This window comes from Streptomyces sp., from assembly GCF_031181555.1.
Taxonomy (GTDB): Bacteria; Actinomycetota; Actinomycetes; order Streptomycetales; family Streptomycetaceae; genus Streptomyces; species Streptomyces fimbriatus.
In genome coordinates, this window is sequence record NZ_JAPSKQ010000015.1 from 1 (window position 1) to 55,916 (window position 55,916).

General features: G+C 69.8%; 51 protein-coding genes and 1 riboswitch (1 of these 52 running past the window's edge). Of the genes, 25 read left to right on the forward strand and 26 right to left on the reverse strand.

All coding sequences use genetic code 11. The features are described 5' to 3' along the window. Window positions 1-214 precede the first annotated feature (214 nt). The 4 genes from RIM90_RS05485 to RIM90_RS05500 all read right to left on the reverse strand — a co-directional run bounded on the left by RIM90_RS05485 (window position 215) and on the right by RIM90_RS05500 (window position 3,998). On the reverse strand, window positions 215-724 hold the full coding sequence (locus RIM90_RS05485) for a hypothetical protein (RefSeq protein WP_309059411.1): 510 nt from the start codon (window positions 722-724) through the stop codon (window positions 215-217). 123 nt (window positions 725-847) lie between these two features. After that, complete coding sequence (locus tag RIM90_RS05490) at window positions 848-2,110, reverse strand: MFS transporter (RefSeq protein WP_309059412.1); 1,263 nt, start codon at window positions 2,108-2,110, stop codon at window positions 848-850. Between the two features lie 78 nt (window positions 2,111-2,188). Next, window positions 2,189-3,271, reverse strand: coding sequence for an inositol-3-phosphate synthase (locus RIM90_RS05495; RefSeq protein WP_309059413.1), 1,083 nt, complete (start codon window positions 3,269-3,271; stop codon window positions 2,189-2,191). A 43-nt stretch (window positions 3,272-3,314) separates the two neighbouring features. Then, entirely contained in the window at window positions 3,315-3,998 is a 684-nt protein-coding gene (locus RIM90_RS05500; protein WP_309059414.1) for a helix-turn-helix transcriptional regulator, read from the reverse strand. Between the two features lie 396 nt (window positions 3,999-4,394). Here RIM90_RS05500 and RIM90_RS05505 point away from each other — a divergent pair, with 396 nt between their 5' ends. Together RIM90_RS05505 and RIM90_RS05510 are read left to right on the forward strand one after the other, a co-directional pair. Next, window positions 4,395-7,079 (forward strand): transglycosylase domain-containing protein, encoded by a 2,685-nt coding sequence (locus RIM90_RS05505; RefSeq protein WP_309059415.1) that lies wholly within the window; start codon window positions 4,395-4,397, stop codon window positions 7,077-7,079. A gap of 99 nt (window positions 7,080-7,178) precedes the next feature. Next, window positions 7,179-8,687 carry a glycosyltransferase 87 family protein gene (locus RIM90_RS05510; RefSeq protein ID WP_309059459.1) on the forward strand — a complete coding sequence of 503 codons (1,509 nt, stop codon included), beginning with the start codon at window positions 7,179-7,181 and terminating at the stop codon, window positions 8,685-8,687. Between the two features lie 127 nt (window positions 8,688-8,814). Here RIM90_RS05510 and RIM90_RS05515 read toward each other — a convergent pair whose 3' ends face one another. From RIM90_RS05515 to RIM90_RS05525, 3 genes are all read right to left on the reverse strand, one after another. Continuing rightward, a complete protein-coding gene (locus RIM90_RS05515; protein ID WP_309059416.1) occupies window positions 8,815-9,846 on the reverse strand; it encodes an alanine racemase in 1,032 nt (343 codons plus the stop codon). Window positions 9,847-9,929: 83 nt separating this feature from the next. Next, window positions 9,930-11,051: a peptidoglycan bridge formation glycyltransferase FemX gene (gene femX / locus RIM90_RS05520; protein WP_309059417.1), complete on the reverse strand. Its 1,122-nt coding sequence runs from the start codon at window positions 11,049-11,051 to the stop codon at window positions 9,930-9,932. Between the two features lie 166 nt (window positions 11,052-11,217). Further along, a complete protein-coding gene (locus tag RIM90_RS05525) occupies window positions 11,218-11,532 on the reverse strand; it encodes a hypothetical protein (protein WP_309059418.1) in 315 nt (104 codons plus the stop codon). A gap of 318 nt (window positions 11,533-11,850) precedes the next feature. On the opposite strand from RIM90_RS05525, the gene rpsF reads away from it, so the two are divergent. The 4 genes from rpsF (at window position 11,851) to rplI (ending at window position 13,538) form a co-directional block, all read left to right on the forward strand. Continuing rightward, window positions 11,851-12,141 carry a 30S ribosomal protein S6 gene (rpsF, locus tag RIM90_RS05530; protein ID WP_004985983.1) on the forward strand — a complete coding sequence of 97 codons (291 nt, stop codon included), beginning with the start codon at window positions 11,851-11,853 and terminating at the stop codon, window positions 12,139-12,141. Window positions 12,142-12,218: 77 nt separating this feature from the next. Next, a complete protein-coding gene (locus RIM90_RS05535; RefSeq protein ID WP_309059419.1) occupies window positions 12,219-12,794 on the forward strand; it encodes a single-stranded DNA-binding protein in 576 nt (191 codons plus the stop codon). A gap of 42 nt (window positions 12,795-12,836) precedes the next feature. Next, window positions 12,837-13,073, forward strand: a complete 237-nt coding sequence (rpsR, locus tag RIM90_RS05540; RefSeq protein ID WP_003949403.1) for a 30S ribosomal protein S18 — start codon at window positions 12,837-12,839, stop codon at window positions 13,071-13,073. 18 nt (window positions 13,074-13,091) lie between these two features. Beyond that, window positions 13,092-13,538 (forward strand): 50S ribosomal protein L9, encoded by a 447-nt coding sequence (rplI, locus tag RIM90_RS05545; protein WP_309059420.1) that lies wholly within the window; start codon window positions 13,092-13,094, stop codon window positions 13,536-13,538. Between the two features lie 145 nt (window positions 13,539-13,683). Here the strand turns inward: rplI and RIM90_RS05550 are convergent, their stop codons facing one another. Beyond that, the gene (locus RIM90_RS05550; RefSeq protein ID WP_309059421.1) at window positions 13,684-15,021 is read right to left on the reverse strand and encodes an MATE family efflux transporter; all 1,338 of its coding nucleotides are present in this window, start codon (window positions 15,019-15,021) and stop codon (window positions 13,684-13,686) included. A gap of 459 nt (window positions 15,022-15,480) precedes the next feature. Between RIM90_RS05550 and dnaB the strand changes: the two genes are divergently transcribed. Further along, window positions 15,481-16,959: a replicative DNA helicase gene (gene dnaB / locus RIM90_RS05555; RefSeq protein WP_309059422.1), complete on the forward strand. Its 1,479-nt coding sequence runs from the start codon at window positions 15,481-15,483 to the stop codon at window positions 16,957-16,959. 268 nt (window positions 16,960-17,227) lie between these two features. Here dnaB and RIM90_RS05560 read toward each other — a convergent pair whose 3' ends face one another. Next, window positions 17,228-17,794, reverse strand: a complete 567-nt coding sequence (locus RIM90_RS05560) for a dihydrofolate reductase family protein (protein WP_309059423.1) — start codon at window positions 17,792-17,794, stop codon at window positions 17,228-17,230. Between the two features lie 427 nt (window positions 17,795-18,221). On the opposite strand from RIM90_RS05560, the gene RIM90_RS05565 reads away from it, so the two are divergent. After that, entirely contained in the window at window positions 18,222-19,607 is a 1,386-nt protein-coding gene (locus tag RIM90_RS05565; protein ID WP_309059424.1) for a serine hydrolase domain-containing protein, read from the forward strand. A gap of 64 nt (window positions 19,608-19,671) precedes the next feature. On the opposite strand, the gene RIM90_RS05570 is transcribed toward RIM90_RS05565, so the two are convergent. Beyond that, window positions 19,672-20,124 (reverse strand): GNAT family N-acetyltransferase, encoded by a 453-nt coding sequence (locus tag RIM90_RS05570; protein WP_309059425.1) that lies wholly within the window; start codon window positions 20,122-20,124, stop codon window positions 19,672-19,674. A gap of 92 nt (window positions 20,125-20,216) precedes the next feature. Continuing rightward, window positions 20,217-20,681 (reverse strand): MarR family transcriptional regulator, encoded by a 465-nt coding sequence (locus RIM90_RS05575; protein WP_309059426.1) that lies wholly within the window; start codon window positions 20,679-20,681, stop codon window positions 20,217-20,219. 139 nt (window positions 20,682-20,820) lie between these two features. On the opposite strand from RIM90_RS05575, the gene RIM90_RS05580 reads away from it, so the two are divergent. Continuing rightward, window positions 20,821-22,029 (forward strand): MFS transporter, encoded by a 1,209-nt coding sequence (locus tag RIM90_RS05580; RefSeq protein WP_309059427.1) that lies wholly within the window; start codon window positions 20,821-20,823, stop codon window positions 22,027-22,029. 102 nt (window positions 22,030-22,131) lie between these two features. Then, window positions 22,132-22,554: a heme-binding protein gene (locus RIM90_RS05585; protein ID WP_309059428.1), complete on the forward strand. Its 423-nt coding sequence runs from the start codon at window positions 22,132-22,134 to the stop codon at window positions 22,552-22,554. 80 nt (window positions 22,555-22,634) lie between these two features. Here RIM90_RS05585 and RIM90_RS05590 read toward each other — a convergent pair whose 3' ends face one another. Further along, window positions 22,635-23,501, reverse strand: coding sequence for a GNAT family N-acetyltransferase (locus RIM90_RS05590; protein ID WP_309059429.1), 867 nt, complete (start codon window positions 23,499-23,501; stop codon window positions 22,635-22,637). Between the two features lie 156 nt (window positions 23,502-23,657). Here RIM90_RS05590 and RIM90_RS05595 point away from each other — a divergent pair, with 156 nt between their 5' ends. After that, window positions 23,658-24,287, forward strand: coding sequence for a haloacid dehalogenase-like hydrolase (locus tag RIM90_RS05595; RefSeq protein ID WP_309059430.1), 630 nt, complete (start codon window positions 23,658-23,660; stop codon window positions 24,285-24,287). Between the two features lie 10 nt (window positions 24,288-24,297). On the opposite strand, the gene RIM90_RS05600 is transcribed toward RIM90_RS05595, so the two are convergent. The 5 genes from RIM90_RS05600 to RIM90_RS05620 all read right to left on the reverse strand — a co-directional run bounded on the left by RIM90_RS05600 (window position 24,298) and on the right by RIM90_RS05620 (window position 28,042). Then, window positions 24,298-24,780 (reverse strand): NUDIX hydrolase, encoded by a 483-nt coding sequence (locus tag RIM90_RS05600; RefSeq protein ID WP_309059431.1) that lies wholly within the window; start codon window positions 24,778-24,780, stop codon window positions 24,298-24,300. An 87-nt stretch (window positions 24,781-24,867) separates the two neighbouring features. Continuing rightward, window positions 24,868-25,773, reverse strand: a complete 906-nt coding sequence (locus RIM90_RS05605; protein WP_309059432.1) for a LysR family transcriptional regulator — start codon at window positions 25,771-25,773, stop codon at window positions 24,868-24,870. 228 nt (window positions 25,774-26,001) lie between these two features. Beyond that, on the reverse strand, window positions 26,002-27,171 hold the full coding sequence (locus tag RIM90_RS05610; RefSeq protein ID WP_309059433.1) for a cystathionine gamma-lyase: 1,170 nt from the start codon (window positions 27,169-27,171) through the stop codon (window positions 26,002-26,004). Beyond that, on the reverse strand, window positions 27,168-27,659 hold the full coding sequence (locus RIM90_RS05615) for a low molecular weight protein-tyrosine-phosphatase (RefSeq protein WP_309059434.1): 492 nt from the start codon (window positions 27,657-27,659) through the stop codon (window positions 27,168-27,170). Before RIM90_RS05615 ends, RIM90_RS05610 begins: the two co-directional genes overlap by 4 nt. Window positions 27,660-27,664: 5 nt before the next feature. Then, entirely contained in the window at window positions 27,665-28,042 is a 378-nt protein-coding gene (locus RIM90_RS05620) for a phage holin family protein (protein ID WP_309059435.1), read from the reverse strand. A 60-nt stretch (window positions 28,043-28,102) separates the two neighbouring features. Here RIM90_RS05620 and RIM90_RS05625 point away from each other — a divergent pair, with 60 nt between their 5' ends. The 4 genes from RIM90_RS05625 to RIM90_RS05640 all read left to right on the forward strand — a co-directional run bounded on the left by RIM90_RS05625 (window position 28,103) and on the right by RIM90_RS05640 (window position 30,343). Next, window positions 28,103-28,420, forward strand: coding sequence for a cupin domain-containing protein (locus tag RIM90_RS05625; protein WP_309059436.1), 318 nt, complete (start codon window positions 28,103-28,105; stop codon window positions 28,418-28,420). A 149-nt stretch (window positions 28,421-28,569) separates the two neighbouring features. Continuing rightward, window positions 28,570-28,782, forward strand: coding sequence for a DUF5326 family protein (locus tag RIM90_RS05630; RefSeq protein ID WP_309059437.1), 213 nt, complete (start codon window positions 28,570-28,572; stop codon window positions 28,780-28,782). 293 nt (window positions 28,783-29,075) lie between these two features. Further along, window positions 29,076-29,810, forward strand: coding sequence for an IclR family transcriptional regulator C-terminal domain-containing protein (locus RIM90_RS05635; protein ID WP_309059460.1), 735 nt, complete (start codon window positions 29,076-29,078; stop codon window positions 29,808-29,810). A gap of 98 nt (window positions 29,811-29,908) precedes the next feature. Beyond that, on the forward strand, window positions 29,909-30,343 hold the full coding sequence (locus tag RIM90_RS05640) for an SsgA family sporulation/cell division regulator (protein WP_159534586.1): 435 nt from the start codon (window positions 29,909-29,911) through the stop codon (window positions 30,341-30,343). A gap of 127 nt (window positions 30,344-30,470) precedes the next feature. Here RIM90_RS05640 and RIM90_RS05645 read toward each other — a convergent pair whose 3' ends face one another. Then, entirely contained in the window at window positions 30,471-31,871 is a 1,401-nt protein-coding gene (locus RIM90_RS05645; RefSeq protein ID WP_309059438.1) for a YibE/F family protein, read from the reverse strand. 72 nt (window positions 31,872-31,943) lie between these two features. Next, window positions 31,944-32,134, forward strand: a riboswitch (TPP riboswitch). Between RIM90_RS05645 and thiC the strand changes: the two genes are divergently transcribed. Together thiC and RIM90_RS05655 are read left to right on the forward strand one after the other, a co-directional pair. After that, the gene (gene thiC / locus RIM90_RS05650) at window positions 32,127-33,923 is read left to right on the forward strand and encodes a phosphomethylpyrimidine synthase ThiC (RefSeq protein ID WP_309059439.1); all 1,797 of its coding nucleotides are present in this window, start codon (window positions 32,127-32,129) and stop codon (window positions 33,921-33,923) included. Its footprint overlaps the riboswitch before it by 8 nt. Window positions 33,924-34,032: 109 nt before the next feature. Beyond that, window positions 34,033-35,472: a VWA domain-containing protein gene (locus RIM90_RS05655; RefSeq protein WP_309059440.1), complete on the forward strand. Its 1,440-nt coding sequence runs from the start codon at window positions 34,033-34,035 to the stop codon at window positions 35,470-35,472. 150 nt (window positions 35,473-35,622) lie between these two features. Here RIM90_RS05655 and RIM90_RS05660 read toward each other — a convergent pair whose 3' ends face one another. The 3 genes from RIM90_RS05660 to RIM90_RS05670 form a co-directional block, all read right to left on the reverse strand. Then, window positions 35,623-36,483, reverse strand: coding sequence for a hypothetical protein (locus RIM90_RS05660; RefSeq protein WP_309059441.1), 861 nt, complete (start codon window positions 36,481-36,483; stop codon window positions 35,623-35,625). Between the two features lie 183 nt (window positions 36,484-36,666). After that, a complete protein-coding gene (locus RIM90_RS05665) occupies window positions 36,667-37,758 on the reverse strand; it encodes a metallophosphoesterase (RefSeq protein WP_309059442.1) in 1,092 nt (363 codons plus the stop codon). Between the two features lie 226 nt (window positions 37,759-37,984). Continuing rightward, the gene (locus RIM90_RS05670; protein ID WP_309059443.1) at window positions 37,985-39,097 is read right to left on the reverse strand and encodes a LacI family DNA-binding transcriptional regulator; all 1,113 of its coding nucleotides are present in this window, start codon (window positions 39,095-39,097) and stop codon (window positions 37,985-37,987) included. A 439-nt stretch (window positions 39,098-39,536) separates the two neighbouring features. On the opposite strand from RIM90_RS05670, the gene hisC reads away from it, so the two are divergent. The 5 genes from hisC (at window position 39,537) to RIM90_RS05695 (ending at window position 48,202) form a co-directional block, all read left to right on the forward strand. Beyond that, window positions 39,537-40,616 (forward strand): histidinol-phosphate transaminase, encoded by a 1,080-nt coding sequence (gene hisC / locus RIM90_RS05675; protein ID WP_309059444.1) that lies wholly within the window; start codon window positions 39,537-39,539, stop codon window positions 40,614-40,616. 316 nt (window positions 40,617-40,932) lie between these two features. Further along, window positions 40,933-42,438 carry a cytochrome ubiquinol oxidase subunit I gene (locus RIM90_RS05680; RefSeq protein ID WP_309059445.1) on the forward strand — a complete coding sequence of 502 codons (1,506 nt, stop codon included), beginning with the start codon at window positions 40,933-40,935 and terminating at the stop codon, window positions 42,436-42,438. Window positions 42,439-42,458: 20 nt separating this feature from the next. After that, window positions 42,459-43,463: a cytochrome d ubiquinol oxidase subunit II gene (cydB, locus tag RIM90_RS05685; protein WP_309059446.1), complete on the forward strand. Its 1,005-nt coding sequence runs from the start codon at window positions 42,459-42,461 to the stop codon at window positions 43,461-43,463. A gap of 12 nt (window positions 43,464-43,475) precedes the next feature. Beyond that, window positions 43,476-46,988: a thiol reductant ABC exporter subunit CydD gene (gene cydD, locus RIM90_RS05690; RefSeq protein ID WP_309059447.1), complete on the forward strand. Its 3,513-nt coding sequence runs from the start codon at window positions 43,476-43,478 to the stop codon at window positions 46,986-46,988. A gap of 155 nt (window positions 46,989-47,143) precedes the next feature. Further along, window positions 47,144-48,202 (forward strand): M23 family metallopeptidase, encoded by a 1,059-nt coding sequence (locus RIM90_RS05695; RefSeq protein ID WP_309059448.1) that lies wholly within the window; start codon window positions 47,144-47,146, stop codon window positions 48,200-48,202. A gap of 60 nt (window positions 48,203-48,262) precedes the next feature. Here the strand turns inward: RIM90_RS05695 and RIM90_RS05700 are convergent, their stop codons facing one another. From RIM90_RS05700 to RIM90_RS05720, 5 genes are all read right to left on the reverse strand, one after another. Next, a complete protein-coding gene (locus RIM90_RS05700; protein ID WP_309059449.1) occupies window positions 48,263-49,225 on the reverse strand; it encodes a Cof-type HAD-IIB family hydrolase in 963 nt (320 codons plus the stop codon). Between the two features lie 107 nt (window positions 49,226-49,332). Beyond that, a complete protein-coding gene (locus tag RIM90_RS05705) occupies window positions 49,333-50,235 on the reverse strand; it encodes an LLM class flavin-dependent oxidoreductase (protein WP_309059450.1) in 903 nt (300 codons plus the stop codon). 60 nt (window positions 50,236-50,295) lie between these two features. Beyond that, entirely contained in the window at window positions 50,296-50,754 is a 459-nt protein-coding gene (locus RIM90_RS05710) for a hypothetical protein (RefSeq protein ID WP_309059451.1), read from the reverse strand. A gap of 6 nt (window positions 50,755-50,760) precedes the next feature. Further along, complete coding sequence (locus RIM90_RS05715) at window positions 50,761-51,309, reverse strand: RNA 2'-phosphotransferase (protein ID WP_309059452.1); 549 nt, start codon at window positions 51,307-51,309, stop codon at window positions 50,761-50,763. A 139-nt stretch (window positions 51,310-51,448) separates the two neighbouring features. Then, entirely contained in the window at window positions 51,449-53,206 is a 1,758-nt protein-coding gene (locus RIM90_RS05720; RefSeq protein WP_309059453.1) for an SDR family oxidoreductase, read from the reverse strand. A 170-nt stretch (window positions 53,207-53,376) separates the two neighbouring features. Here RIM90_RS05720 and RIM90_RS05725 point away from each other — a divergent pair, with 170 nt between their 5' ends. The 3 genes in view from RIM90_RS05725 to RIM90_RS05735 are tightly spaced (each overlapping or abutting the next) and all read left to right on the forward strand, a layout consistent with a single transcriptional unit that may run on beyond the window. Beyond that, entirely contained in the window at window positions 53,377-54,369 is a 993-nt protein-coding gene (locus RIM90_RS05725; RefSeq protein WP_309059461.1) for an ABC transporter ATP-binding protein, read from the forward strand. Then, on the forward strand, window positions 54,359-55,273 hold the full coding sequence (locus RIM90_RS05730; RefSeq protein WP_309059454.1) for an ABC transporter permease subunit: 915 nt from the start codon (window positions 54,359-54,361) through the stop codon (window positions 55,271-55,273). Before RIM90_RS05725 ends, RIM90_RS05730 begins: the two co-directional genes overlap by 11 nt. Next, window positions 55,270-55,916, forward strand: the 5' portion of a protein-coding gene (locus RIM90_RS05735) for an ABC transporter ATP-binding protein (protein WP_309059455.1). 265 nt of this gene lie beyond the right edge of the window; 647 of the gene's 912 nt are visible here — the first part of the coding sequence; it begins with the start codon at window positions 55,270-55,272; its stop codon lies off the right edge, out of view. Before RIM90_RS05730 ends, RIM90_RS05735 begins: the two co-directional genes overlap by 4 nt.

Below are 55,916 nucleotides of genomic sequence, written 5' to 3' on the forward strand. Positions count from 1 at the left end.
CGGCCGTCGGGCAGGCGTACAAGCACATGCTGGAGCTCCGACTGGAGAACGGCCCGATGGAGCACGATGCGGCGGTCACGGCGCTCAAGGAGTGGTGGGCCGGGCAACAGGGCTGAGGTGGTGAAGCAGGGTCATGTTTCACGTGAAACATGACCCCGCCGACATGGTGAAGGGCGGTGTTTCACGTGAAACACCGCCCTTCACCATGTGGGTCCTACTTGTGGTCCTTCAGGCAGAGCAGGAAGTCCTTGCTGTCACCGCTCTCGGTGTACACGTACTGGAAGTCCTTGGCTTCGGCCTCGCACTTGCTGGACGCCATGCTGTCGGTAAGGAACGAGCCCTCGATCTTGGCCAGCACCTTGTACTGCGCCTTGGAGGAGCTGCACTCGACGACCTCGAGGTCCGGGTTGTTGTCGTCGGTGTTTCCGCGGTGCATGCAATCGCCGACCGCAGCGGTATTGGCGTCGTCCCGGCTGGCGATGTAGCCGCCGACGGCCACACTGACGACAGCCACGGCGATGACGATGTTCTTGATCGTCTTGAAGCTGAGCTTGCGTCGCGGCTGCTCCGGAGGAACAGGAGCACCCGGCGGGGGGAACCCGGGCTGACCGGCCTGCTGCGGGAAACCACCCTGGGGCGGGTAGGGGGCCTGGCCCTGGGGCTGGCCGTAGGGCTGCTGCTGACCCTGTGCGAACGGGTTGCCCTGGGGCGGCGGAGTGGTCACTTGGGGGTCCCCCTAGAACGTGAATACGTGACGCGCATGACGCGTTGATAAGACGCACGTAAGTTACCGGCCACCACTGACAACTCTGCAGCCTCATGGGGCTCTGTGGCATTGATGTGACACTTACTGGCGTTCAAAACGGACCATAGCCACAGCTACTGCTCCGTAAGTAACGGCGATCGTTACCACCAGCGGGACCGACCGGCCGTCGGGCGGCAGCATGAGGGCGGCCACGGCGGCGGCCCCGACGAAGGCCACGTTGAACAGGACGTCGTAGACGGAGAAGATCCGGCCACGGAAGCCGTCGTCGACGGAGGACTGGACGATCGTGTCCGTGGCGATCTTCGCGCCCTGGGTGGTCAGACCCAGGACGAACGCCCCTGCCAGCAGGGGGCCTGAGGCGAAGGGCAGCCCGAGCGCGGGTTCCAGGACAGCGGCGGACCCGGCGCACACCATGATCCAGCGGCCGGGACCGAGCCACCCCGCGGCCCAGGGTGTCACGACGGCCGCGACGAAGAATCCGGCGCCGGAGACGCCCACCGCCAGCCCCAGCAGGGCGAGTCCCTCGTTCGTGGTCGAGGTCAGGGCGTACCTGCACAGCATCAGCACCATCACGAGCATGGCGCCGTAGCAGAACCGCATCAGCGACATCGCCGCGAGCGCCCAGGCGGCCTCCCTGCGCGGTGGCGCGGCGAGGTGACGCACGCCTGCCATCAGGTCGCGAGCGGTGCCGGTGAGCGCCGTGGTCAGCCGCGTGCGTACCAACGCCCGGTCGGGGCCGAGCAGTTCCTTCGCGATGCTCAGTGACGCCATGGCCGCGCACAGATACAGGGCCGCGCCCACGAGCATCACGGCCGCGTCGGAGTCGGCGATGACCAGCCGTACGAGGAAGGCCAGACCGCCGCCCGCCGTCGCGGCGAGTGTTCCGGCGGTCGGGGAGAGGGAGTTGGCGACGACCAGCCGCTCGGCGTCGACCACGCGGGGGAGCGCGGCGGACAGGCCGGCGAGGACGAAGCGGTTGACGGCGGTGACGCACAGAGCGGAGACGAAGAGGAGCCAGTCGGGGACCCGGCCGATAAGGAGGACGGCGGTCACCGAGGCCATCAGGGCACGCAGCAGGTTGCCGTACAGGAACACCTGCCGGCGCCGCCAGCGGTCCAGCAGGACTCCGGCGAAGGGGCCGACCACGGAGTACGGGAGGAGCAGTACCGCCATCGCGGAGGCGATCGCCGCGGCCGACGTCTGCCTCTCCGGCGAGAAGACCACGTGGGCGGCGAGCGCGACCTGGAAGACGCCGTCGGCGCCCTGGGACAGCAGCCGTACGGTGAGCAGGCGCCTGAAGCCCTGGAAGCGCAGCAGGACACGCAGGTCACGGACGACGGCCATGGGGCTCAGCCTCACATACGGGGAGGGTCTCCGGGACGTACGACCCGGAGACCCTCAACTGCCCACGCGGAGCGGGTCCTAGCGCTCGACCTCGCCCTTGATGAACTTCTCGACGTTCTCGCGGGCCTCGTCGTCGAAGTACTGCACCGGCGGGGACTTCATGAAGTACGACGACGCCGACAGGATCGGGCCGCCGATGCCCCGGTCCTTGGCGATCTTCGCGGCGCGCAGGGCGTCGATGATGACACCGGCGGAGTTCGGGGAGTCCCAGACCTCGAGCTTGTACTCCAGGTTCAGCGGGACGTCACCGAAGGCGCGGCCCTCGAGGCGGACGTAGGCCCACTTGCGGTCGTCCAGCCAGGCGACGTAGTCGGACGGGCCGATGTGGACGTTCTTCTCGCCGAGCTCCCGGTCGGGGATCTGGGAGGTGACCGCCTGCGTCTTGGAGATCTTCTTGGACTCCAGGCGCTCGCGCTCGAGCATGTTCTTGAAGTCCATGTTGCCGCCGACGTTCAGCTGCATCGTGCGGTCCAGGACGACACCGCGGTCCTCGAACAGCTTCGCCATGACGCGGTGCGTGATGGTGGCGCCGACCTGGGACTTGATGTCGTCACCGACGATCGGCACACCGGCCTCGGTGAACTTGTCCGCCCACTCCTTGGTGCCGGCGATGAAGACCGGGAGGGCGTTGACGAAGGCGACCTTGGCGTCGATGGCGCACTGGGCGTAGAACTTCGCCGCGTCCTCGGAGCCCACGGGCAGGTAGCAGACCAGGACGTCTACCTGCTTGTCCTTGAGGACCTGGACGACGTCGACCGGCTCCTCGGCGGACTCCTCGATGGTCTCGCGGTAGTACTTGCCGAGGCCGTCGAGGGTGTGGCCGCGCTGGACCGTCACACCGGTGCGGGGGACGTCGCAGATCTTGATGGTGTTGTTCTCCGAGGCGCCGATGGCGTCCGCGAGGTCGAGACCGACCTTCTTGGCGTCCACGTCGAAGGCGGCGACGAACTCGACGTCGCGGACGTGGTAGTCGCCGAACTGGACGTGCATCAGGCCCGGCACCTTGGACGCCGGGTCGGCGTCCTTGTAGTACTCGACTCCCTGCACCAGCGATGCGGCGCAGTTGCCCACGCCGACGATGGCTACGCGAACCGAACCCATTCCGGTTGCTCCCTGTGTGTACGAGTGAGGCCCTGAGCGGGTCTCACGTGGCGGTGTCGTCGGGCGTATCCGGCCGGGGATCGTCCCCGGGCCGGGGCAGGCCGCCCGTCGCTCCAGATGTGGTGTCCTGCTGAGCGGACCCCCCGGTGGCGGAACCCTTCAGGTCCCGTCCGGCCCGCTCGCTCTCGATGAGCTCGTTCAGCCAGCGCACTTCGCGCTCCACGGACTCCATCCCGTGGCGCTGGAGCTCAAGCGTGTAGTCGTCGAGGCGCTCCCGGGTGCGGGCCAGGGAGGCGCGCATCTTCTCGAGGCGCTCCTCCAGCCGACTGCGGCGGCCCTCGAGGACGCGCATGCGCACATCCCGAGAGGTCTGCCCGAAGAAGGCGAACCGCGCGGCGAAGGTCTCGTCCTCGTACGCGTCCGGTCCCGTCTGCGAGAGCAGCTGCTCGAAGTGCTCCTTACCTTCCGCCGTCAGCCGGTAGACGATCTTGGCGCGGCGCCCGGAGAGCGGGGCGGCGAGGGCGTCCTCGGCGGTGTTGCCCGGTTCCTCGATCAACCAGCCGTTGGCGAGCAGCGTCTTGAGGCAGGGGTAGAGCGTCCCGTAGCTGAACGCACGGAACACACCCAGTGACGTATTGAGTCGTTTGCGCAGCTCATAGCCGTGCATCGGAGATTCGCGGAGCAGGCCGAGTACGGCGAACTCGAGGATCCCGGAACGCCGGCTCATCGTCGCCTCCCCTCTGCCGCGGTCCTGCCGTGACGGGCTCGTGTCCGGCTCGTCGCCGTCCTTATGTCGAGCTGATGTATCGACTCGATACATCACGACGATAGAACGGCCTTCCGGATGCGACAAGAGGGGGTGGGGTGAACGGGATCACATCACCGGTTCGTGGGGAGCAAGTTGCCTGATTTGAGGTGAACTTCTGTGCTCGGAGGGTTTTGGCGGTGCGTAGTCTGTGCGCCATGCACACCACCGGGAACCGAGTGACGCCTGGGGGCGTCCCTGTCCCCGGTGCAGTACGGGTGAATGCGGGAAGTACCGCATCCGTACTTCGGGGGGACCGGAAACCAGCCGCCGTTTCCAGGCGCGCAAGGGTGCGCCTGCCCGAGGAGTAGTCGTTCGATGAGCGAGCACCGTCGCAAACCGCCGCAGCCGCAGGGAGGCGGACGTGCCGCGGCCCGACGCGGCCAGTCCGGCTCGTCCTCCGGCCGCCGCGCGGCACCGCGAGGCGCCACCGGGTCTCCGTCCGATCCCTATGGGGCGGGCGCCCACGGCTCGGGGGGTGAGAACCGTACGTACGGCGGCCGCGCCGAGGCACGACGCGCGGCTCAGAGAGGCGGTGGCCGCCGTGCCGGTTCCGCCGGGCCCGGCCGCGGCAGGGGCCGCGCGGCACCTCCCGGCAAGAAGCGGATCATCGACTACCCCCGCCACGACAGGGACGGCTGGCGTCGCTGGATGCCGTCCTGGAAGCTCGTCTCCGGGTTGTGCATCGCCTTCTTCGGCAGCATGGTGGCCGTCGCGGGGATCGGGTACGCGATGGTGGAGGTACCCAACGTCGCCTTGACGGCCACGGCGCAGAACAACGTCTACTACTGGTCCGACGGCTCACAGATGGTCGCCACGGGCGGTGAGCGCAACCGCCAGATCGTCAACCTCTCGCAGATTCCCAAGGAGATGCAGAACGCCGTCATCGCCCAGGAGAACAAGACGTTCCGCAGCGACAGCGGCATCGACCCGAAGGGCATCGCCCGGGCCGTGTTCAACATGGCCCGTGGTGGCGAAACACAGGGTGGCTCCACGATCACCCAGCAGTACGTCAAGAACGCGATGCTGGACGACCAGTCGCAGACGCTCTCCCGGAAGTTCAAGGAGATCTTCGTCTCGATCAAGGTGGGCGCCACCGTTGACAAGGACGACATCCTCGCGGGCTATCTGAACTCGGCGTACTACGGCCGTGGGGCCTACGGGATCCAGGCCGCCGCCCGCGCGTACTTCAACAAGGACGCCATCGACCTGAACCCGGGCGAGTGCGCCTTCCTGGCGGCGGTGCTCAAGGGCGCCACCTACTACGACCCGGCCGGCGCGCGGTCCATCGATCCGGTCGGTGCCACTCCCGAGAAGAACCGGGAGCGTGTCCTGAAGCAGATGCAGGACACGCTGGACAAGATGGTCGAGTACGACTACCTGAGCGCCGAGGACCGGGCCAAGCACACCAAGCTGCCCAAGTGGCAGAACCCCCGGTCGAACACGGCGCTGAGCGGCCAGATCGGTTACCTCGTCGACCTGGCCAAGGCGTACATCGTCAACAACAGCGAAGAGACCGGCATCACGGCCAACGATCTGGAGAAGGGCGGCTACTCGATCTACACGACCTTCGACAAGAAGAAGGTCCAGGAGCTCGAGAAGTCGGTCAAGAAGGTCTACAAGGAGAACATCAAGCCCGAGGAGCGCCCGGACACGGACACCCACGTCCAGTTCGGTGGGGCCTCGGTGAATCCCGCGACCGGCGCGATCGAGGCCATCTACGGCGGTGTCGATGCGACCAAGCACTTCACCAACAACGCCGACGCGACCGGTGCCCAGGTCGGTTCGACGTTCAAGCCGTTCGTCCTGGCGGCGGCCATGACGTGGGGTGTCCGGAACCCGGATCTGGGTCCGGTGCAGGGGCATGACGTGCGCACCATCGTCTCTCCGAAGAGCCTCTACAACGGCAAGAACAAGCTCAAGATCAAGGAATACGACGGCACCATCTGGCAGAACGAGAAGGGTGAGCAGTGGGAGCAGGTCAATGACGGCGACGTGTCGTACGGCACGCCGCCCGATTACAAGATCGACCTCCGTGAGGCGATGCGTGAGTCGGTGAACTCCTCCTTCGTGCAGCTCGGCATGGATGTCGGTCTGGACAAGGTGAAGGAAGCAGCGATCCACGCGGGTGTCCTGGAAGGCAGCCTCGCCGGTACCAGCTATCCGTCGTTCTCCATCGGTACCTCCAACCCCAGCGCGATCCGTATGGCGGGCGCGTATGCCACGTTCGCGGCGAGCGGCAAGCAGCGCGAGCCCTTCTCGGTGAAGAAGGTGTCGAGCAAGGACGGCACGATCTTCACCCACAAGATCCAGACCGAGCAGGCGTTCACCTCTGAGGTCGCCGACAACGTCACGGACGTCCTGAAGACCGTCGTCGAGGACGGAACCGGTACCAACGCCCAGATCCCCGGCCGCGAGGTGGCCGGAAAGACCGGTACGACGGACGGCAACAAGTCCGCCTGGTTCGTCGGGTACACCCCGCAGCTGTCGACCGCGATCAGCATGTTCCGGTACCCCGACGACGAGAGCATCAAGAACCGCCAGTTCCTGGAGATGTTCGGAACGGGCGGCCAGAAGAAGATCCACGGCGCCTCGTTCCCGTCCGAGATCTGGGCGGACTACATGGATGACGCGCTCAAGGGGCTGCCGGCGAAGAAGTTCCCGACTCCCCAGCCCATCGGGGAGATCGTCAACGACACTCCGACGCAGAGCCCCAGTCCCACCCCCACCGAAACCGAGGAGACGACTCCGTCGGCGACTCCGACACCCACGGAGACCGAGACCACTCCGGCGCCCACGGAGACCGCCACGTGCAGGCCGTTCGACTTCAACTGCGAAGACGGTGAGGACGACACGGGCGGCAGCGGTCCCGGGGGCACGGACACCGGCGGGACGGACGGCGGGGTGACTTCCTCGCCGACGGCCACGGAAAGCGGCGACCCGGGGACCAGCAGAGGAAACGGCAACGGAGGCGACGGTCTCTTCGGAGGCCCGGCCGGTTAGTCGGTCTATCGACCGACTTGGGTGTTTCACGTGAAACACGGGCCGCCGTACCCCTCGGGTACGGCGGCCCTCGGCGTATTCCGAGCCATGTACGGCAGGATGTGCGGCATGCCCAGTGGAGAATCGACGCAAGCGAGCGTCCACGAGCCCGAGCCGGTGCGGCCGACCGAGGAGGACCAGGTCGCCGCTGCCGGCAGCGAGCTGATCGGTGGCCCGCTCGGGCGGCGTGCCCTGACCGGGAGATCCTGGTGGACCCCGGTCCGGGTCATCGCGCTCGTGGCGATCGGGATGTTCGCCCTCGGCCTGGTGCAGAAAGCGCCCTGCTACAACGGAGCCTGGTTCTTCGGCGCCAGCTCCCAGTACACGCACGCCTGCTACTCGGACATCCCGCACCTCTACCAGGGGCGCGGCTTCGCCGACGGGCTGGTGCCGTACTTCGACAAGCTCCCCGGGGACATGCAGTACCTCGAGTACCCGGTGCTGACCGGCGTGTTCATGGAGGTCGCCGCCTGGCTCACGCCCGGCAGCGGCAGCATTCAGGACCAGGCGAAGTGGTACTGGATGGTCAACGCCGGGATGCTCATGGTGTGCGCGGCCGTCATCGCCGTCTGTGTGACCCGTACGCACACCCGGCGACCCTGGGACGCCCTGCTGCTGGCGCTGGCGCCCGCCTTCGCGCTGACCGCGACCATCAACTGGGACCTGCTGGCCGTCGCTCTGACGGCCGCGGCGATGCTGATGTGGTCGCGGGGGCGTTCTCTCGCCTTCGGTGTCCTCCTCGGGCTCGCCACGGCCGCCAAGCTCTACCCCCTGCTGCTCCTCGGCCCGTTGCTGGTGCTGTGCTGGCGCGCGGGCCGCTGGCGGGAGTACGGAAGGGCTCTCGGGGGTGCGGCCGTCGCCTGGGCCGTCGTCAACGTGCCCGTGATGCTCTTCGCCTTCGACGGCTGGTCGAAGTTCTACACGTTCAGCCAGGAGCGGGGCGTCGACTTCGGTTCCTTCTGGCTGATCATGGCCCAGAACTCGAGCGATCCGCTCAGCACCGACACCGTCAACACGTTCGCCATGCTCCTGATGCTGCTCTGCTGCGCGGGCGTCGCGGCGCTCGCGCTCACGGCTCCGCGCCGGCCGCGCTTCGCCCAGCTCGCCTTCCTGGTCGTCGCGGCGTTCATCCTGACCAACAAGGTCTACTCGCCGCAGTACGTCCTGTGGCTGGTGCCGCTGGCGGCCCTCGCCCGGCCGAAGTGGCGGGACTTCCTCGTCTGGCAGGCCTGCGAGGTGGCGTACTTCCTGGGCATCTGGATGTACCTCGCGTACACGACCAGCGGGGACGCCCAGAAGGGGCTGCCCACCGACGGCTACCACTGGGCCATCGGTCTGCACCTGCTGGGGACGCTGTACCTGTGCGCCATGGTCGTGCGCGACATCCTGATGCCGGAGCGGGACCCGGTACGGCGGTCGGGTGAGGACGATCCCTCGGGCGGGGTGCTCGACGGAGCCGAGGACGTGTTCGTGCTCGGGCCCGCAGCCCGTCCCGCGCGGCACACGGCCCACTTCGAGGGGCCGCAGGTCGAGTGGGGGACGCCCCGGGCCACAGGCGGTTCGCTCTGAGCGAACGAGCCGGCACGCGCCACCGTCAAGGCGAGCGAAAGGCCGTACACGGACCAACCGTGTACGGCCTTTCGCTGTCCCCGTGAGGGCGGATCCTCAGCTGTTCCAGAGCTGCTCCGGGCGCCGCTCAGCGGTCGACGAGGCGGTCGAACTGCGTGGTGGTGTGACGGAGATGGGCCACGAGTTCATCGCCGACCTTCGGCTCCGGTGCGTCCGCCGGCACGAACAGGATCGACACCTGCATGTGCGGCGGCTCGGCGAACCAGCGCTGCTTGCCGCCCCAGACGAACGGGGAAAGGTTCCGGTTCACGGTGGCGAGACCGGCGCGGGCGACACCCTTGGCGCGCGGCATGACGCCGTGCAGGGCCTTGGGAGCCTCCAGACCCACCCCGTGCGACGTACCGCCCGCCACGACCACCAGGAAGCCGTCGGAGGCGGCCTTCTGCTGCCGGTAGCCGAACCGCTCCCCCTTGGCGACGCGTGTGACGTCCAGGACCGCGCCGCGGTACTCGGTGGCCTCGTGGTCCCCCAGCCACAGCCGCGTGCCGATCCGGGCGCGGAAGCGGGTCTGCGGGAACTGCTGCTGCAGCCGGGCGAGTTCGTCGGCCTTGAGGTGGCTCACGAACATCGTGTGCAGCGGCAGGCGGGCCGCCCGCAGGCGGTCCATCCAGCCGATGACCTCCTCGACGGCGTCCGAGCCGTCGGTGCGGTCCAGCGGCAGGTGGATGGCGAAGCCCTCCAGCCGGACGTTCTCTATGGCGGCGTGCAGCTGGGGCAGGTCCTGCTCGCTGATGCCGTGCCGCTTCATCGAGGACATCACCTCGATGACCACCCGGGCTCCGACCAGTCCGTACACGCCGTCGACCGACGACACCGAACGGATGACCCGGTCGGGCAGCGGTACGGGCTCCTCACCGCGCCGGTACGGCGTCAGCACCAGCAGGTCACCGCCGAACCAGTCCTTGATCCGGGCGGCCTCGTACGTCGTGCCGACGGCGAGGACGTCCGAGCCCAGCCGTGTGGCCTCCTCGGCCAGCCGCTCGTGGCCGAAGCCGTAGCCGTTGCCCTTGCAGACCGGGACGAGCCCCGGGAACTGCTCCTGCACGTGCTTGTGATGCGCCCGCCAGCGCGCGGTGTCGACGTAGAGCGTGAGCGCCATGGCCGGACCTGGAACCTTTCTCGTGGCTGCGGTGTATCAGAGGTATGGGAGTTGTGGGAGCCGTCGGAGCGACGAAGCAGAGGTCAGCGGCGCGACATGTAGATGTCGAGCGCCTTGTGGAGCAGTTTGTTCAGCGGGAAGTCCCACTCGCCGAGGTACTCGGCGGCCTGGCCGCCCGTGCCGACCTTGAACTGGATCAGACCGAAGAGGTGGTCGGTCTCGTCCAGCGAGTCCGAGATGCCGCGCAGGTCGTAGACGGTGGCGCCGAGCGCGTAGGCGTCGCGCAGCATCCGCCACTGCATCGCGTTCGAGGGCCGGACCTCACGGCCGATGTTGTCGGAGGCGCCGTAGGAGTACCAGACGTGTCCGCCGACGATCAGCATCGTCGCCGCGGACAGGTTCACGCCGTTGTGCCGGGCGAAGTACAGCCGCATGCGGTTGGGGTCCTCGGTGTTGAGGGCCGTCCACATGCGCTGGAAGTACGACAGCGGGCGGGGCCGGAAGTGGTCGCGCACGGCGGTGATCTCGTACAGCCGCTGCCACTCGGGCAGGTCGTTGTAACCGCCCTGGACGACCTCGACGCCGGCCTTCTCGGCCTTCTTGATGTTGCGGCGCCACAGCTGGTTGAAGTTCTTGTGGACCTCTTCCAGGGAGCGGTTCGCCAGCGGCACCTGGTAGACGTAGCGGGGCTGGACGTCGCCGAAGCCGGCGCCGCCGTCCTCGCCCTGCTGCCAGCCCATGCGGCGCAGCTTGTCGGCGACCTCGAAGGCGCGGGGCTCGATGAAGTCGGCCTCCAGGTCGCGCAGACGCTTCACGTCCGGGTCCTGGATGCCCTTCTTGATGGTCGAGGCCTCCCAACGCCGGATGATCACCGGCGGACCCATCTTCACCGAGAACGCGCCCTGCTGCTTCAGGTGCGCGAGCATCGGCTCGATCCACTCCTGGAGATTCGGCGCGAACCAGTTGATGACCGGGCCCTCGGGCAGATAGGCGAGGTAGCGCTTGATCTTGGGCAGCTGCCGGTAGAGGACGAGTCCGGCGCCGACCAGTTCACCGGTCCGGTCGTCGAACCAGCCGAGGTTCTCCGAGCGCCATTCCGCCTTGACGTCCGCCCAGGCCGGGACCTGCATGTGACTCGCCGACGGCAGGCTCTGGATGTACGCCAGATGCTGCTCTCGACTGATGGTCCTCAGGGTCAGGCTCATTCGGGGCGCTCCTCGGGCTGGTGTGTCCCCATGGGTTCAGGGGCTCCGGCTCTCGCGCGAAGCCTACTGCGCCCGGGAAGCGCCCCGGTTGGGCGCACGGGACCTTCGCCCCGGCCTGTCGCCGGCCGGGGCGTTCGACGGTGTTCGGAAGGGGTGGTGCCTGACGTCAGTCGACGAGCCCGCCGAAGAGGCCACCGTGTGCCATGCCCAGGAAGAACCCGATCGCCGCGGCACCGAGGCCCAGGATGAGGCCGAAGCGCTCACGCGTCGTCACCGAGATCCACTGACCGTACGCGCCGATGAGGATTCCCACCAGGCCGGTCCAGGAGCTGAGCAGGTGCAGATGGTGGAACATCGCCGAGATGAAGGACGTGATCCCCAGCACCAGGGTCGCCGCGAGCAGGGCGTCCTGGAGCGGATGGGGCTTGCCGTCCGTGGCGAAAAGGCCTCCGGCGGTGTTGGGTCGCATTACCTGTGCCATGGGGGCACCTCCTGCGAAAGGCGGCGCATCGTAGCGCCATACACACCCGATGTGTACAGATTGACGGGGACCCCGGCCGGATTTCAACCGGAAGCAGCTGTGCGGGTACTCTGTACCGTCCGCACCGGTGTCCGTCCGGACAGAACCAGGCGAGGGTCAGGCAGGACCACGGTCCGTCCCGGCCGGCCTGGGAGACCGCCGCCCGACCTCGATTGTCAGTGGCGGCTGTTTTACTGACAGACATCGTTGCGCAACGCATCACGACCCTCCTGCCACGGAACGACCGTGGCCGCTGAGTCCAAAGGAGGTGGGTTCCACATGCGTCACTACGAGGTGATGGTCATCCTCGACCCCGATCTCGAGGAGCGCGCTGTCTCCCCGCTGATCGAGAACTTCCTCTCTGTCGTCCGTGACGGCGGCGGAAAGGTCGAGAAGGTCGACACCTGGGGCCGTCGTCGTCTCTCGTACGAGATCAAGAAGAAGCCCGAGGGCATCTACTCGGTCATCGACCTGCAGGCCGAGCCTGCGGTCGTCAAGGAGCTCGACCGCCAGATGAACCTGAACGAGTCGGTCCTCCGGACCAAGGTCCTCCGTCCCGAGACCCACTGAGCCTTCCGCTCAGCCGATCTCGGGTTCCGAGTAGCAGCACAAAGCAGCCAGCAGCAAACCCGCCGAGAGGTTCCCCCATGGCAGGCGAGACCGTCATCACGGTCGTCGGCAACCTTGTCGATGACCCCGAGCTGCGCTTCACCCCGTCCGGTGCGGCCGTCGCGAAGTTCCGTGTCGCGTCGACTCCCCGCACCTTCGACCGTCAGACGAACGAGTGGAAGGACGGCGAGAGCCTGTTCCTGACCTGCTCGGTCTGGCGCCAGGCGGCCGAGAACGTCGCCGAGTCGCTCCAGCGAGGCATGCGCGTCATCGTGCAGGGCCGGCTGAAGCAGCGGTCCTACGAGGACCGTGAGGGCGTCAAGCGCACGGTCTACGAGCTGGACGTCGAGGAGGTCGGCGCCAGCCTGCGCAACGCCACGGCCAAGGTCACCAAGACCACCGGCCGCGGTGGCCAGGGTGGATACGGCGGCGGTGGCGGCCAGCAGGGCGGCGGCTGGGGCGGCGGCCCCGGCGGCGGCCAGCAGGGCGGCGGCGCTCCCGCCGACGACCCCTGGGCGACCGGCGCTCCCGCCGGTGGCCAGCAGGGCGGTGGCGGCGGCTGGGGCGGCGGCTCCGGCGGCGGTGGCGGCTACTCGGACGAGCCCCCCTTCTAGGCGGGCCGTACCCACACTTCTTGATCACACAGGAGAAACATCATGGCGAAGCCGCCTGTGCGCAAGCCGAAGAAGAAGGTCTGCGCATTCTGCAAGGACAAGGTCACGTACGTGGACTACAAGGACACGAACATGCTGCGGAAGTTCATTTCCGACCGCGGCAAGATCCGTGCCCGCCGCGTGACCGGCAACTGCACGCAGCACCAGCGTGACGTCGCCACGGCCGTCAAGAACAGCCGTGAGATGGCGCTGCTGCCCTACACGTCCACCGCGCGATAAGGGAAGGGTGACCGACTCATGAAGATCATCCTCACCCACGAGGTCTCCGGCCTCGGCGCCGCGGGCGACGTCGTCGACGTCAAGGACGGCTACGCTCGCAACTACCTGATCCCGCGGAAGTTCGCGATCCGCTGGACCAAGGGCGGCGAGAAGGACGTCGAGCAGATCCGTCGCGCTCGCAAGATCCACGAGATCCAGACCATCGAGCAGGCCAACCAGGTGAAGGCCCAGCTCGAGGGCGTCAAGGTCCGCCTGGCCGTCCGCTCCGGCGACGCCGGTCGTCTCTTCGGTTCCGTCACCCCGGCCGACATCGCCTCCGCGATCAAGGACGCCGGTGGCCCCGAGGTCGACAAGCGCCGCATCGAGCTGGGCGCGCCGATCAAGACGCTGGGCGCTCACGAGACGTCCGTGCGTCTGCACCCCGAGGTTGCCGCCAAGGTCAACATCGAGGTCGTCGCGGCCTGAGTGTCGCGCTCGCCCAGGCAGTGAACACGGGGGCCGCACCTTTCGGGGTGCGGCCCCCGTTGTCGTGCCCGGCCATGAAGGGGGGACGGGCCGGCCGACGAGCGGCGCATGCCGTGGGTGAAACACGGTGTTTCACGGGAAACGGTCAGCGCGTCGCGCCCGTGACGAGCCAGTGGCCCGAGCGGCTGCGAAGCCACAGGGTCAGCATCCGCACGGACATCATGAGCGTCATGGTGGCCCACAGCGCGGTGAGCCCGCCCCCGAGTGTGGGGACCAGCAGGGCGGCCGGCGTGAAGACCGCCAGGGTCAGCAGCATCGCCTTTGCCAGATACGGTCCGTCGCCCGCGCCCATCAGGACTCCGTCCAGGACGAAGACGATGCCGCAGATCGGCTGGGACAGCGCCACGAGCACCAGAGCGGGCAAGGCCGCGTCCTTGACGGCGGAGTCGCTGGTGAACAGGGGCAGGAAGGCCGGCCGGGCGAGCACCACCAGCACGCCGAGCACGACCCCGACCGCGATGCCCCACTCCACCATGCGTCGGCATGCCTCACGGGCGCCCTGGGTGTCGCCGGCTCCCAGACAACGACCGATGATGGCCTGACCGGCGATGGCGATGGCATCCAGCGCGAAGGCGAGAAGGCTCCACAAGGAGAGGATGATCTGGTGGGCCGCGATGTCGGAGTCACCGAGGCGGGCGGCGACGGCTGTCGCGATCATCAGGATGGCCCTGAGTGAGAGGGTGCGCACCAGCAGAGGAACGCCGGCCTGGGCCGATGCCCTGATTCCGGCGGAGTCCGGGCGCAGGGAGGCACCGTGCTTGCGCGCCCCGCGCAGCACCACGGCCAGGTAGACCGCGGCCATGCCGCACTGGGCGATGACGGTGCCCCAGGCCGAGCCCGCGATGCCGAGGCCGGCGCCGTAGACCAGCCCCACGTTGAGCACGGCGTTCGTGAGGAAACCGGCGATGGCGACGTAGAGCGGCGTCCGGGTGTCCTGCAGTCCGCGCAGGACACCGGTCGCGGCGAGGACGACGAGCATGGCCGGTATGCCGAGCGCGGAGATGCGCAGATACGTGGTCGCGTAGGGCGCCGCTGTGTCCGAGGCGCCGAAGAGGTCGACAAGGCCAGGTGCCGTGGGCAGGACGACGGCGATGACGGCGGCACCGAGCAGCAGGGCCAGCCAGATCCCGTCCATGCCCTGGCGGATGGCTGCCTGGAGGTCGCCCGCCCCGACGCGTCGGGCGACGGCGGCAGTCGTGGCGTAGGCCAGGAAGACGAACACGCTGACGGCGGTCGTCAGCAGGGCCGAGGCGACGCCGAGACCGGCGAGCTGTGCCGTGCCGAGATGGCCGACGATGGCGCTGTCGGCCATGACGAAGAGCGGCTCGGCGACGAGGGCGCCGAAGGCCGGTACGGCCAGCATGACGATCTCTCTGTCGTGCTGCCGTCGACCGGCTCGGGGACGCGCGGGGGCCTGTGTCATGTGCACCAATCTAATCGTCCACAGGTAAGAGATACAAAGCCTCTGGGACCCTTACTTAGAAGCTCGGGGTGTGGACTTGTGCACACCGCTCGAAGTGATCTTGATCCGACTGGGGAAGTTTTTCTTCTGCACAGGCGGTGGACGGTAAAAGTGCAGGTCAGATCCGTGCTGCTGGATGTCCTGCGGGCTTGTTCACAGGGCTGTCCACCGGGTCGTGCACAGGTTTCGCGGAGTTCTCCACAGCATTGGGGCGGTCGTCCACATGGCCTGTGGATAACCAGATTGGCTGACGCTGTCGACGGGCCTACGGTGGTCCGGCGCTCGCTCCGTCCGCAGGTTTCACAAACGCCACAAAACTGGCGCTCGGCAACCGGAGCTGGGCCTCTTATCTGTCAGTGCCGTGCCGTAGAACAGAGAGGCACGGCGAGGTCCGCTCGGCGGACGGGAGGAGGTGGCTCGGTGAGCATTTCCGAGCCCTTGGACGATCCGTGGGCCGACAGCGGTCCCAGTGATCGTCTGCCCGCCTCCCGCCGCCGCGACGACGGTGGCCGTGGCCGCGACGAGCAGCACGACCGCGGTCGGGACAACGGCGTGTGGGACGGCGGAGGCTCCGCGTTCGAACGGGTGCCGCCGCAGGACATCGAGGCCGAGCAGTCCGTCCTGGGCGGCATGCTGCTGTCCAAGGACGCCATCGCCGACGTCGTCGAGATCCTCAAGGGCCACGACTTCTACAAGCCGGCCCACGAGACCATCTACACGGCCATCCTCGACGTCTACGCCAAGGGCGAGCCGGCCGACCCCATCACGATCGCCTCGGAGCTGACCAAGCGCGGCGAGATCAACAAGGTCGGCGGGGCCTCCTATCTGCACACCCTCGTCCAGACGGTGCCCACGGCGGCCAACGCGGCGTACTACGCGGAGATCGTGCACGAGCGCGCCGTGCTGCGCCGCCTGGTCGAGGCCGGTACGCGCATCACGCAGATGGGATACGCGGCCGACGACGACGTCGACGAGATCGTCAATCGGGCCCAGGCCGAGATCTACGCGGTCACCGAGCAGCGCACCAGTGAGGACTACCTGCCGCTCGGCGACATCATGGAGGGCGCGCTCGACGAGATCGAGGCGATCGGATCGCGCAGCGGTGAGATGACCGGTGTGCCGACCGGGTTCACCGACTTCGACTCGCTGACCAACGGCCTGCACCCGGGACAGATGATCGTCATCGCCGCGCGTCCCGCGATGGGCAAGTCGACGCTCGCGCTGGACTTCGCGCGGGCCGCGTCGATCAAGCACAACCTGCCGAGCGTCATCTTCTCGCTCGAGATGGGGCGCAACGAGATCGCGATGCGCCTGCTGTCCGCCGAGGCCAGGGTCGCCCTGCACCACATGCGGTCCGGCACGATGACCGACGAGGACTGGACGCGTCTGGCCCGCCGGATGCCGGACGTCTCCGCGGCGCCGCTCTACATCGACGACTCCCCGAACCTGTCGATGATGGAGATCCGTGCCAAGTGCCGCCGTCTGAAGCAGCGCAACGACCTGAAGCTGGTCGTCATCGACTACCTCCAGCTGATGCAGTCCGGCGGCTCCAAGCGCGCCGAGAGCCGTCAGCAGGAGGTCTCGGACATGTCCCGTAACCTCAAGCTGCTCGCCAAGGAGCTGGAGATCCCGGTCATCGCGCTCTCCCAGCTCAACCGTGGCCCCGAGCAGCGCACCGACAAGAAGCCGATGGTCTCCGACCTGCGTGAGTCGGGTTCCATCGAGCAGGACGCCGACATGGTCATCCTGCTGCACCGCGAGGACGCCTACGAGAAGGAGTCCCCGCGCGCGGGTGAGGCCGACCTCATCGTGGCCAAGCACCGAAACGGTCCGACCGCGACGATCACGGTCGCCTTCCAGGGCCACTACTCGCGCTTCGTGGACATGGCGCAGACCTGACCGGTGCCCCTGCAGGGTCTCAGATTTCGTGGCCAAATCTCACGAGCGATGGCCAGGCGACGGCATATCTGGCACGAATCTGAGACTGGCAGGTCAAACCGCCTACTCGTAGGGGCGATTGGGCTCTGATGCTGGTGCCCTGGTAGAAGCCCGATGGCACCGTGGGCCCACGGGGCATCGCTCGTGGGCTTGGGGATGTGCGGTGGGGGAGATCACCGCGACGGTGAGAGGAAACCCCCATCCAAGCCGTGAGACAGCGGGAAGCTGCTCAGCGCCTCGTCTCGTACCTGGTCAGGACCACGCCGCCGGGAAACGTCCGCGTCTCCACCAGGTTCAGGTTCATCCAGCTGTCCAGCGCGGTGAAGAACGGCGTGCCGCCGCCCACCAGGACCGGATGGGCGGCGATCACGTACTCGTCGATCAGCCCGGCGCGCATGGCCGCCCCGGCGAGCGTTGCGCCGCCGATGTTCATCGGGCCGCCGTCCTCGGCCTTGAGCCGGGTGATCTCGGCGATCGCGTCGCCGGTGACCAGGCGGGTGTTCCAGTCGACCTGGTCGATCGTCGAGGAGAACACCACCTTCGGCGTGTCCCGCCAGTTCCGCGCGAACTCGATCTCCGCCGGGGTGGCGTTGGGCTGCTGGTCGCCGGTCGGCCAGTAGGAGCTCATCGTCTCCCATAGCTTGCGCCCGTACAGCGACAGGCCACTCGCCTGCTCGTGGTCGAGCCACCACTGGAACAGCTCGTGGCTCGGCGGTCCGCTCCAGCCGATGTCGTCGCCGGCCGCGGCGATGTAGCCGTCCAGGGTCAGGTTCATGCCGTAGATCAGTTTCCGCATGGCCCAGCCTTCCGTCCGTGGGTGTCCGGCGTATGGACCAGCGCGGCGCGGGAAACGCATCGGTGCGCGATCGGGGCTCGCCGGTAGTCCTCGTGCTCGAGGCTCAGCGTGGTGTACCCGGCCGACTCGGGCAAGCCGCCTGATCTCGACCTCGCCCTCGCGAGGAAATGCCACGGATTTGAGACTGATCATGGGTGACAAGGCCGTGAGACAGCCAAGACGGCCCAGGTCACGCAAGATCGACATGTCACGAGCGGCGAGACCCTGCAGCCACTCGGCACCGTCCCGGTCTGCAGGCGAATCCGTATCCCCGGGGGGAGGGCGCCGGGGACCGCGTCGCTGCCGGAGGGCAGGTACAGGTCCGGCCGCACAGCCGGCCGTGCGCGGGAAACGCCAGGGGAGCCGGCGTTCCTGATGAACTGAGGGAATGACGACACCTCAGGAAGAACTGCTGCCAGGGACGCGTCGCGCGCTGCTGCACCGGATCGCTGTCGCCCAGGCGGAAGGACGTGCGCCGTCGCTCGTCGCGACCGTGGTGCGGGGCGGGGAGAGCGTGTGGACGGGGGCACGGACATCGGTGGAGGGGCACGCCCCGGACGGGAACGTCCAGTACCGGATCGGCTCGATCACCAAGACCTTCACCGCTGTTCTGGTTCTCCGGCTCCGTGACGAGGGGGTGCTCGACCTCGGCGACCCCGTGGAGAAGTACCTGCCGGGCACGGGCGTGGGTGAGGCGACCCTCGCCGAACTGCTCGCGCACAGCGGTGGGCTGGCCGCCGAGACGCCCGGCCCCTGGTGGGAGCGGACGCCCGGCGCCCTGCGGCCCGACCTCGCCGACGTGCTGGGCGAGCGGCCCCTCGTGCACCCCGTGGGCCGGCGGTTCCACTACTCGAACCCCGGATACGCGTTGCTCGGCGCGCTGGTCGAGGAGTTGCGCGGCGCACCGTGGGAGGAGGTGCTTCGGCACGAAGTGCTCGAACCCCTGGGCCTGCGTCGCACGAGCATGCGCCCCGAGGCGCCGCACGCGGAGGGCTGGGCGGTGCATCCGTGGGCCGACGTGATGCTGCCCGAGCCCGTGGAGGATCTCGGGCGGATGGCGTCCGCCGGACAACTGTGGTCCACCACCGATGACTTGGCGCGCTTCGCGGCCTTTCTGGTCAACGGTGACGAACGGGTGCTGAGTGCCGAGTCGTTGCGGGAGATGAGGACACCGGCGGCGCCGGCCGAGACCGCGGACGTGGCGAGCGGCTACGCGTACTGCCTGGGCATGGAGATCCGTCACCACGAAGGGCGGACTCTCGTCGGGCACACCGGGTCACTGCCGGGCTTTCTCGCCTGCCTGGTGATCAGCGTGGCGGACGACGTCGCCGCGGTGGTCCTGGCCAACTGCACCTCGGGGCCATCGCCGTTCACGGTCGCCGCAGATCTCGTCCGGATCGTAGCGGAGGCGGAACCGCGCATCCCCGCTCCCTGGCGGCCGCTGAAGGAGGCCGAACCGGCGGTACTGGAGCTGGTGGGGCAGTGGTACTGGGGGACCCAGGCCTTCGCGCTGCGGTGGTCGGCCGACGGTGTTGTCTCGCTGGAGCCGTTGTCCGGCATCGGCCGGCGTTCGCGCTTCCGCTCGAACGGAGACGGTACCTGGACGGGGCTGGAGGGCTACTACGCCGGAGAGCTCCTGAAGCCCGTACGGCGGCCGGACGGATCGGTGAGCCACCTCGACCTCGGGTCGTTCGTGTTCACGCGTCAGCCGTATGACGAAGGAGCCTCTGTTCCGGGCGGAGTGGATCCGGACGGGTGGCGGGGGATCGGATAGACCTCGGTCCCCGGGGCCTGCGAGGGGCCCTGTTTCACGTGAAACAGGGCCTTTGGCGCATCTGTCACAGGTGAAGCTTGAAGCCCACGTGTGAGGCCGTGAAACCGAGTCGCTCATAGAAGCGGTGGGCATCGGTGCGGGTGTTGTCGGAGGTCAGCTGGACCAAGTGACAACCGTGGTGACGGGAGGTGTCGATCGCCCACTCGATGAGCCGGGTCCCCAGGCCGCTGCCGCGCTCGTCGGCGTGGACGCGGACCCCCTCGATGATCGACCTGGTGGCACCGCGGCGGGACAGCCCGGGAACGATCGTGAGCTGGAGCGTGCCGACGACACGGCCTCCGCGGACGGCAACGACCAGGTTCTGGTTCGGATCCGCGCTGAGTCGCTCCAGCGCGGCCAGGTACGGACCGAGGTCGTCCGGCGACTCGCGCTGCGCGCCCAACGGGTCGTCCGCGAGCATGCCGACGATCGCGGGGACGTCGGCGGCCACCGCTGCGCGTATCTCAAGATCTCCCATGCCGGGCACCCTATGCAGGCACGGCCGGGACGGGCGACCTCGATTCCGGCGCGGCCGCCAGGTCCCGTCCGGCATGGTCCGCCGGGCAGGACCTAGGCCGGTACCGATGCCTTCAGCGTTTCCACCGCCCGCACCAACGGTGCCAGTTCGGGGTTCTTCGCCGCCTCGTCGAGGGCCTCGCGCAGGGCGGTGTCATTGGTCGGCCGTGCCTCCTCCAGGAGCTTGAGGCCGGTCTCCGTCACGTTGGTGTAGATGCCGCGCCGGTCGGTGGGGCACAGATAGCGCTCCAGCAGGCCGCGGTCCTCGAGCCGCGTGACCAGTCGGGTGGTGGCGCTCTGGCTGAGCACGACCGCGTCGGCGACCTGCTTCATCTGCAGATGGCCCCCGTCGCCGTCGTGCTGCCGGCTCAGCACGTCGAGCAGGGAGTACTCCCGCACGCTCAGATCGTGCCGGGCCTGGAGGGCGCGCTCGATGTGGGCCTCGATCCTTCCGTGCAGCAGGGAGAGGGCGCACCAGCCCTGGGCGAGGGCGGTGAGCGCGGGGTCCGTGGCTGTCATGGGCGTTTCCTCCGTCCAGGAGCTGCTGACACCAGAGTAGAGCAAGGCCGCAATATACGGCGCTTGCAAGTAGCCCGCGTATGCAACTATTGTGAGGACAGCTAAAGCGCTCCTGCAATCACCTGGAAGGTCAACCCCCATGCCTCTCGCGCTTCTGGCCCTCGCGATCGGGGCCTTCGGGATCGGAACGACGGAGTTCGTGATCATGGGCTTGCTGCCCGAGGTCGCGGGTGACTTCGGTGTCTCCATCCCCACAGCCGGATACCTGGTGACCGGCTACGCACTGGGCGTCGTGTTCGGCGCGCCGCTGATGACCGTGCTCGGCACCAAGGTCTCCCGCAAGCGCATGCTGATGCTGCTCATGGGCCTGTTCATCGCCGGGAACCTGCTCTCGGCGCTGGCCCCGGTCTTCGGTGTCATGCTGATCGGGCGGGTGGTCGCCTCACTGGCCCACGGTGCCTTCTTCGGCATCGGCTCGGTGGTCGCGGCCGATCTGGTCGCTCCGGACAAGAAGGCCGGAGCCATCGCCATGATGTTCACCGGGCTGACCGTCGCCAACGTCGTCGGCGTCCCGCTGGGCACGCTCGTCGGCCAGTCCATCGGCTGGCGCGTCACCTTCGGCATCGTCGCCGCCCTCGGCCTCGTCGGCCTGGCCGGCATCGCCCGGCTCGTGCCCGACATGCCCAAGCCCGAGGGAGTGCGGCTGCGCCACGAGCTGGCCGCCTTCAAGAACGTCCAGGTCCTGCTCGCCATGGCGATGACCGTCCTCGGTTTCGGCGGCGTCTTCGCGGCCATCACCTACATCGCGCCGATGATGACCCATGTCGCCGGCTTCGCCGACGGCTCCGTCACCTGGCTGCTGGTCCTCTTCGGCCTCGGCATGGTCGGCGGCAACCTCATCGGCGGCAGGTACGCCGACCGTGCCCTGATGCCGATGCTGTACGTGTCGCTGGGCGCCCTTGCCGTCGTCCTCGCGCTCTTCACCCTGACCGCGCACAACAAGATCGTCGCGGCTGTCACCATCACCCTGATCGGCGCCCTGGGCTTCGCCACGGTCCCGCCGCTGCAGAAGCGCGTCCTCGATCAGGCGCACGGTGCCCCCACCCTGGCCTCGGCCGTGAACATCGGCGCCTTCAACCTCGGCAACGCGCTGTCCGCCTGGCTCGGCGGTCTCGTGATCGCCGCGGGTCTCGGTTACACCGCACCCAACTGGGTCGGCGCCGTCCTCGCCGCCGGTGCCCTGGTGCTGGCCTTCGTCTCGGCCGCCCTCGAACGCCGCGACAAGGGCACCGGCACCGTGCTCGCCGGCCCGGTCCCCGCCGAGCAGCGGACCACCGTCTCCCACTGACCCGCGGGGCCGTCCGGTGCGGGGCCAGAGCCGTCCCCGCATCCGCCCGCTCCCCCTCCACCGAACAACCGGCATCACCCGTACGTCGAGGAGCACCTCTTCATGAGCACCACCACCGCCGTTGCCCCGCTCACCATCGCGGACGCCGAAGCCCTCATCACCGCCGCACACCAGGCCGCAGAGGCCGCCGGTGTCACGGTCAGCGTCACCGTCCTCGACGCCGGCGGGCATCCGCTCGCGTTCCGGAGGGACGACCGCGCCGTGCTGATCTCCGGCGAGACCAGCACCCGCAAGGCGTACACCGCTCTCCAGCTGAACGCGCCCACCGCCGACCTCGTGGAGGCCGTGCAGCCCGGAGGCCTCTTCCACACCCTGCCCACGGCACTCGACCGGCCGTTGCTGTTCATCGCCGGGGGCGTGCCCGTCCGACGCGACGGCCGGCTGATCGGCGCGATCGGCGTCGGTGGCGGAGCTCCGGAGCAGGACCACGCCTTTGCCACGGCCGCCGTGGAGGGCCTCGCCTGACGCCGGGCCCCCTCGGCACGACGACGCCGGTTCCCGAGCCTGCCGGTCGGGAGCCGGCGCCGTCGTATCGGTGGACGGTGTCAGCCCGCCGCGACCGTCACCGGGGCGAACCGGCGGCGCCAGTCCCCGGGCAGCTCCGTGATCCCGTACGTCATGACGGCGTTGAACGCGACGGACGCCAGTCCGTGCTCCTTCGCCCAGCCCAGCAGCTCTTCGTGCCGCACGTCGATGTCGGTACGCAGCGGCCGGTCCGTGTGGGCGGCGAGGGAAGCGAGGAGCGCCTGAGCCGTCGGGGTGTCACGGGCGATCAGCGGGCCGACGACATGGGTGTCCATGTTGGGCCAGGCGGCCGCGTATCCGATGAGCCGCCCGTTCTCCTCGGCGACCCGCAACTGGTCGGCGAAGGCAGGCAGACGGGCGACGATGTGGGTGCGGTCGGCCCCGAACACCTCCTCGTCCAGTCGGAGGATCGCGGGGAGGTCCTCGGCGGTCGCGGCACGGGTGACGGCCTTGTGCTGTGCGCCCGCGGGGACGAAGTGACCTCGCAGCATCTCCGCCCGGCCGGTGACCTTGAAGCCCAGTTCCTCGTAAAGAGGCCGACCGCAGGGAGTCGCGTGCAGGGTGAGCGGCGTGGTGCCCATCGACGAGACGACGTGGCGCATCAGCCGGCGCCCCACGCCCTGGCGAGCATGCCGCTCGGCGACCAGAACCATGCCGATGGCTCCCAGGGCGGGACGCTCCTGCGGCCCGTACTCGGTGACGACGCAGGCGGTCACCAGACCACCGTCGGGGTCGTCGATGCCGTACCCCTTTCCGGCCGAGAGGAGGAGCCCCCACTTGTGCTCCTCCCGCGGCCACCCCCGGTCCTCGGACAAGTCGGCGCAGGCGGTGAGATCGCGGAGCGTCAGACGGCGGACGGGCAGAGAGGCAAGGGAAGGTGTCGGCACGCAGGTCAGGCTGTCCGACCGGGGGTGCCGGCGTCCACCTGTTTCCGGAGGCTCGACCCGCTTTCGGCCATGCTGCGGCCGACGGCAGAGCATGTGATCAAGCTCGGGGCTCGCACACGGGTTGTTTCACGTGAAACCCGGTTAATCTCGTGGCCCATGGCGAGGCTCCATCTCTTCGATCTCGACGGCACCTTGCTGCACGGCAGTTCCGCGCCCGTGGAAATATCGCGGCAGCTGGGACTGGAGGCCGAGACGGTGGCCCTCGACCGGGCGATCTCGGCGGGACTCATCGGACCGCCGGAGTACGCGACACAGGTGCACGCGCTCTGGGCGAGCCTCACCGAGGCGCACGTGGCAGCGGCGTTCGACGCAGCCCCGTGGCTGACCCGGATCCGCGAGGTCTGGGCAGAGCTCACGCGGAACGGTGACTACTGCGCCGTGGTGTCGCTGTCCCCCTCCTTCTTCGTGGAACGGCTCATCGACTGGGGTGCGCACGCGGCGTACGGGTCACGTTTTCCCGCCGTACCGTTCACGGAGCCGGTGGACCCGACAGGTGTGCTCAACGCGGTGGCCAAGGTCCGGATCGCCGATCGGCTGTGTGCGGAGTTCGGGGTGACACGCGCGGACTGCGTCGCCTACGGGGACTCGATGTCGGACAAGGACCTGTTCGGAGCGGTGCCGGTCTCCGTCGCGGTCAACGCGGACCGGCATCTGACGGGTCTCGCGACCCATTCCTACACGGGGAGGGACCTCTGGGAAGCCTACGAGCTGGTGCGCGTCGCGTGACGATCGGGCATCAGCCGAGGTCGGGGGCGTGCATCGCGCGCACGCCCTCGATGTTGCCGTCCAGGTAGTGCCGAAGCGAGAGCGGTACGAGATGGACCGAGGCGATGCCGACGCGGGTGAACGGCACGCGGACGATCTCGTACTCACCGGTGGGCTCGTCGACCTCCGGGCCGTGCCGCAGGGACGGGTCCATGGATTCCAGGCGGCATACGAAGAAGTGCTGCACCTTCACACCGGTGGCGCCGCCGTCCTCGTCGATGTGCTCCACGGTGTCGACGAAGCAGGGCACCACATCGGTGATCTTGGCGCCGAGCTCCTCGTACACCTCTCGGTGCAGGGCGTCGACGACGGTCGGATCCTCCGGCTCGACTCCGCCGCCGGGGGTGACCCAGTAGGGGTCCATGCCGGGCTTGGTGCGCTTGATCAGGACCAGGTCGTCGCCGTCCAGCAGAACGGCACGGGCGGTGCGCTTGACCACGGGTCGGACGGTCATGGGGGAAATGTGGCCCGGCTGGTTCCACGTGAAACATCGCGAAACGTCACCGGCCGAGCTCTCGGAGTGAGACATCCGCGCGGAGGGTCAGCACCAGCCGGTGGCCGCCTGCTGCAACCGCTCGTAGGCACGGGCGATGTGCGGCATCGCCAGCGTGCCGGTGCGGACCACCAGGAAGTACGTCCGCAGCGGGGGCACCGTCGGTTCATGCAGAGTGATCACATCTCCCCGTTCGAGTGCCGCCGCGCACAGATAGCGGGGCAGCACCGCCAGCCCCGCGCCCGCCGCGGCGCAGGCCAGCACGGCGCGTAGATCCGGGACGATCACGGTTCCCGGGGTGACAGGACGGGAGTCGAACACAGAGGCCCAGTAGCGGGAGACGAACGGCAGCGACTCGTGGACCTCGATCACCGGGACCTGCTCAAGGACGGACCTCCCGGTGCGGCGGAGTGCGCCGGGACCGATCCGCTCGGCCCAGCGCGGAGCGGCGACCAGGACGTGCTCCTCGTCGCAGAGCGCAGTTGCCAGGAGCAGGGCGCCGCGCGGCCGGACCGTGCTGATGGCCAGATCATGGTGCCCGGCGGCCAGCCCTTCCAGGGTTTCCTCGGCGGTACCGAAGGAGGCCCGCAGGGCGAAGCTCTGACCGTCGTCGCCGGCCAGCTCCGTCAGCACGGGTAACGCCCGCTCGGCGGTGAACTCCGGGGGACCGGCCAGATGGAGGGTGCGTAAGGAGGAGTCGTCCTCGAGACCGGACTCGGCGATCTCCACGAGGGCGTCGAGGTGCGGTGCCGCCTTGTGGGCGAGCTCGTCCCCGATGGTCGTCGGCGTCACACCGCGGGCCTGCCGCAGGAACAGAGGTCTCCCCAGTTGCCGCTCCAGCGTCCGTATCTGGGAGGTGACGGCCGGCTGGGAGAGGCCGAGCAAGGCGGCGGCACGAGTGAAGGAACCGGCCCGGTGCACGGTCACGAAGGTCCGCAGCAAGGCCAGATCCACCGCACACCCTCCCCCTGTCAGCCCCGCTGCCGGCTTCGGACGCGCCCCACTATAAATAAGTCGATAGGTCGCTGTCGCTACTGTGATTGGACACTGACCCTGAGTCAACTAGCCTGGTTCGCGCGGTTCCTCGCGCGCGGAACCGAGGACGGTCCGAGCCACGAGGGGGGAGGCTCGGACCGTCCACCGTGATGGTCGGGGCGCCTGGCGACCCGACCGCACAGGCGGTCAGTCAGCGGATTCGTCCAGCGCGCGCAGCACGTCCGCCACCAGGTCCTCGGGGTCCTCGGCGCCCACGGAGAAGCGGACGAAGCCCTCCGGCACCGCGTCCCCGCCCCACCGGCCGCGCCGCTCCGCAGTGGAGCGCACGCCGCCGAAGCTCGTCGCGTCGTCCACCAGCCGCAGCCCATCGAGGAAACGGTCGGCACGCGCGCGCGTGGGCAGGGTGAAGGAGACCACGCACCCGTAGCGCCGCATCTGCTGCGAGGCGGTCTTGTGCGAGGGATCGTCCGGCAGTCCCGGATAGCGGAGCCCCGTCACCTCGGGCCGCTTCCGCAGCGCCTGGGCGAGCGTCAGAGCGGTGGCGTTCTGCCGATCGACACGCAGCTGGAGCGTGGCGAGGGAGCGGTGCGCCAGCCAGGCCTCCATGGGCCCGGGAATGGCACCGACGATCTTGCGCCAGCGGCGGACGGCGGCCATGGCCTCGGCGTCGCGGCCGGTGACGTATCCCAGGAGGACGTCGCCGTGCCCGGTGAGCTGCTTGGTGCCGCTGGCCACCGCGAAGTCGGCACCGAGTTCCAGCGGGCGCTGGCCGAGCGGCGTCGCGAGGGTGTTGTCGACGGCGACCAGGGCACCCCGCGCGTGTGCCGCCTCGGCGAGCCGTCGCACGTCGCACACGTCCAGCCCGGGATTCGACGGCGTCTCGATCCACAGCAGCTTCGCGCCGTCGAGGACCTCGAGCTGGGCGTCACCGCCCGTCGGCGCGGTGCGCACCTCGATGCCGTACGTCTCCAGCTGGGCGCGTACGAGGGGAAGTGCCTGATAACCGTCGTTCGGCAGGACGACGGTGTCCCCGGCGCGGAGCTGGGAGAAGAGCACCGAGGAGATCGCGGCCATGCCCGAGGCGAACACCAGGGCCTCGACGCCGTCCTGCCCGGGCGCCTCCAGCTCGGCGACGGCCCGCTCCAGCAGCGTCCAGGTCGGGTTCTCGTCCCGGCCGTAGGTATACGGGCCGGTGGGGTCACCCGGCAGGTGGAAGTGGGCGGCGAACACGGGCCCGGGCAGGGTCGGCTCGTGCTTGACCGGCTCGGGCAGCCCGGCCCGCACCGCGCGGGTGCCGTCACCCGCTCCGTCCGGCAGCGCCGGCCCGTGGCCCGCGCCCGTCGTCGAATCGCTCATGCCGCTTGTCCTTCCACCTGCTCGCGTACCGCGGCGAGCAGACCGGCGCTCGCCGCCTCCACCATCTCAAGACACTCGTCGAAGCCGTCCGCGCCCCCGTAATAGGGGTCGGGTACGTCGAGATCGTCACCGGCGGCGGGGTCGTAGGAACGCAGCAGACGCACCTTGTCCGCGTCCCGCTCCGTGGGGGCCAGGCGGCGCAGCGCCCTGAGGTGGCCGGAATCGAGCGCGATGACGAGATCGAGGCGGGCGAACCAGGACGGGTCGAACTGCCGGGCCGTGTGGACGGTGCCGTAGCCGTTCTCCTGGAGGACGGTCACCGTGCGGGGGTCGGCGCCGTCCCCCTCGTGCCAGCCGCCGGTGCCGGCGCTGTCGACCTCGACCAGGCCGTCCAGACCGGCCTCGGCCACACGTGCCCGGAAGACGGACTCGGCCATCGGGGAGCGGCAGATGTTGCCGGTGCAGACGAAGCAGACGCGGTAGGTCATCGTGCTCAGTCCCCGTCGGGCAGGACGACGTTGAGCGCCCAGGAGACGACCGAGACGATCAGGCCGCCCAGTACGGCCGTCCAGAAGCCCTCCACATGGAAGCTCAGGTCGACCTGGTCGGCGAGCCAGGAGGTGAGCAGCAGCATCAACGCGTTCACGACGAGGGTGAACAGGCCGAGCGTCACGATGAGCAGGGGCAGACTCAGGAGCTTCACGACCGGCTTGACCAGGAAGTTCACCAGGCCGAAGATCAGCGCGACCAGGATCAGCGTGCCGATCTTCCTGCCCGTGCTGTCGCCGGTCAGGGTGATCTTGTCGAGCAGCCACACCGCGACCGCCAGGGCGCCCGCGTTGGCGATCGTCTTGACTAGGAAATTCTTCATGTGTCTGATCGTGGCAGACAGGATCGGGCACGAGCAGTGAGTCAGGGGCGGGACAAGGTGATGAAGGCATTCCGGCTGGATGAACTGGAGGCGGAGCGCGCCGCCAACGACGGGGCGTACCTACAGTTCCTGCGGGAGCGGAACATGTCGGTCGGCCTCTACGCCCTGGACGCGGGCGCGCAGGACCCGCAGCAGCCGCACCACCAGGACGAGGTGTACTTCGTCGTCAGCGGCCGGGCGGCGATCACCGTCGGCACGGAGACCACCCAGGTGGCACGCGGCAGCGTCGTGTACGTACCGGCCGGCGTGGCGCACAAGTTCCACCACATCAGCGAGGACCTGCGGGTTCTGGTGGTGTTCTCTCCCCCGGAGAGCTGAGTCGCGGCCTCGGGGTTCCCTAGGGGACGGGTCAGGGGAGGACAAGGGATCCGAGCCCCCCGCCGGACCGCACCCGGCCCTAGCATCGAGTGCAGGACACCATCGACACGACCCGGTACTCGGCGGGCGGAGAGGTAAGGGGCAAGGCGATGCGAGAGATCTTCGCGGGACTGCCGTGGTGGGTGAAGTGGATCGCGGTGCCGGTCATCGCCCTGGTCGTGTTCGGCGGGCTGATAATGAGCGTGGTCGGCTTCGTGATCGGACTCCTCTTCAAGGTGCTGGTGTTCGTGGCTCTGGTCGGCGGTCTGATCTACGTCGTACGGAAGTTCACGTCGAGTTCCTCGTCTCGCAGCGACTGGTGAGCCCAGGGGGACCGGTGGTGCGGTAATGGGAATCACCGGTTCCCTCGGGCGGGGGAAGTTTCCCCGGCGAGCCGTCTGCGTGCGGTGACAGCCGGTTAGAGTCCGGAACTCGACGCGGGGACCATCCCCGCGAGCGGCGACCCCCACCCGTGTTTCCCCGCACGGGCTGCCCCCTCGCGTTTCGGGAGTGACCCTTGGCCACGACTGGCACCGCCCCTGCACACCTGACCGCTGCCGTCCCCCCGCAGCCCCGTGCGTCGGCGTCCCCCGCACCGGCGTCCACCACCACGCTCATCGGCTCCGTACAGCGAGCCATGCGCCTGCTGGAGACCGTCGCCGGGCACCCGTACGGTGCCCCCGCCAAGCAGCTGGCCCGCGAGGCCGGGTTGGCGCTTCCCACCACGTACCACCTGCTGCGCACCCTCGTGCACGAGGGCTACCTGTGCCGCGACAAGGGGCTGTTCTTCCTCGGCGAGGCGACCGAGCGGCTGACCGGCAGCGGAGCCGAGCAGAAACGTCGCAGCACGGTCGCCGACATGCTGGCCCGCTGGCGGGACGCGGTCGGCGTGCCCGTGTACTACGCCGTGTACCGCGGGGGCGAGATCGACGTCATGTCCGTCTCCGACACCCCCGTCCACCCCGCGGTACAGGAGTGGGCCGACTTCCGCGAGACCGGCCACGCACACGCCGTCGGACAGTGCCTGCTCTCCCAGCTCGACGAGGAGGCCCGCCGCGACCACCTCGGCCGCTATCCCGTGCGGTCCGTCACGCCCTACACCGTGCGTGACGCGCAGAGCCTCCTGAGGCGCCTGGAGCGGGTACGGCGCATGGAGCTGGTGACCGAGCGCCAGGAGTACGCCCTGGGGACGGTCTGCGCGGCGATCCCGGTCACCGTCGGCACCACGGCCGCGGCGGTGGCCGTCTCCCTGCCCGCACACCAGGCCGACCGGCTCCTCCCCACGGCACAGAGACTGCAGGCCGAGATGGGACGCATGGTGGGGTCGTTGACGCTCTCTATCAGTATCTGAAAACTCACTCCTTGTGATCTGCTGTGTACGTTCAGCAAGATTCCACCAGGTGTCAGGGTCCATGCCCGGCCAGTCCGCGGCGAATGACGGGGTAGGCGATGCGCGAATCCGTACAGGCAGAGGTCATGATGAGCTTTCTCGTGTCGGAGGAGCTGTCCTTCCGCATCCCGGTGGAGCTGCGCTACGACACCTGCGATCCCTACGCCGTGCGGCTGACCTTCCACTTGCCCGGGGACGCTCCCGTGACCTGGGCATTCGGCCGGGAGTTGCTGATCGACGGCGTCGGCCGCCCGTGTGGCGAGGGCGACGTACGCGTCTCACCGGTCGACCCCGAGACGCTGGGCGAGGTGCTGATCCGGCTTCAGGTGGGCAGTGACCAGGCCCTGTTCCGCTCGTCGACCGCACCGCTCGTGGCCTTCCTCGACCGCACCGACAAGCTGGTGCCGCTGGGCCAGGAGGGGGCGCTCGCCGACTTCGACGCCCACCTCGACGACGCACTGGACCGGATCCTGGCGGAGCAGGGCGCCGGGTGAAGCGTTACGCCAGTCGGGTGGCAGTGGGCGGAACGCTTCACCGCGTTCCGCCACGCTCCGCGGGAACGCTTCCGTGGAGACGGCCCCCGGCGGAGCCGGTCACGTCGGCCGGCCGGCGCGACCGGCGTCAGCGCTTGCGGCGCCTGCCCCTCCCGCCGCGTGCCGGAGCCGGCCGGGCGTCCTGCGCCGGTGTCTGAACCGCCGACCGGTCGGCCGAGACCACCAGGGCGGCCAGGGCCGTGGTGACCGGCACCGAGGCGACCAGGCCGATCGAGCCGATCAGGGTCCGCACGATCTCCTCCGCGACCAGTTCGCTGTTCGCGACCGTCCCCACGCTGCTCTGCGCGATGGAGAACAGCAGCAGCAGCGGCAGCGCGGCGCCCGCGTAGGCGAGGACGAGCGTGTTGACCACGGACGCGATGTGATCGCGGCCGATGCGGATGCCCGCGCGATACAGCCCGCGCCAGCCCATCGCCGGGTTGGCCTCGTGCAGCTCCCAGACCGCGGAGGTCTGGGTGACCGTCACGTCGTCGAGGACGCCGAGCGAACCGATGATGACGCCGGCCAGCAGCAGACCGCTCATGTCGATCTCCGGGTACAGCCCGTGGATCAGACCGGTGTTGTCGTCGGTGTTGCCGGTCAGTGCGGCCCAGCCGATGAAGACCGAGCCGAGGACGCCGATCAGCAGCAGGGAGATCAGCGTGCCGAGCGCCGCCACGGACGTACGCGCCGACAGCCCGTGGCACAGATAGAGCGCGACCAGCATGATCGCGCTGGCTCCCACCACCGCCACGACCAACGGGTTCGAGCCCTGCAGGATCGCGGGCAGGATGAAGAAGTTCAGCACCATGAAACTGATCGCCAGCGCGACCAGCGCCATCACACCGCGCAGCCTCCCCACGGCCACGACGGCGAGCGCGAAGACGCCGGCGAGCAGGGCCAGGGGGAGACGCCGGTTCACGTCGGTGACCGAGTACTGCAGGTCCTCCGGCGCGGAGGGCTCGTAGGCGACGATGACCTCCTGGCGCTCGCTCAACTGCCGGGACTGGTCAGGCTGCACGATCTCGGTGAACGTACGGCCCTTGTCCTTGCCGGTGTCGACCCGGATCGTCGCCTTCTTGCAGGTGCCGGTCGCCTGCTGCTGGGCGGAGGAGCCCTCGGCGGTGGAGGTGTCGCCGGTCGGGACGCCTCCGGAGGCGTTGACGGACTGGCAGCTCACCTCCACCACCTCGGTGACCGTGGCGTGCTGCGTCTGCCGGTCGAAACCGACGCCGGTGCGCTCGTGCCCCGGGGCACCGCCCGGCCACAGCACGGCGAGGCCGATCAGCACCGCCGCGGCGAACGGAATCAGGATCGCCGCGATGACCTTGCGCAGGTGCTGGGAGACGGGGGCCGCCGGGCCGTGCCCGTGCGAGTGGCCGTGTCCGCCTCCGGAGCCACCTCCGTTGCCGTGTCCGCCGCCGCTTCCGGCGCCGGATCCGTGGGGTGGTTCGGGCGGTGGGTACGGGGGAGGCTGCGTCGAGGTCACCGACCGATCATCGCAAGAACGAGGGGGGCCCTCTGTTCACCGCGCCAGAAAGGACGCTAGCGTGGAGTCACCTTTTGTACACGCGGGAGCTCGGAGCACCGGGCTGAGAGGGCGCTGACCTCCGTCCCAACGATGTTTCACATGAAACATCACCGAAGTGCGAGTGATGTTTCACACGGAACGTCGACAGACGGAAGCCGCTGCGTCGACCGCCGAACCTGTTACCGGGTAATGCCGGCGTAGGGAGTAGGTCTCATGACCAACAAGGACGCACGCACGCCTGCCTCCACGCAGAACCCGACGGAGACGTCGGCGGACGGAGAGGCCGGGAAGTCCATCGGCTGGCACAAGGCGTACGTCGAGGGCACACGCCCCGACCTGCGGGTGCCGGTCCGTCAGGTGCACCTCACCAACGGGCAGTCGGTCACGCTGTACGACACATCGGGCCCGTACACCGACCCACTCGTCGACACCGACGTCCGCAGGGGCCTGGCCCCGCTGCGGGAGAACTGGATCATCGCCCGCGGTGACACGGAGGAGTACGCGGGCCGTCCCGTCCGTCCCGAGGACGACGGGATCAAGCACACCTCGCCGCGCGGTGGCCTGCGCAACCTCGACGCGGTCTTCCCCGGCCGGCCGCGTCAGCCGCGCCGGGGCCGCGAGGGCCGGGCGGTCACACAGCTGGCGTACGCGCGCCGTGGTGAGATCACGCCCGAGATGGAGTTCGTGGCGATCCGGGAGAACGTCTCCCCCGAGGTGGTCCGCGAGGAGATCGCGGCGGGCCGGGCGGTGCTGCCGGCCAACGTCAACCACCCGGAGACCGAGCCGATGATCATCGGCAAGCGGTTCCTGGTGAAGGTCAACGCCAACATCGGCAACTCGGCGGTGACGTCCTCCATCGAGGAGGAGGTGGAGAAGATGACGTGGGCGACCCGCTGGGGCGCCGACACGGTCATGGACCTCTCCACCGGCCGCAACATCCACACCACCCGGGAATGGGTGCTGCGCAACTCCCCCGTCCCCATCGGCACCGTGCCGCTCTACCAGGCCCTGGAGAAGGTCGACGGCAGGGCCGAGGAACTGACCTGGGAGATCTACAAGGACACGGTCATCGAACAGGCCGAGCAGGGTGTGGACTACATGACGGTCCACGCCGGCGTGCGGCTCGCGTACGTACCGCTCACCGCGAACCGCAAGACCGGCATCGTCTCGCGCGGCGGCTCGATCATGGCCGCGTGGTGCCTGGCACACCACAAGGAATCGTTCCTGTACGAGAACTTCGAGGAGCTCTGCGAGATCCTCGCCGCGTACGACGTCACCTACTCGCTCGGCGACGGCCTCAGGCCCGGTTCGATCGCGGACGCCAACGACGAGGCGCAGTTCGCGGAGTTGCGCACGCTCGGCGAACTCAACCGGATCGCGAAGCGTTTCAACGTTCAGACCATGATCGAGGGCCCGGGTCATGTCCCGATGCACAAGATCAAGGAGAACATCGACCTTCAGCAGGAGATCTGCGATGAAGCCCCGTTCTATACGCTCGGCCCGCTGACGACGGACGTCGCGCCGGCGTACGACCACATCACCTCCGGGATCGGCGCCGCGATGATCGCCTGGTGGGGCACGGCCATGCTCTGCTACGTCACGCCCAAGGAACACCTGGGCCTGCCCAACCGGGACGACGTCAAGACCGGCGTCATCACCTACAAGATCGCCGCTCACGCCGCCGACCTCGCCAAGGGCCACCCGGGTGCACAGGAGTGGGACGACGCACTGTCGGACGCCCGCTTCGAGTTCCGGTGGGAGGACCAGTTCAACCTCGCCCTCGACCCGGACACGGCACGTGAGTTCCACGACGAGACCCTGCCGGCCGAACCGGCCAAGACGGCTCACTTCTGCTCGATGTGCGGGCCGAAGTTCTGCTCGATGAAGATCTCGCAGGACATCCGCCGGGAACACGGTGGCAGCCGGGCCGAGATCGAGGAGGGCATGGCGCAGAAGTCGAAGGAGTTCGCGGCGGCGGGCAACCGCGTGTACCTGCCGATCGCGGACTGAGTGTCCGCGGGGTGGTGCTCGCGGTGGGTTCCACGGCGGGCACCACTCCCCAGGGGGTACGCCGGGGCCTCCCCTCCCCTTTGCGGTGCCGACTCGGCAGACTGATCCCATGACAGCGAGCTCCATGAGCAAGGGATCCAACCTTCCCGTCGATGCCCCCGCGGTGCGCGTTGAGCTCGCTTGGGCGGCCGGTCCGGGTGTGCCCGACATCGACGCCTCGGCTCTGCTCCTCACGGAGGCCGGGCGGGTGCGGGACGACGGCGACTTCGTCTTCTACAACCAGCCGCGGCACGCGTCGGGTGCCGTGACGCACCAGGGGAAGCGGAGTGCCGCCGGTACCGCGACCGACACCGTGGAGGTGGACCTGCGCTCGCTGGAACCGGCCGTCGAGCGGATCGTGCTGTGCGCGTCGGCCGACGGCGGGACCTTCGGCCAGGTGCCGGGACTGGTCCTCCGGCTGCTCGACGCAGGGACGGGGACCGAGGTCGCGCGGTTCGACATGGTGGCCGGGACGGAGACCGCGTTCATCGGCGGCGAGTTGTACCGACGACAGGGGAAGTGGAAGTTCCGCGCGGTGGGGCAGGGGTACGCCTCCGGGCTCGCCGGGCTGGCCACCGACTTCGGTATCACCGTGGACGACGCCTCTCCGGCGGACGGTGGTTCCCCGGCGGCCACCGCCCCGGTGCCCCCGGCCGCACCAGCCACACCAGCCACACCGGCCCCGCCGGTTCCTCCCGCGGTGCCCGCGGCGGCCGCACCGCCCCCCGTCCCCCGGACGGGCGCCCCGCGGCTGACCAAGGGTGAGGAGCGGCTGCCCGTGGACATGCGCAAGCGGTTGTCCCTGCGCAAGGAGCAGGTCGCGGTCAGTCTGCGCAAGCACGGGGCCACCGGGGTCACCGCGCGTGTCATCCTCGTCCTGGACGCCTCCGGGTCCATGTCCTTCCTGTACTCCAAGGGGGTCGTGGCCGATGTCGTCGAGCGCATGGCCGCCGTCGCCGCGCAGTTGGACGACGACGGTGAGATGCAGGCCTGGACGTTCGCCTCGAACCCGGCCAGGCTGCCCGATCTGCGGCTCGGCGAGCTTCCCGAGTGGCTGCGGCTGCATGTGCGCGTGGGGGAGATGAGTCTCTTCCGGCGCGGGCGGAAGAAGGGGCTGGACCCGCGCCAGGTCGACATGCGGGAGGTGGGCATCCAGAACGAGGAGCAGAAGGTCATCGCGGAGGTGCGCGCGTACGTCCGGGAGAACCCCGCCTCCGTGCCGACCCTCGTGCTGTTCTTCTCCGACGGCGGTGTCTACCGCAACGCCGAGATCGAGCGGCAGTTGCGCGAGGCCGTCGAGGAGCCGGTCTTCTGGCAGTTCGTGGGGCTGGGCCGGTCGAACTACGGCGTGCTGGAGCGGTTCGACACGCTGCCCGGGCGCCGTGTCGACAACGTCGGTTTCTTCGCCGTCGACGACATCAGCACCGTGCCGGACCCGGAGCTGTACGACCGTCTGCTGTCCGAGTTCCCGACGTGGATCACGGCCGCGGGCCGGGCGGGCATCCTCTGACCGGCGCACGGCGACGGCCTGCCACAGCGGGAACCCGCCCACTCGGCGCCCGCCCGACCGGAACCGCCCACCCGGCTCGCGTCCCCCGACGCGGAGGCCCCGAGAGGCTCCGCCCGGAAGGGAGCGCAAGCCGACGGACGGGCCGTCCGGCTACTCCGGCTGGTGCTCCGGTCCCCCGAAGTCCGGGCTCGAGTAGTCCGGGCTCGAGTAGCTCGGCCGCGGGCCGCGGGCCGGGCCTTCGCCCGGGCTGGTGAAACCCGGCCGGTCGTAACCGAGGTGCGGAATACGGCTGGTCGGCGCGGGCGGTGCCGTGTGGTGCAGTGCGGTGGCCGCCGCCGGGTCGGTGAGCGCGTCCCGCAGGAACGGCAGGATCCCCCGTTCCAGCAGTGCCTCGCGCCAGGCGTCCCTGGCCCGGGCCAACTCCCCGTCGAGTTCGTCGTACGAGGCACCGAGGGCCGAGGGCTTGTTGCGCAGTGCGGTGAGCAGCAGGCCCACCGCGGCGACGAGGATGGCGACCGCCGTCACGGCGCCGAACACCCAGCCGGTGGTGAGCATGGTCCGGGCGAACGCGGCGCCGGGGTCGAGCATCCGCAGGACGTAGCCGACGAGCAGGAATATCGCGGCGGCGGTTCCGGCCAGGACCGGGGCCAGGACGGCGACGACGGCGACGGCGCCCGCGCCGGCGGCCTCACCCATGGTGGTGGCGAGCCCCACCGCGTTCGTGTCCGGCTCGGCGGAGTCGGACTCGCGGACGGACGGGGCGGCCGGCGCCGGGGGCCGGCGCAGTTCCTCGCGGACCTTCACGTAGTGCTGGTACTCGGTCGCCGCGGCCGCCGTGATGATCGCGGAGGCGTTGAGCGCCATCGTGCGCAGCTGTTCGGGATTGAGCCGCTGTCCGACAGCGGTCAGTTCCGGGTGGTGTGGTGCGGAGCGCAGCGCCTCATCGAGAATCCGCTCGTATTCCTTGCGGTCCTCGCTCGACAGGTACTGCGGAACGCTGTTCATGTGCATCCCCCGATGCTCCGTAGGGCTTGGGGCTCGGCATGCTGACGAGCCGTCGGGCAGAAACGGAGGGGAGCCTGCTACGGATAAGCCGATGGTAGAGCGGTGACGGCGCGCGGTGACAGGGGGTTTACCGAAATTGCCGCGCGTGCGGTGCGGGCGCGGGCCGCCGGACGACGGCCCCGTGAACCGTCAGACGCCGAGCGGCAGTTGCTGGACCAGCAGTTTTCCGGCCATCGTGACGCCGCCGTCCATGGCGATGGCGAGACCGTCGGCGTAGACGTGCGGTCCCGAGACCACGGGGCCGGTGTCGTCCTCGCCGTCCTCGGACCCGACTTCGCCCAGCAGGTACGGAATGGGGCTGTGGCCGTGAACGACCCGGGTGCCGCCGTACGTATCCAGCAGGGAGCGCACCGCGTCGGCGCCGCCCTCGTCGCGGAAGGAGAACCGCTTGGTGAACTTGCGGAACAGGTCCCAGACCTCGTCCGCGTCGTTGCGGGTGAGCGTTTCGCGGACGGTGTCGTTGACCTCCTCGATGGAGCGGCCGTAGTCGAGGTAGGCGGTGGTGTCGGAGTGGAGCAGCAGGTGGCCGTCGACCTCCTCGACGGCGTCGAGGCGGGCCATCCACTGGAGGTGGTGGTCCTGGAGGCGGTCCATGTCGGTCTTCTGGCCGCCGTTGAGCAGCCAGGCCGCCTGGAAGGTGGCGGTGCCCGCGCCGGAGTTGACGGGGGTGTCGCCGAACCGCTTGGCGCCGAGCAGCAGCAGCTCGTGGTTGCCCATGAGGGCCTTGCAGTAGCCGCCGGCCGCGGCGGCCTCGGCGGAGAGCCGCATCACGAGGTCGATGACGCCGATGCCGTCCGGGCCGCGGTCGGTGAAGTCGCCGAGGAACCACAGCCGCGCGGTGCCGGCGCACCACTGCCCCGCGGAGTCGATGAGGCCCTGCTCCTGGAGGGCGGCCACCAGCTCGTCGAGGTAGCCGTGGACGTCACCGACCACGTACAGCGGGCCGGGGCCGGTGGCGGGCTGCGGGGCGGGCACGGACGCGGGGTCGACGGTCACCTGAACAGTGTCACCCCGATTGATGACGGGGAGGTCCCGCTGGGTGGGGGTGTATCCCTCCGGATAGGTCTCCTCGGACGGCGGGACGACGTCACCCGGGTGGGTGCTCTGGATGTACGGACCGGTCTCGTGGACGTACGCGGGTACGCGGAAGTCGCGCAGTGTCGCCGTCCGCTCCACCTCGGGTCCCTGACCGGCCCCCTGAGTCATCGACCCCTCCACCATCGCGCCGCATCTGCACCGCGTCGGACTGCCTGGTCGCAGCGGCCCGCGGTGTCGTGGGCCCATCATAGGAATGCGGATCGCGCCATGTGATGACCCAGGGGTGGTGAATCGGAGCAAGACTCCGGGTCTCCGCGCCTTTCGCCCCGTTTGGGCCGGAATTCGACCGCCCTGTGGCCTTCCCCGCCGCGAACGCTGTTCGCGGGACCGGCCCGTCGGTGCCCCGGCGTCAGGTCCTCTTCGGTGACCTCGGCGGGCTGACCGTCGTACGGGGCGGCCGGCGCTGCGAGGAGGTGCGCACGATCAGCTCGGTCGGTACCACCTGCTCCACCGGGTGGTCGGAGTCGACCCCCTCGATGGCGTCGATGAGCAGCTGGACCACGGTCGTGCCGATGCGCCGCGGTTTCAGGGAGAGCGTGGTGATGGGCGGTTCGGTGCTGGCGTAGACGGTGGACTCGCTGCAGCAGACGAGCAGCAGGTCGTCCGGGACGCGCAGGCCGTAGCGGCGGGCGGCGGCGAGCAGGTCGGTGCCGTTCGGGTCGAACAGGCCGTAGACGGCGTCGGGGCGGTCGGGGCGGGCGAGCAGCCGGTCGGCGGCGACGGCGCCCGCGCACGGGTCGTGCGCGGGGTAGGCCTCGTACACCGGGTCCTGGCCGACGCGCTCGCACCAGCGCAGGTACGCGGTGGTCGACAGATGGGTGTAGGTGTCGGTCGTCGTCCCGGTGAGCAGGCCGATGCGGCGGGCGCCGGCGTCGGCGAGGTGGTCGAGGATGCCGAGGACCGCGGCCTCGTGATCGTTGTCGACCCAGGCCGTGACCGGCAGTGAGCCGGCCGGGCGGCCGTCGGAGACGACCGGTAAGCCCTGGCGGACCAGTTCGCTGACGACCGGATCCTGGTCGGAGGGGTCGATGACGACCGTGCCGTCCAGGGCGACGTTGGACCACACGTCGTGGCGGGAGGTCGCGGGGAGGATGACGAGGGCGTAGCCGCGGGCGAGCGCGGCGGAGGTGGCGGCGCGCGCCATCTCGGCGAAGTACGCGAACTCGGTGAAGGTGAAAGGTTCATCCCCGTACGTCGTCACGGTCAGGCCGATGAGGCCGGACTTGCCGGTACGGAGGGTGCGGGCGGCGGCCGAGGGGCGGTACCCCAGTCTGTCGGCCACCTCACGGACGTGGCGCCGGGTGGCGTCCGGGAGCCGACCCTTGCCGTTGAGGGCGTCGGAGACGGTCGTGATGGAGACTCCGGCGGCGGCGGCCACGTCCCTGATGCCCGCTCGACCCGGCCGGCTGCCTCGGCGTGAGGTTTCCGCGCGGCTCACCTGGTGCTTCCCTGCTGCTGTCATGGCGAGCCGATAGTAGGGCTCATACGGTGGGGTAGGGCGGGCGCATATGCATGCGTTGACAGGCACGTTTCTGCAAGATCATTTAATGTTAACCCCCTTTGAAAACAAGGGTGTTGAGCACTCCCATGCCAGTATCCGACGTGTCGGCGCATGCGGGCCTGCCGAGGGCGCGATGTTGCGAAGAGGTCTCAACTCACCTGCACGGGGGATGCGCGCTACGGCGCAAGCCACCGGCGCGTAGATATATGTGCGGCGCGCCCCCGGCTCGTGCGCCATTCATGCACCTTCGAGTGATGTTGCCCTTGTCGGCAGTGGGACGCACGGGCCGCTTGAGCGTCTCTGCCGCCCCTATACGCAGCGGCGTCGAATCCTCATAAGGTGAGCAGTATTGGATGTCGGCGGCGGTCATGGGCCGCCGGTCTTCGCGAGGAGGACTGCGGTGAGCGAGACGAGCCCCAAGCTGCGCGCCGAGCTGGAGGGGATCCCCACGTACAAGCCGGGCAAGCCGGCGGCGGCCGGTGGCCCGGTGGCCTACAAGCTGTCCTCCAACGAGAACCCCTATCCGCCGCTGCCGGGTGTGATGGAGACCGTCACGGCCGCGGCCTCCTCCTTCAACCGCTACCCGGACATGGCCTGCACGGCCCTGATGTCCGAGCTGTCCGAACGCTTCGCCGTCCCGGTCTCCCACCTGGCCACCGGCACCGGCTCGGTCGGTGTCGCCCAGCAACTGCTGCAGGCCACCTCGGGCCCCGGCGACGAGGTGGTCTACGCCTGGCGGTCGTTCGAGGCGTACCCGATCATCACCCAGATCAGCGGTGCCACGTCCGTGCGGGTGCCGCTGACGCCGGGTGATGTGCACGACCTGGACGCGATGGCCGCGGCGATCACCGACCGGACCCGGCTCGTGTTCGTCTGCAACCCCAACAACCCGACCGGCACGGTGGTGCGGCGGGCCGAGCTGGAGCGCTTTCTCGACCGGGTGCCCCGCGACGTCCTGGTGGTGCTCGACGAGGCCTACCGTGAGTTCATCCGGGACCCCGAGGTGCCGGACGGCGTCGAGATCTACCGGGAGCGGCCCAACGTCTGCGTTCTGCGGACCTTCTCCAAGGCGTACGGCCTGGCGGGGCTGCGGGTCGGTTTCGCGATCGCCCACGAGCCGGTGGCTGCGGCACTGCGCAAGACGGCGGTGCCCTTCGGGGTGAGTCAGATCGCGCAGGACGCGGCGATCGCGTCGCTGCGGGCCGAGGACGAGCTCATCGGCCGGGTCGGTTCGCTGGTGTGCGAGCGCAACCGTGTGATGGACGCGCTGCGCGGCCAGGGGTGGACGGTGCCCGAGAGCCAGGCCAACTTCGTGTGGCTGCGGCTGGGGGAGCGCACGGTGGAGTTCGCGCAGGCGTGTGAGCAGGCGGGCGTGGTCATCCGGCCGTTCCCCGGAGAGGGGGTGCGGGTGACGATCGGCGAGGCCGAGGCGAACGACATCTTCCTGAAGGTGGCGGAGGACTTCCGCAAGCAGCTCTAGCGGCCCGTGAGGGCGGGGGTCCTCCTGACGCTTTCAGCCGGCCGGCGACTCAGTCGTCGGCCGGTTTCCTGTGTGGTGTCCGTTTCACGTGAAACGTCCAGGACAGCGTCGGCGTGCCTGCGATTCAACAGAGTGTGGAAGCCCTCGCCAAGGGGTTGACGTCACACGGGACCCCCCTTCCGGGTGTGAAAAGCGGTAGGTCATAATTGCTTGTGAATGTGAACGCGTTCACAAGCAGATCCCGTTTTCCCGAGTTGTGGGGGACGAACGGGACCAAGCGGCCGCTGCTGACCACGGCGAAGTAAGGAGCGACGACGTGGATCTGGCTCTGGCGCCGGAGACCCTGGCGCGATGGCAGTTCGGTATCACCACCGTCTACCACTTCCTCTTCGTTCCCCTGACGATCTCGCTGGCCGCCCTCACCGCCGGGCTGCAGACCGCCTGGGTGCGCACGGGGAAGGAGAAGTACCTCAAGGCGACGAAGTTCTGGGGCAAGCTCTTCCTGATCAACATCGCGATGGGTGTGGTCACCGGCATCGTGCAGGAGTTCCAGTTCGGCATGAACTGGTCCGACTACTCGCGGTTCGTCGGTGACGTCTTCGGCGCCCCGCTCGCCTTCGAGGCACTGATCGCCTTCTTCTTCGAGTCCACCTTCATCGGTCTGTGGATCTTCGGCTGGGACAAGCTGCCCAAGAAGATCCACCTGGCCTGCATCTGGATGGTCTCGATCGGCACGCTGCTGTCGGCGTACTTCATCCTCGCGGCCAACTCCTGGATGCAGCACCCGGTCGGCTACCGGATCAACGAGGAGAAGGGCCGAGCCGAGCTCACCGACTTCTGGCTGGTGCTCACCCAGAACACCACGCTCAACCAGGTCTTCCACAGCTTCTCGGCGGCCTTCCTGACCGGCGGCGCCTTCATGGTGGGCATCGCCGCCTTCCACCTGATGCGGAGGAAGCACATCCCGGTGATGCGCACCTCGCTCCGGCTCGGTCTGGTCACCCTGGCGGTCGGAGGCCTGTTCACCGCGGTCAGCGGCGACACCCTCGGCAAGGTCATGTACGAGCAGCAGCCGATGAAGATGGCCGCAGCCGAGGCGCTGTGGGACGGCGAGGCACCGGCTCCCTTCTCCGTGTTCGCCTACGGGGACGTCGACGAGGGCCACAACAAGGTCGCCCTGGAGATCCCCGGCCTGCTGTCCTTCCTCGCCCACAGCGACTTCGACTCGTACGTGCCCGGCATCAACGACACCAACGAGGCCCTGCGGGAGAAGTTCGGTCCCGGTGACTACAAGCCCATCGTCCCCGTCGCCTACTGGGGCTTCCGCTGGATGATCGGCTTCGGCATGGCCTCCTTCTCCCTCGGCCTGCTGGGGCTGTGGCTCACGCGGAAGAAGTTCCTGTTGCCGGCCGCCCTGCGCACCGGGGAGGACGAGGTACCGCGTCTGGTGCTGCTGAAGCAGCCGCTCGGGGCGAAGCTGTCCCGGCTGTACTGGCTCCTGGCGCTGTGGACGATGGCGTTCCCGCTGATCGCCAACTCCTGGGGCTGGATCTTCACCGAGATGGGCCGTCAGCCCTGGGTCGTCTACGGCGTGATGCAGACCAAGGACGCCGTCTCCCCCGGCGTGTCCCAGGCCGAGGTCATCACCTCGATGACCGTCTTCACCGTGCTCTACGCCGTCCTGGCCGTCATCGAGGTCAAGCTGCTCGCCAAGTACGTCAAGGCGGGGCCGCCCGAGCTCACCGAGTCCGATCTCAACCCGCCCACGAAGCTCGGCGGCGACCTCCGTGACGCCGACAAGCCGATGGCCTTCTCGTACTAGGCCGAGGGAGCTGCACCGTCATGGAACTGCACGACGTCTGGTTCGTACTGATCGCCGTCCTGTGGACCGGCTACTTCTTCCTCGAGGGCTTCGACTTCGGGGTCGGCGTCCTCACCCGGCTGCTCGCCCGCGACCGTGCCGAGAAGCGGGTGCTGATCAACACGATCGGCCCCGTCTGGGACGGCAACGAGGTCTGGCTGCTCACGGCGGGCGGTGCGACCTTCGCCGCCTTTCCCGAGTGGTACGCCACGCTCTTCTCCGGCTTCTACCTGCCCCTGCTGCTCATCCTGGTCTGCCTGATCATCCGCGGTGTCGCCTTCGAGTACCGGGTCAAGCGGCCGGAGGAGCGCTGGCAGCGCAACTGGGAGACGGCGATCTTCTGGACCTCGCTGATCCCCGCCTTCCTGTGGGGCGTGGCCTTCGGGAACATCGTCCGCGGTGTGAAGATCGACGCCGAGTTCGAGTACGTGGGGACCGTCTGGGATCTGCTCAACCCGTACGCACTGCTGGGAGGCCTGGTCACCCTCACGCTGTTCACCTTCCACGGGACGGTGTTCACCGCGCTCAAGACGGTCGGGGAGATCAGGGAACGGGCGCGGCGACTGGCGCTGCGCGTGGGCCTCGTCACGGCCGTACTCGCGTCGGCCTTCCTGCTCTGGACCCAGGCCGACAAGGGGGACGGCACGAGCCTGCTAGCGCTGGTCGTCGCCGTCGCCGCGCTGGTCGCCGCGCTGGTCGCGAACCAGGCGGGGCGCGAGGGCTGGTCGTTCACGCTGTCCGGCGTCACCATCGTGGCCGCCGTGGCGATGCTCTTCCTGACGCTCTTCCCGAACGTCATGCCGTCCACGCTGGACGCGGACTGGAGCCTCACCGTCACCAACGCCTCTTCCAGCCCCTACACCCTGAAGATCATGACCTGGCTCGCGGTGATCGCCACGCCGGTCGTCCTGCTCTACCAGGGCTGGACGTACTGGGTGTTCCGCAAGCGGATCGGCACGCAGCACATCGCCGATCCCGTGCACTGAGGTGTGTTTCACGTGAAACCAATCGACCCGCGGCTGCTCCGGTACGCCCGTGCCACCCGGCTCTTCCTGGTGGCGGTCGTCGGCCTGGGCGCCGTCGGCGCGGGGCTGGTCGTCGCCCAGGCCATGCTCATCGCCGAGATCGTGGTGGGTGCGTTCCAGCACGGCATGTCCGTCGGCGCACTCGGCACTCCCCTGCTGCTCCTCACCGCCGTCGCGGTCGGTCGTGCGCTGGTCGGCTGGCTCACCGAGCTGGCCGCCCACCGGGCGAGCGCCGCGGTGAAGTCGGAGCTGCGGGGACGGCTGCTGGAGCGGGCGACGGCGCTGGGCCCGGGATGGCTGAGCGGGCAGCGCACCGGTTCGCTCGTCACCCTGGCGACCCGCGGGGTTGACGCCCTCGACGGCTACTTCTCGCGCTACCTGCCCCAGTTGGGTCTGGCGGTGGTCGTACCGGTGGCGGTGCTGGCGCGCATCGTCACCGAGGACTGGGTCTCGGCGGCGATCATCGTCGGCACCCTGCCGCTCATCCCTGTCTTCATGGTGCTGATCGGTTGGGCCACCCAGTCCCGGATGGACCGTCAGTGGCTGCTGCTGTCCCGCCTGTCCGGGCACTTCCTGGACGTCGTCGCCGGGCTGCCGACGCTGAAGGTGTTCGGACGGGCCAAGGCCCAGGCCGAGTCGATCCGGCGGATCACCGCCGAGTACCGGCGGGCGACCATGCGGACGCTGCGGATCGCCTTCATCTCCTCCTTCGCGCTGGAACTGCTCTCCACCCTCTCGGTGGCCCTGGTCGCGGTGACCATCGGCATGCGGCTCGTGCACGGCGGCATGGACCTCTCCACCGGCCTGGTCATCCTGATCCTCGCGCCCGAGGCGTACCTGCCGCTGCGGCAGGTCGGGGCGCAGTACCACGCGGCGGCGGAGGGACTTGCGGCGGCCGAGGAGATCTTCTCGGTGCTGGAGACGCCCGTCCCGGCGCCGGGGACCGGGACCGGGACGACGGGCGGCCTGCCCTCCGAGAGGGGCGGTCTGTCCTTCGAGGGGGTGACGGTCCGCTATCCCGGCCGCTCCACGGACGCCGTGTCGGACGTGTCCTTCACCGTCGCCCCCGGGGAGACGGTCGCGCTCGTCGGACCGAGCGGGGCGGGCAAGTCCACGCTGCTGAACGTGCTGCTGGGATTCGTCCGGCCGGCCGAGGGCCGGGTGCGGATCGGGGAGACGGATCTCGCCGGAGCCGACCTGGCCGAGTGGCACCGCCGCGTCGCCTGGGTGCCGCAACGGCCGCACCTGTACGCCGGGACGATCGCGGAGAACGTACGGCTGGCCCGGCCCGACGCGGACGACGACGCCGTGCGGCGTGCCCTGCGGGACGCCGGCGCGCTGGAGTTCGTGGACGCGCTGCCCGAAGGCGCCGGCACCGTGCTCGGCGAGGACGGGGCGGGGCTGTCCGCGGGGCAGCGGCAGCGACTGGCGCTCGCCCGGGCCTTCCTCGCGGACCGGCCCGTCCTGCTGCTCGACGAGCCGACGGCCGCGCTGGACGGTGCGACCGAGACCGAGGTCGTGGCGGCGGTACGCCGGCTGGCAGCCGGTCGGACGGTGCTGCTGGTGGTGCACCGGCCGGCGCTGCTGGCCGTCGCGGACCGGGTGGTGCGGCTCGCGGAACCGGCTCCCGTCGGCCACGGGGAGTCCGTGCGCCGGGAGGCCGGCCCCGCGACGGCCCCCGCAGCGGAAACCGTGCCGGAGGGCGGGCCCGCCGCGCCCGGCACGGACACGACCCCGGGCGGCGTGCTCGCTCGTGTCCGTGCCGCGTCCGGCTCCTGGCGGGGGAGGCTCACGCTCGCGCTGCTGTTCGGCACGCTCGCGCTGGGCAGCGCCGTCGGGCTCATGGCCACGTCCGGGTGGCTCATCTCCCGGGCCTCGCAGCAGCCGCCCGTGCTGCATCTGATGGTGGCCGTGACGGCGACCCGGGCCTTCGGCATCGGGCGGGCGGTGTTCCGTTACGCCGAACGGCTGGTGTCGCACGACGCCGTCCTGCGCATGCTGGCCGACCTCAGGGTCGCGGTGTTCCGGCGGCTGGAGCGGCTGGCGCCCGCCGGACTGCGCGATGCGCGCCGGGGCGATCTGCTCTCCCGGCTGGTCGCCGACGTGGATGCCCTCCAGGACTACTGGCTGCGGTGGCTGCTGCCGGCCGGTGCGGCCGTCGTGGTCTCCGCCCTCTCCGTCGGCTTCACGGCCTGGCTGCTGCCCGAGGCCGGGGCCGTGCTCGCGGCCGGACTGCTGGCGGCGGGGGCCGGCGTGCCCCTGCTCACCGGCGCCGTGGCCCGGCGTGCGGAACGCAGGCTGGCGCCCGCCCGGGGCGTGCTCGCGACCCGTGTGACCGACCTGCTCACCGGCACCGCGGAGCTGACCGTCGCCGGTGCCCTGCCCGCGCGGACCGCCGAGGCGCGGCGGGCCGACGGCACGCTCACCCGGATCGCCTCGCGCGCCGCCACCGCCACCGCGCTCGGCGACGGGCTCACCGCGCTGATCTCGGGCCTGACCGTCGCGGCCGCCGCGCTCGTCGGCGTCCAGGCGGTGGCCGCCGGCCGGCTGGACGGTGTGGCGCTGGCCGTCGTCGTCCTCACCCCGCTGGCCGCGTTCGAGGCCGTCCTCGGGATGCCGCTCGCCGTGCAGTACCGGCAGCGGGTGCGCCGGAGCGCCGAGCGCGTGTACGAGGTGCTGGACGCCCCGGTGCCCGTACGGGAGCCGGAGCGTCCGCGGAAGGCTCCCGCGTCGCCGTTCCCGCTCGTGGTCAAGGGGCTGGCCGCCCGGTACGCCGGGCAGGACCGGGACGCGCTCGCCGGGCTGGACCTGACGCTGGAGCGCGGCCGCCGGGTCGCGGTGGTCGGCCCGTCCGGGTCCGGCAAGACGACGCTCGCGCAGGTGCTGCTGCGGTTCCTGGACCCGGACGCCGGCTCGTACACGCTGGCCGGGGTGGACGCGTACGCCCTGGACGGCGACGACGTGCGGCGGCTGGTCGGTCTGTGCGCGCAGGACGCGCACCTCTTCGACAGCACGGTGCGGGAGAACCTGCTGCTCGCGAGGCGGGACGCGACCGAGGACGAGCTGCGCGACGCGCTCGCCCGGGCCCGGCTGCTGGAGTGGGCCGACAGCCTGCCGGACGGGCTCGACACGCTCGTCGGAGAGCACGGGGCGCGGCTGTCCGGCGGGCAGCGGCAGCGACTGGCGCTGGCCCGGGCACTGCTCGCGGACTTCCCCGTGCTGGTGCTGGACGAGCCCGCGGAACACCTCGACCTGCCGACCGCGGACGCGCTCACCGCCGACCTGCTGACCGCCACCGAGGGCCGTACGACGCTGCTCATCACCCACCGCCTGGCGGGACTGGAGGCGGTGGACGAGGTCGTCGTGCTGGACGGGGGACGAGTGGTGCAGCGCGGTCCGTACGCCGAACTGGCGGCCGCGGACGGACCGTTGCGGTCGATGGTGCGGCGGGAGGCGGAGTCGGAGCTCCGGGCGGGCGTCCGCTGACCGGACGCCTCCGGTCATGACGGGACGTCAACCGGAACCGGACGGGCCGTCGTTCGGCGGTAGGGCGGTACCGCTGGTCCATCCGGGGTGAGGAGTCCCCCATGCGTACGACCTGAACAGGACCGTGCACCGGGGTGGGGGCCAGGATCGCAGGCATGCGTCTCACCCGCCGCCATCCGCTGCTCGTCGCCGTGCTGCTGTGCGCGCTCGCCGTGCTCGCCGCCCGGCCCACCGACGGCGACGGCGCCCACGCCCCCGGCCACGGCTCCGCGTCCGGCATCAGCGCGCAGGTGGCGCGGCTGTACGAGGAAGCGGCGGCGGCGACCGAGCAGTACGAGGCGGGGCGCAGGGAGGCCGAGGAGCAGCGGGCCGAGGTGCGGCGGCTGGAGGAGGAGCTCGGCCGCGAGCGGCGGGCGATGGCCGGCATGCACGAGGACCTGGGGCGGATCGCCAGCTCCCAGTACCGGAGCGGTGGCGGGCTGCCGCTCACCGCGCACATGCTCCTCGCGGACGACCCGGAGGAGCTGATGCGCAGCCAACGGGCCGTGTGGCAGGCGGAGCTGTCCCTCGACAAAGCGATCGAGAAGAGCGCGCGGGCCGAGGCACGGATCGCCCGGGAGGAGGCCAGGGCCGCGGCGGCGTGGAAGGCGCTGAAGAAGCGGAACGCGGAACTCGCCACCCTGAAGCGGAACATCGAGCGGAAGCTCGAAACGGCGCGGTGGAAGCTCCAGGGACAGGCGGACGCCTCGGTCACGGCCGGCGCCTGCCGCGGTGCGGTCCGGCTCGACCAGCCGGAGACGCGGTTCACCACCTCCTGGGTGGCGCCGGTGGAGACGTACGCGTTGTCCGCGTCCTACGGCAGTGGCGGCGCGCTGTGGGCGAACCGGCACACCGGGCAGGACTTCGCGGTGCCGATCGGCACACCGGTCCGGGCCGTGGGCGCCGGCAAGGTGGTGAAGGTGTCCTGCGGAGGCGCCTTCGGCATCGAGATCGTGCTGAAGCACTCGGGCGGTTACTACACCCAGTACGCCCACCTCGCCAGTGTCGCCGTCGACCAGGGCGACCGGGTCTCGCCCGGGCAGTGGATCGGTCAGTCCGGCACCAGCGGCAACTCCACCGGACCGCACCTCCACTTCGAGGTGCGGGTCACCCCGGAGATGGGCTCGGCGGTCAACCCGGTGCCGTGGCTGGCCCAGCGCGGGGTCACCCTGTGAACAGCGCGGAGTGACCCTGTGGACGACGGCCGGACCACCGGCACCGCGACCGGACAGGCCCTAGGACCGCTCCGCCAGCAGCTGTTCGATCACCACGGCCACCCCGTCGTCGTTGTTGGCGACCGTGCGCCCCGACGCGGCGGCGGCGACGTCCGGGTGGGCGTTGCCCATCGCGAAGGACCGGCCCGCCCAGGTCAGCATCTCGATGTCGTTGGGCATGTCCCCGAACGCGACGACCTCCTCGTGGGAGATGCCCCGCTCGGCGCAGCACAGGGCGAGCGTGCTGGCCTTGGACACGCCGGGGCCGCTGATCTCCAGCAGGGCGCTGGGGCTGGAGCGGGTGACGTTGGCACGGTCGCCGATGGCGAGCCGGGCCAGGGTGAGGAAGGCGTCGGGGTCCATCTCGGGATGGAAGGCGAGGATCTTCAGCACGGGCTCGTCCGCGGCGGGACCGTCCGGCCCCAGCAGCTCCTCGGCGGACCTGAGGACGTCCGGGACCTCCATGTGCAGCTTCGGGTACTCCGGCTCCTGGTTGAAGCCGTAGGTCTGCTCGACGGCGTACACCGTGCCCGGCGCGGCGTCGCGCAGCAGCCGTACGGCGTCCAGCGCGTTCTCCCGGGCCAGCTCCCGCACTTTCACGAAGCGGTGTGTGCCGGGGCCGCCGTGCAGGTCGACGACGGCCGCGCCGTTGCCGCAGATGGCCAGCCCGTGGCCGTGGACGTGGTCGCTGACGACGTCCATCCAGCGGGCCGGGCGGCCGGTGACGAAGAAGACCTCGATGCCCGCCTTCTCGGCGGCGGCCAGCGCGGCGACCGTGCGGGGGGACACCGACTTGTCGTCGCGCAGCAGGGTGCCGTCCAGGTCGGTGGCGATGAGCCGCGGGGGAAGGATGGGGTTGCCTCCCTGCTCATGGGGATGTCCCCGCTCGGGCGAGGCCGAGAGCGGGGGAACAGTCGAGATCGTGGAAGAGGCCGGGGTCTCGGGCTGTCGGGTCGCTGAGGTCACCCGGCCATTGTTCCGCATATGCCCGCACGACCGTGCGGCACTGTGCACATCTGAGTGATTACCGCCCTTGCCGGGGCCCGGGCGCGGGGCGGAGCCGCGAGGCGATGCCGGACCCGTCCGGCCGCTCAGGGCAACTGCGTCGGCGCCTCCATCGCGATGCGCTCGAAGACCTTCTGGTCCGCCGCGAAGTCCGAGTCGGGGATGGGCCAGTGGATCACGAGCTCGGTGAATCCCAGCTCGGCATGGCGGCCCGCGAAGTCGACGAACGCGTCCAGGGACTCCAGCGGCCGGCCCCGGTCCGGGGTGAACCCGGTGAGCAGGATCTTGTCCAGCCCGGTCACGTCCCGGCCGAGTTCGGCACAGGCGTCGGCCAGCCTCTCCGCCTGGCCGCGAATGGCCTGAATCGATTGCTCGGGGGCGCCGTTCTCGTACAGCTTGGGGTCACCCGTGGTCACCCACGCCTGTCCGTGCCGTGCCGCCAACCGCAGTCCGCGCGGCCCGGTGGCCGCCACGGCGAACGGCAGCCGGGGCCGCTGCACACAGCCGGGGATGTTGCGGGCCTCGTGCGCCGCGTAGAAGTCGCCCTCGTACGACACGGAGTCCTCGGTGAGCAACCGGTCGAGCAGCGGGACGAACTCGCCGAAGCGGTCGGCGCGCTCGCGCGGCGTCCACGGCTCCTGGCCGAGTGCGGTGGCGTCGAAGCCGGTGCCGCCCGCGCCGATACCGAGCGTGACGCGCCCGCCGGAGATGTCGTCGAGGGAGATGAGTTCCTTGGCCAGGGTCACCGGATGCCGGAAGTTCGGGGAGGTCACGAGGGTACCCAGCCGCATCCGCTCGGTGACGGCCGCGGCGGCGGCCAGGGTCGGGACGGCACCGAACCACGGACCGTCCCGGAAGCTGCGCCAGGACAGGTGGTCGTAGGTGTACGCCGTGTGGAAGCCGAGATCCTCGGCACGCTCCCAGGCCGCACGGCCGCCCTCGTTCCAGCGGCGGTACGGAAGGATCACGGTGCTCAGGCGCAGACTCATGTCACCGAGCCTATGCGCCGCCCCCCGGTTTCACGTGAAACGATCAGTGCCCGCGCGCGGTCAACGCACCCGCGCGCTCAGCCACGGCGTGAGGACGATCATGGGGATGAGCTCCTTGTGCGTCCGGTCCCCGGGGAGCGGCACCATCAGGAAGTACCCCGGCGGAAAGCGCCGCGCCCTGACATACGCCAGGCCGCCGAAGACGGAGCGGAGGAAGGCCGGCACGTCGTCGCGTGGGATGTCGGGGCACTCCACCCCCTCGATGTCGATCAGCGCGTCGTCCTCGGGATAGAGCCGCACGCTCACCCGTGGCAGGCCGCCGAACTCGACGTAGGCCTCGTGAGGGAGGGAGCCGTCGGGGTCGGTGGTGACGCCGACGCCCGCGGCGGTGCGGCGCGAGGTCCGGTCGGCGCCGATGTCATGGGTGACTTCGATCTCGCGCTCGTACGTCTCGGCGAGCGCCCGGAGGGCGGCGACGGCGGCCTCAGTGGAGGGCAGGTGGTCCATACCACTGATCATGCGCCTTCAACGGCCGCCGGGAAACCGCAGATACCGAACGGGCACGGCTCGGGTCAGCCACACGCCGTTGGCACTCACCCGGAAGACATGGCCGTCGCGGTGCATGGCGGCCGCGTCCACGGACAGGACGACCGGACGGCCGCGCCGGGCGCCCACACGGGCAGCCGTCTCGCGGTCGGCGGAGAGGTGCACGTCGTGCCGGTTCATCGGCCGGAGCCCCTCGGTACGGATCGCGTCCAGGGAACGGGCGACGGTGCCGTGGTACAGGTACGGCGGCGGCGTGGCCGGCGGCAGTGCGAGGTCGACCGCGACGCTGTGGCCCTGGCTGGCGCGGATCCGGGTGCCCTCGACGGCGAAGCGCCGCTTGTCGTTGACGGCGACGACGTGGTCCAGTTCCTCCCGGGTGAACGGGAAGCCGTGTGCGGCCGCCGCGGTGATCAGCGTGTCGATCTCCACCCAGCCGCCCCCGTCGAGCGTGAGCCCGATCTTCTCCGGCTGATGTCGCAGATGCCTGGCGAGATACTTCGACACCTTCACGGTGCGTTGTTCGTCCATCCCGTCAGCCTGCCGGGAGAGACGCGAATCACGCGACAGATTTCGTTCAACAGGTTTGATCCACAGCCAAGTGCGTTTATCCACAGGAGAGTTGGGGGCTTCTGTGGACAACCGACCCGCCCGGCTCACACCGGCGGCTTCACATCGGCGGCTTCACCCGAGCGATCCTCCGCAGCGCACCCGGCATCCACCGCGACAGCGCATACGCCGTCCGCGCCTCCGGCGTGACCGGTACCACCGCCTCGTTGCGCACCACCGCCCGCAGGATCGCGGCGGCGACCTTCTCCGGGGGATAGTTCCGCAGGCCGTAGAGCCGGGCCGCCCGCCGCTGCAGGCGGCGCTCCTCCTCGGCGTCCGTGCCCGCGAAGCGCGCGGTGGCGGTGATGTCGGTGTTGACGAAGCCGGGGCACACCGCCGTCACGCCGATCCCCCGCCCCGCCAGCTCCGCGCGCAGGCACTCGCTCAGCATCAGCACCGCCGCCTTGGAGGTGCTGTAGGCGGGCAGCGCCCTGGACGGCTGGAACGCCGCCGCGGAGGCGACGTTGACGATGTGGCCGCCCTGCCCGCGCTCGGCCATGCGCCTCCCGAGGAGCCGGCAGCCGTGGATGACGCCCCACAGGTTGACGTCGAGGACCTTCCTCCAGTCCTCCGCGGTGGTGTCGAAGAAGGAGCCGCCCAGGCCGACACCGGCGTTGTTCACCAGGACGTCCACCACGCCGTACTCGGTGGTGACCCGCTCGGCGAACTTCTCCATGGCCTGCTCGTCGGAGACGTCCACCGTCTCCGCCCAGGCCGCCGGCGCCCCGGCACGGCGGGCCTCACCGGCGGTGCGGACCGCGGCCTCGGCGTTCCGGTCGGCGGCCACCACACGCGCGCCCGCCTCGGCGAAGGCGAGCGCCGTCGCCCGTCCGATGCCGCTGCCCGCCCCGGTGACCAGGACGAGCTGCCCGCCGAAGCGGTCGGCGTACCGTCCCGGAGCGGTCACCTCCGTCCGGCCGTCCTCCACGGACGTCACGAAGTCGGCGATCCACGTCGCCAGTTGGTCGGGGCGGGTACGCGGCACCCAGTGCTTGGCCGGCAGCGTCCGCCGGGTCAGCCGCGGCGCCCACAGCTCCAGTTCGTCGTGGAGCCGCTCCGAGAGGAAGACGTCCCCCAGGGGCGTGATGAGCTGCACGGGCGCGTGCGCGTAGGCGTCCGTGCGGGGGTTCTGCAGCCGGGGCCGGACGTTGTCGCGGTAGAGCCAGGCCCCGTGCGCCGCGTCCGACGGCAGGGACGGGGTCGGATAGTCGCCGCCGGGCACCTTCTCCGCGCGCTCCAGGACGCGCGGCCAGAGCGTGCGGAGCGGGCCGCGCCAGGCCAGTTCGGGCAGCACCGGCGTGTGCAGCAGGTAGACGTACCAGGACCTGGCGCCCTGGCCGAGCAGCTGGCAGACCCGGCGCGGGGTGGGCCGCTTCAGCCGGCGGTCGATCCAGTGCCCGAGGTGGTCCAGGGACGGCCCGGACATCGAGGTGAAGGAGGCGATCCGCCCCTCGGTGCGGGGCACGGTGACGAACTCCCAGGACTGCACCGAGCCCCAGTCGTGCCCCACCAGGTGCACCGGCCGGTCCGGGCTGACCGCGTCCACGACGGCCAGGAAGTCGTCGGTCAGCTTCTCCAGGGTGAACCCGCCCCGCAGCGGTCGCGGTGCCGTGGAGCGGCCGTGGCCCCGGACGTCGTACGCCACGACGTGGAAGCGTTCGGCGAGGCGCGGTGCGACCTCGGACCACACCTCCTTGCTGTCGGGATAGCCGTGCACCAGGACGACCGTCGGCCGCCCCCGGTCGCCCATCTCGGCGACGCACAACTCGACCCCGCCCGTGCGCACCCGGCGCTCTCGCGCGCCCCGCATCCCCGTCACACCGGCGAATGTGGCAGTTGTTAGAGGGTTCGTCAATAGTGCCCCGTGGTCCGTGGGCGACTCTCAGGCAGGACCCCCCTACGGGTCCGTACGACTCCAGGGGGACCCCAAGACGGCTCTCCGGTCTGACGACCGGGGGGTCGGGGGTCACTACCGTCGAGGGCGTGACTGTGATCGTGACCGAAAGCCTGAGCAAGCGGTTCCCCCGGGTGACCGCGCTTGACCGGCTCTCCGTGGACGTCGGGCCCGGTGTGACCGGACTCGTCGGAGCCAATGGAGCCGGCAAGTCCACACTGATCAAGATCCTGCTGGGTCTGTCCCCCGCCACCGAGGGCCGCGCCGAAGTGCTCGGCCTCGACGTCGCCACCAGGGGCGCCGCCATCCGTGAGCGGGTCGGTTACATGCCGGAGCACGACTGCCTGCCGCCGGACGTCTCGGCCACCGAGTTCGTCGTCCACATGGCACGCATGTCCGGCCTGCCGCCCACCGCCGCGCGCGAGCGCACCGCGGACACGCTGCGCCACGTCGGCCTGTACGAGGAGCGCTACCGCCCCATCGGCGGTTACTCCACCGGCATGAAGCAGCGCGTGAAGCTCGCGCAGGCCCTCGTGCACGACCCGCAGCTGGTCTTCCTGGACGAGCCGACCAACGGCCTCGACCCGGTCGGCCGCGACGAGATGCTCGGCCTGATCCGCCGGATCCACACCGACTTCGGCATCTCGGTCCTGGTCACCTCGCACCTCCTGGGCGAACTGGAGCGCACCTGCGACCACGTCGTCGTCATCGACGGCGGCAAGCTGCTGCGCTCCAGCTCCACCACGGACTTCACCCAGATCACCACGACCCTCGCGATCGAGGTCACCGACACCGACGAGCACCCGGACGGCACCCGTGCGGTGCGCGACGCGCTCCACGCGCGCGGGGTGACCGTCGAGGACGGCAGCGGGCTGCCGGGCGCGGGCCACGTTCTGCTGCTCACCGCGCAGGGTGAGGAGACCTACGACCTGGTCCGGGACGTCATCGCCGACCTCGGCCTCGGCCTGGTGCGCATGGAACAGCGCCGGCACCACATCTCCGAGGTCTTCAAGAACAGCGACAACAGCGACAAGAACGACAGGAACAACGACGAGCAGCGGAAGGAGGCGGTCGGCCATGGCGGCTGAGCAGTCCACGCAGACACCGGTCACTGCACCGGGTGACACCCGTATCCACAACATCGGCTACCGCTCCTACGACGGCCCCCGCCTCGGCCGCGCCTACGCCCGGCTCTCGCTGTACTCGCAGTCCCTGCGCGGCTCCTACGGCCTCGGCCGCTCGGCGAAGTCCAAGGTGCTGCCGATGCTGCTGTTCGTGGTGATGTGCGTGCCCGCCGCCATCATGGTGGCCGTCGCGGTCGCCACCAAGACCAAGGAACTGCCCGTCGACTACACGCGTTACGCGATCATCATGCAGGCGGTGATCAGCCTGTACGTGGCCTCGCAGGCGCCCCAGTCCGTCTCGCGCGACCTGCGCTTCAAGACCGTTCCGCTGTACTTCTCGCGGCCCATCGAGACCGCCGACTACGTGCGCGCCAAGTTCGCGGCGCTGGCCTCGGCCCTCTTCATCCTCACCGCCGCTCCCCTGCTCGTGCTGTACATCGGCGCGCTGCTGGCCAAGCTCGACTTCACCGACCAGACCAAGGGATTCGCACAGGGACTCGTCTCCGTGGCACTGCTCTCGCTGCTCTTCGCCGGCATCGGCCTGGTCATCGCGTCGGTCACCCCGCGCCGCGGCTTCGGCATCGCGGCCGTGATCGCCGTCCTCACCATCTCCTACGGCGCGGTCTCCACGCTCCAGGCGATCGCGGAGGTGCAGAACAGCGGCGACGGCATCGCCTGGATCGGCCTGTTCTCGCCGATCACCCTCATCGACGGTGTCCAGTCCGCCTTCCTGGGCGCGACCTCCGCCTTCCCGGGCGGCGTGGGCCCGAGCGACGCCGAGGGCGTGGTCTACGTCCTCTTCAGCCTCGGCCTGATCGCCGCCTGCTACGGCCTCCTGATGCGGCGCTACAAGAAGGTGGGACTGTGACCACGCTCAACATCGACCACGTCTCCCGCTGGTTCGGCAACGTGGTCGCCGTCAACGACATCACCATGACCATCGGCCCCGGCGTCACCGGCCTGCTCGGCCCCAACGGCGCCGGGAAGTCCACCCTCATCAACATGATGGGCGGCTTCCTCGCCCCCTCGACCGGCACCGTCACCCTCGACGGACAGCAGGTGTGGCGCAACGAGGCCATCTACCGGCACATCGGCGTCGTCCCCGAGCGCGAGGCGATGTACGACTTCCTCACCGGGCGCGAGTTCGTCCTCGCCAACGCCGAACTGCACGGCCTGGGCGCCAAGGCCGCCCAGAAGGCCCTGGCGACGGTCGAGATGGAGTACGCGCAGGACCGGAAGATCGCCACGTACTCCAAGGGCATGCGGCAGCGCGTGAAGATGGCCTCGGCACTGGTCCACGAGCCGTCGCTGCTCCTGCTGGACGAGCCCTTCAACGGCATGGACCCGCGCCAGCGCATGCAGCTGATGGACCTGCTGCGGCGCATGGGCGACGAGGGCCGCACCGTGCTGTTCTCCTCCCACATCCTCGAAGAGGTCGAGCAGCTCGCCTGGCACATCGAGGTCGTCGTCGCCGGCCGGCACGCGGCCAGCGGTGACTTCCGCAAGATCCG

What these genes read in the sequence shown, in the direction of transcription:
- RIM90_RS05595 (WP_309059430.1), top strand. Translation starts at nt 23,658, where the DNA reads ATGGCGAGGCTCCATCTCTTCGATCTCGACGGCACCTTGCTGCACGGC.
- RIM90_RS05625 (WP_309059436.1), top strand. Translation starts at nt 28,103, where the DNA reads ATGAAGGCATTCCGGCTGGATGAACTGGAGGCGGAGCGCGCCGCCAAC.
- RIM90_RS05525 (WP_309059418.1), bottom strand. Translation starts at nt 11,532, where the DNA reads ATGGCACAGGTAATGCGACCCAACACCGCCGGAGGCCTTTTCGCCACG.
- RIM90_RS05640 (WP_159534586.1), top strand. Translation starts at nt 29,909, where the DNA reads ATGCGCGAATCCGTACAGGCAGAGGTCATGATGAGCTTTCTCGTGTCG.
- RIM90_RS05535 (WP_309059419.1), top strand. Translation starts at nt 12,219, where the DNA reads ATGGCAGGCGAGACCGTCATCACGGTCGTCGGCAACCTTGTCGATGAC.
- RIM90_RS05585 (WP_309059428.1), top strand. Translation starts at nt 22,132, where the DNA reads ATGAGCACCACCACCGCCGTTGCCCCGCTCACCATCGCGGACGCCGAA.
- RIM90_RS05670 (WP_309059443.1), bottom strand. Translation starts at nt 39,097, where the DNA reads ATGACAGCAGCAGGGAAGCACCAGGTGAGCCGCGCGGAAACCTCACGC.
- RIM90_RS05500 (WP_309059414.1), bottom strand. Translation starts at nt 3,998, where the DNA reads ATGAGCCGGCGTTCCGGGATCCTCGAGTTCGCCGTACTCGGCCTGCTC.
- RIM90_RS05580 (WP_309059427.1), top strand. Translation starts at nt 20,821, where the DNA reads ATGCCTCTCGCGCTTCTGGCCCTCGCGATCGGGGCCTTCGGGATCGGA.
- RIM90_RS05515 (WP_309059416.1), bottom strand. Translation starts at nt 9,846, where the DNA reads ATGGCGCTCACGCTCTACGTCGACACCGCGCGCTGGCGGGCGCATCAC.
- cydB (WP_309059446.1), top strand. Translation starts at nt 42,459, where the DNA reads ATGGAACTGCACGACGTCTGGTTCGTACTGATCGCCGTCCTGTGGACC.
- RIM90_RS05615 (WP_309059434.1), bottom strand. Translation starts at nt 27,659, where the DNA reads ATGACCTACCGCGTCTGCTTCGTCTGCACCGGCAACATCTGCCGCTCC.
- RIM90_RS05510 (WP_309059459.1), top strand. Translation starts at nt 7,179, where the DNA reads ATGTGCGGCATGCCCAGTGGAGAATCGACGCAAGCGAGCGTCCACGAG.
- RIM90_RS05715 (WP_309059452.1), bottom strand. Translation starts at nt 51,309, where the DNA reads ATGGACGAACAACGCACCGTGAAGGTGTCGAAGTATCTCGCCAGGCAT.
- RIM90_RS05695 (WP_309059448.1), top strand. Translation starts at nt 47,144, where the DNA reads ATGCGTCTCACCCGCCGCCATCCGCTGCTCGTCGCCGTGCTGCTGTGC.
- RIM90_RS05730 (WP_309059454.1), top strand. Translation starts at nt 54,359, where the DNA reads ATGGCGGCTGAGCAGTCCACGCAGACACCGGTCACTGCACCGGGTGAC.
- RIM90_RS05550 (WP_309059421.1), bottom strand. Translation starts at nt 15,021, where the DNA reads ATGACACAGGCCCCCGCGCGTCCCCGAGCCGGTCGACGGCAGCACGAC.
- RIM90_RS05570 (WP_309059425.1), bottom strand. Translation starts at nt 20,124, where the DNA reads ATGGGAGATCTTGAGATACGCGCAGCGGTGGCCGCCGACGTCCCCGCG.
- RIM90_RS05630 (WP_309059437.1), top strand. Translation starts at nt 28,570, where the DNA reads ATGCGAGAGATCTTCGCGGGACTGCCGTGGTGGGTGAAGTGGATCGCG.
- RIM90_RS05490 (WP_309059412.1), bottom strand. Translation starts at nt 2,110, where the DNA reads ATGGCCGTCGTCCGTGACCTGCGTGTCCTGCTGCGCTTCCAGGGCTTC.
- rpsF (WP_004985983.1), top strand. Translation starts at nt 11,851, where the DNA reads ATGCGTCACTACGAGGTGATGGTCATCCTCGACCCCGATCTCGAGGAG.
- RIM90_RS05620 (WP_309059435.1), bottom strand. Translation starts at nt 28,042, where the DNA reads ATGAAGAATTTCCTAGTCAAGACGATCGCCAACGCGGGCGCCCTGGCG.
- RIM90_RS05655 (WP_309059440.1), top strand. Translation starts at nt 34,033, where the DNA reads ATGACAGCGAGCTCCATGAGCAAGGGATCCAACCTTCCCGTCGATGCC.
- RIM90_RS05560 (WP_309059423.1), bottom strand. Translation starts at nt 17,794, where the DNA reads ATGCGGAAACTGATCTACGGCATGAACCTGACCCTGGACGGCTACATC.
- RIM90_RS05710 (WP_309059451.1), bottom strand. Translation starts at nt 50,754, where the DNA reads ATGATCAGTGGTATGGACCACCTGCCCTCCACTGAGGCCGCCGTCGCC.
- RIM90_RS05660 (WP_309059441.1), bottom strand. Translation starts at nt 36,483, where the DNA reads ATGCACATGAACAGCGTTCCGCAGTACCTGTCGAGCGAGGACCGCAAG.
- RIM90_RS05505 (WP_309059415.1), top strand. Translation starts at nt 4,395, where the DNA reads ATGAGCGAGCACCGTCGCAAACCGCCGCAGCCGCAGGGAGGCGGACGT.
- thiC (WP_309059439.1), top strand. Translation starts at nt 32,127, where the DNA reads ATGACCAACAAGGACGCACGCACGCCTGCCTCCACGCAGAACCCGACG.
- RIM90_RS05565 (WP_309059424.1), top strand. Translation starts at nt 18,222, where the DNA reads ATGACGACACCTCAGGAAGAACTGCTGCCAGGGACGCGTCGCGCGCTG.
- RIM90_RS05665 (WP_309059442.1), bottom strand. Translation starts at nt 37,758, where the DNA reads ATGGTGGAGGGGTCGATGACTCAGGGGGCCGGTCAGGGACCCGAGGTG.
- femX (WP_309059417.1), bottom strand. Translation starts at nt 11,051, where the DNA reads ATGAGCCTGACCCTGAGGACCATCAGTCGAGAGCAGCATCTGGCGTAC.
- RIM90_RS05610 (WP_309059433.1), bottom strand. Translation starts at nt 27,171, where the DNA reads ATGAGCGATTCGACGACGGGCGCGGGCCACGGGCCGGCGCTGCCGGAC.
- RIM90_RS05600 (WP_309059431.1), bottom strand. Translation starts at nt 24,780, where the DNA reads ATGACCGTCCGACCCGTGGTCAAGCGCACCGCCCGTGCCGTTCTGCTG.
- rplI (WP_309059420.1), top strand. Translation starts at nt 13,092, where the DNA reads ATGAAGATCATCCTCACCCACGAGGTCTCCGGCCTCGGCGCCGCGGGC.
- RIM90_RS05575 (WP_309059426.1), bottom strand. Translation starts at nt 20,681, where the DNA reads ATGACAGCCACGGACCCCGCGCTCACCGCCCTCGCCCAGGGCTGGTGC.
- rpsR (WP_003949403.1), top strand. Translation starts at nt 12,837, where the DNA reads ATGGCGAAGCCGCCTGTGCGCAAGCCGAAGAAGAAGGTCTGCGCATTC.
- RIM90_RS05705 (WP_309059450.1), bottom strand. Translation starts at nt 50,235, where the DNA reads ATGAGTCTGCGCCTGAGCACCGTGATCCTTCCGTACCGCCGCTGGAAC.
- RIM90_RS05700 (WP_309059449.1), bottom strand. Translation starts at nt 49,225, where the DNA reads ATGCGGAACAATGGCCGGGTGACCTCAGCGACCCGACAGCCCGAGACC.
- RIM90_RS05495 (WP_309059413.1), bottom strand. Translation starts at nt 3,271, where the DNA reads ATGGGTTCGGTTCGCGTAGCCATCGTCGGCGTGGGCAACTGCGCCGCA.